This window comes from Streptomyces kronopolitis (assembly GCF_050953795.1).
In the GTDB taxonomy this organism is placed as follows: domain Bacteria; phylum Actinomycetota; class Actinomycetes; order Streptomycetales; family Streptomycetaceae; genus Streptomyces; species Streptomyces kronopolitis_A.
Map to the genome: position 1 here is coordinate 2,569,793 of NZ_CP191850.1, position 56,783 is coordinate 2,626,575.

The window sequence follows — 56,783 nt, forward strand, 5'->3', positions numbered from 1 at the left end:
CCGGACCGAGCGGCTGGTAGCGATCATCCGGGGCAGGGACGCGGAAGCGTCCTTCCGCACGGTCATGGCGCTTGCGGAGGCAGGTCTTCCGTTGATCGAGATCTCGCTCAGCGGGCACGACGCCCTCACCGTCATCCGACGGGCCCGCGCCGAGCTCGGCGACGCGGCCTGGCTCGGCGCCGGCACCGTCCAGACCGCCGCCGACGCCCGGCGCGCCGCCGAAGCCGGGGCGAACCTCATCGTCACCCCCGGCCTCGGGGCCGGCCTGGAGGAGTCCGTCCGCCAGGGGCTGCCGACGCTCGCCGGGGTGCTGACGCCGTCCGAGGTGATCGCGGCCGATGCGATGGGCGTCTCCGCGCTGAAGCTGTTTCCCGCGTCGATGGGCGGGCCGGCCTATCTGGAGGCGCTCCGCGGCCCCTTCCCCGACCCGGCGTTCGTGCCGGTCGGCGGGGTGGACGTGGCCACCGCGCAGCGGTATTTCGACGCGGGGGCGGTGGCGGTGGGCGTCGGCTCCCCGCTGATCGGGGACGCGGCGGACGGCGGCGACCTGGACGAGCTGCGCAAGCGCGCGGCGGAGTTCCAGGCGGTGTGCGCGGGCTGACGGGGCGCCCGGCGCCGTGCGGGGAGCCGGGCACAGGTGCCGGGCCCGCGCGGGGCCGGGCCGGACGCGCCGCCCGGCACCGTCGTGCGCCGAGCGGCGCCGCGGCTAATCTGTGCGCATGCCTCGTTATGAATACCGGTGCCGCCCCTGTGACAGCACCTTCGAGCTGAACCGGCCGATGGCCGAGTCCTCCGCCCCGGCGGTCTGCCCCCACGGCCACGAGGACACCGTGAAGCTGCTCTCCACGGTCTCCGTCGGCGGCTCCGCCGCCGCTCCCGCGGCCGCCCCCGCCCCGCGCGGTGGCGGCGGCTGCTGCGGAGGCGGCGGCTGCGGCTGACGCGCCCTCACGGGAGCCGGACGGCCCGCCGCCTCACGCGGCCGTCGGCCGTCCGCCCCTAGCGCCTGCGGGCCAGCGTCAGCCCGTCCGCCACCGTCAGCAGTACCGCTTCCATCCGCGTGTCCGCGGCGACATGGTCGTTGAAGGCCCTGATCGCCAGGGCCGAGCCGGTGGCCGCCCGGTCGACGACCTGGCCGCCGTAGAGGACGTTGTCCACGGCGATCAGGCCGCCCGGTCGCATGCGGGGGACCAGTTCTTCCCAGTAGGCGATGTAGCCGCCCTTGTCCGCGTCGAGGTAGGCGAGGTCGAACTGCGGGCCGTCGGGCAGTGCGCGCAGGGTCTCCAGTGCGGGTGCGATGCGCAGGTCGATGCGGTCCGCCACGCCGGCGCGCTCCCAGCACTCCCGGGCGTACGCGGTCCACTCCTCCGACACGTCGCAGGCGAGCAGCGTGCCGTCCGCGGGCAGGGCCTGGGCCATCGACAGGGCCGAGAAGCCGGTGAACGTGCCCACCTCGACGATCTGCCGGGCCCCGGTCAGCCGTACCAGGAACGCCAGCAGCGGCCCCTGTTCCTGGGCCGACTGCATCCCCGCCGCCTCCGGGAACACCCGATGCGTGAGGTCGACGATGTCGCGCTGCGCGTCGTTCAGCGGCGGGTTGTGCGCGAGGACGTAGTCGTATGTCTCCGCGGTGATCTGCGTGCTCTTGGACTCGGCCACGGACTCTCCTCCTGCTCGGGGGCTGCGGTCGCGGCCGGTCACCGGACGGGGCGGCCCACCGCCCCGGCGAGACTAGCCGAGGCCGCCGAGGAAGGCGCGGACGATCTCCTCGCCGGCGGCCACGCCGCGTGCTTCCAGCGCCGTGACATGGGGGGCGGACCAGCCGGCGTCCGCCAGTTCGCCGTGTCCGGGCCGCCATCCGCGGTCGGCGGACAGCAGCAGATCGGCGTCGAGCAGGGAGTCGCCGGCCGCGAGGATCTCGGCGGCGCCCGTGCGGCGGGCCACCTCCGCGACGGCGGCGCTCTTGGTCAGCGGCTGCGGCACGGCATAGATCTTGCGGCCCTGGAGGGACACCGTCCAGCCGCGCTCGGCGGCCCAGTCGGTGAGGTCCTTCACCCAGGTGTCCGGCAGCAGCGGCCGCTCGACGACGAGGTAGACGAAGAGGTCCTCGGCCACCCGCTCCTTGCGCAGCCAGGCCGGGTCGGCGGTGCCGGTGAGATGGGCGCGGACCTCGGCCAGCGGCGCGCAGTGCGCGGCGATCCGCCCGGCGACGGTGCGCTGCCAGTCCGGGTCCGACACCCCCCGCACGAGCAGATGGCCGCCGTTGGCGCAGACGGCGAACTCCGGCTCGGGGCCCGGGAGATGGATGCGGCCGTACTGCGCGCGGGTGCGGGTGGTGGCCGGCACGAAGGTGGCACGGGTGGCGAGTTCGGCGAGCAGCCCGGCGGCCGTCTCGGTCAGGTAGGACTGCGGTGCGCGCTCGTAGGTCTCGACGCACAGGAGCCGGGGGGCCTGTGCGTCGGGCACGGTCAGGCCCAGCGCGGCGGCCGAGTAGATCAGGGTGCGGTCGAGGTCGCTGGCGACGAGGGTGCGCATCAGCGGGCCACCGCCGTGCCGTCGGCTCCGGTGGCGCCGCGGGTGAAGCGGGGGTGGATCAACCCCACGCAGGTGTAGGGCAGCTGATCGACCTCTTCGACGGGGACGCCGCGCTGTTCCGCCAGGAGCCGCACATGGGCGAGGTCGGCCCCGGCGCCGCGCCGGGCCAGGATCTTCCAGGGGACCCGGCGCAGCAGGACGCGGGTGGTCTCCCCGACACCGGGTTTGACCAGGTTGACGTCGTGGATGCCGTACTCCTCGCTGATCCGCCGGACGGCCTCCCAGCCCTCCCAGGTGGGTGTCCGGTCCGCGGCGGCCAGCTCCTTCACCTCCGCGGCGACCTCCCCGGCGACCTCGTCGAAGCGCGCGGTGACCGCGTCCAGGAAGGTGCCCGACAGGTCGGCGCCGGCCAGCTCGCGGTAGAACTTCGCGCCGTGGAAGTCGTCCGGGCCCACCAGGTCCTCGCGCAGGACGGTGCGCGATATGAGGCCGGAGACGGTGGAGTTGAGGCAGGCGGACGGGATGAGGAAGTCATCGCGGGTGCCGTAGGTCTCGACGCAGCCACCGGGGTCGGCGAGCACCACGATCCGCGGGTCGAAGCCGGGGAAGTCCGCGAGCGCCTCCGCGAGTTCGCGGGTGATGGCGCCCTTGCCGGTCCAGCCGTCGACGAAGACGACATCGGCCGGGTCGTGCCGGTCGGCCAGCCAGCGCAGTGCCGTGGTGTCGATACCGCGGCCGCGGACGATCGAGACGGCGTAGTGCGGCAGCTCCAGCCCGTGGGCGTGCCGGGCCCAGCGGCGCATCAGCACCCCGACGGGGGTGCCGGCCCGGGCCAGCGAGACCAGGACGGGGCGCGGGCCGCGCTCGGCGAGCACGGTCTCGGTGACGGTCCCGACGGCCCGCGCGATCCGGCCCGCCGAGGCGTCGAGCGCGCTGTGGAACAGCGCCTGGTACTCCTCGCTCGGCTGGTATTCGACGGGCAGCGACTCGGCGTAGTGGGCGCCGCCGCGCTGGATCGCCTCCTCGCGCTCCTCGGTCGGGGCCTCCAGGGTGAGCCCGGAGAGGTCCTGGAGCAGCCAGCCGACCTCGTCGGCCCCGTAGGAGGAGAAGGCGGGGCCGCGCAGCGGCTCGGGGAGGGGCATGGGTCCGGCTTCCGGTTGCGGCGGGCGGGAGGGAACGACGGCGAGCAGCAGCCGGTCGGTGTGCGCGGCGAGACGGTGCAGCAGACCGCCTTCGGCGTGCAGTTCGGGGCGGTCACCGGGCGCGTCCACGACGGCGACGATCGCGTCGAAGCGGCGTTCCGGCGCCGAGCCGGGCGCCACGTTGTAGGCGTAGCGCTCCCCCGGCCCGTCGGCCGGCGCGTCGTGGGCGGGAAAGGACAGCCGGGTGCGGATCGCGTATCCGGGGTCGTCGACGGCGAGCACCGGTGAGCGGGTGGTGGTGGAGAAGAAGACGCCCGGTCCGCTGCCGTCGGCGGGGGCGGCGTCGCCGTCCCGCGCGGTGCGCAGCGTGTCCAGCGCCCCGGCGATCCGCAGCGGCGCGTACATCAACTCCTCGTTGCCGAGGACGAGGATGCGGCGCGCGCCGTCCAGATGCCGCGCGAGCCGGTCCGCCATGGCGGGCAGACGGGTCTCCAGGCGCGCCCGGTGCGCGGGGGTGAAGCCGTGCCGCCCGCCGTCCGGCAGCCCTGCGGGCCAGCCGAGGTCGATCCGCACGGCGGGGCCGGCACCGGGCGCCGGGTCGGGGCCGGCCGCCGGGGTACGGGCCGCGAGGGCCTCGTGCCGGGCGACGAGTTCCTGGCCTCGGGAGAGCACCTCGTCGGGGAGGCGGACGCCGCCCGCGGCCAGCGCCACGAGGTCGACGCGGGCGCCCAGCTCCGCCGCGCACGCCTCCAGCCGGCCGCGGTCCTCGCCGGAGCGCATGTCGACCAGGGCGACGACCACGTACCGCTCGCGCGGGAAGCGGGCGTGCAGGGCCCTGATGGTGTTCAGCACGGTCGTGCCGGTGGAGAACTCGTCGTCGACGAGGACCAGCGGTCCGTCCCCGGCCAGCAGCGCGGGATCCTCGGGGAGCAGCAGGTGCGAGGTGGCGTGGCTGTGCTCCTCCTCGAACCCGCCCACCGGTGCGATGCCCGCCACCGGCCGCCGGGTGGAGTGCAGATACGGCGCCGAGGCCAGGCCGTCGGCCACCGAATGCCCCAGGCCGGTGGCAGTCTCGGCGTAGCCCAGGACGACGGCGCGGGCGGCGGCCTCCTCGCCCAGCAGCTGCCGCACCCGCCGCCCCAGACCGACGCCGGCCCCGTGGACCACGTCCGGCCGCTGCGGCACATGCTTGCCGAGCACGTTCGACACGAGCAGATGAGCCCGCTTGGGGTTGCGCCGCAGCGCCAGCCCCAGCAGCTCGGGCAGCTCGTCCCCGCCGCTCAGCGAGACCCCGAGCCGGCCGGCGACCCATTCCCCTGTCCAGACCACGTGCGGTGTCTCCTTCGTCGTACCGTCGTGCCGTTCGCCCGTGCCGTTCACCGCGGTCATGTCTGCGGCACGCTCGCCGTCAGCAGTTCCACGAACCCGACGCCCTCCGCCGCGACGCCGAACACCTCGGCACGCAGCAGGGTCCGCTCCGCCCAGGCGCGGTGCGGTTTCACCTCGTTCATCTTGTTCGTGTAGGCCGAGCGCAGCACCCCGCCGTCGCCCCGTTCGGGCCGGAGGATGTCGACCGCGTCGCTGAACTCCTCGTGGCTGACGACCGACAGGGCGTGCACGGGCGCGACGTGCGAGGGGTGGATGCAGGTCTTGCCCTGCAGGCCGTTGGCGCGGTCGAGGTCGATCTCGCGCAGCAGCCCGTCCATGTCGTGCTCGATCAGTGCGGTCCGCAGCTCCTCGGCGTGTCCGAGGAAGGGGCTGCGCCGCAGCTGCGGCTTGAACATCCGCTCGTGCAGCCGGAAGTACTCCCACACCGGGCCGGTGACCGTGAAGCCGCTGCCGTCCGCCCGGCCCAGCACATTGACCACGTCGGAGATCACGGACGCGACGATCCGGACGTCGTAGGCGGTCATGTCGGGCGCCCTGCGCAGGCCGTAGGCGGAGCAGAAGTCGGTGACGCCGAGGCGCAGGGCGAGCACCCGGTCACGGTATTTGTCGACGGTCCTGGCGATGCCGCACAGGGTCTCGGTGCGGCTCTCCAGATGCAGCAGCTGCGGGGATTCCAGCACCGGCATCGCGAACAGCCGCCGGTCGCTCGCGGACTCGGCCGCGGTCAGCGCCTCCAGGAACGGGACGCCGCTCTCCTCGGTGAATTTCGGAAGTACAAATCCAGACAGCCTGTGCACGGCGGCTCCCATCCGCCGTACCAGGTCCGGTATCTGCTCGGGGGTGCGGACCCGTATGAACAGCAGCGGGAGGCACTCGCCCGCGGCGGCAGCGGCGTCGAGCAGCGCGAGCTGGCGGACGAGGTTCTCCTCACCGGCCTCGACGTCCGCGTCCCCTATGGAGTCCTCCAGGCACAGCACCATGGACAGCACGCCGCGCCCGGCCTGTTTGAGGACGTCGGCGGCGAGCTGCGGGCGGGTGGCGGGGCTGTAGAGCGTGGCGCCCAGGGCGACCGCGAGCGTGCGGGCCGGGGAGTCGGCGGTGAACTCCACCGGCTCCTGATGGAACAGCGCCTTTCGAATATCGGGCGCAAGGTACCCAAAATGCTGCATATGACTCCCCGTATACCTGCGGGATCCGGGCCCCCCGCGTGTCTCGCTGTCTGGATCCAGCCGGTAATCGTACGTGCGTGGGGGTGTGGTTGGTTCCCGCGTGCGTGAAAATCACGTAACCCCCGCGGGGCGCCCGGGTGTCCGCCGCCCGTGCCCGTGCGCGGCTCACGGGGCCCCCGCGTTGTCCCCGCGAGCTGAGGGAAGGCAGGATTGCGGCATGACGCACGCGATGCTGAAAGGGTCGAACGTACCCCTCGATGCCACGGCGGTCCGGGCCGTCCTGCGCTGGACGCCCGGCGCCGGTGTGCCCGATGTCGATGCCTCGGCCCTGCTGGTGGGCCCCGGGGGACGCGTGCGCTCCGACGAGGACTTCGTGTTCTACAACCAGCCCCGCCACCCCAGCGGCCTGGTGCGGCATCTGCCCAAGACACAGCTCGACGAGGTGCTGACCGACACCCTCGAAGCGGACCTGGCGGCGCTGGACCCCTCGGTGGACCGGGTCGTCCTGGCCGCGTCCTCGGACGGCGGACCGTTCGCGGGCGTGACGGATCTGCGGGTCCTGCTGTACGACGCGGCGGCCACCGACGGCGAGCCGCTCGCGGTCTTCGACGTGGTGCCCGAGACCGGCGACGAGACGGCCCTGATCTGCGGGGAGTTGTACCGCCGCGGCGAGGCCTGGAAGTTCCGCGCCCTGGGGCAGGGGTACGCCAGCGGGCTGGTCGGCCTGGCGACGGAGTTCGGGATCTCGGTGGAGGACGGCGAGGTGGACGGCGCGGAGGCCGGTGCGCCGGAGGCGTCGCAGCCGGCCGGCACGGAGCCGCCCGGCACAAAGCCCGCGGCCGAGGACCCGGCCCCCGCGGACGGCCCCGCCGCCTCCCCCGTGACCCCGCCGCCCAGCACCTGGCCCGAGCAGGCCTCCGGCGCGCCGTCCGCTGCGGATCCGCAGAGCGGCGCGGTGGCCGACCCCGACGCGGTCACCCAGCATGTGCCGGAGGGCATGCCGGAGCCGTTCTCGTCCGCACCGCTGCCGCCGGCCGGCGCGCCCCCGGCCGCTCCCGCACCCACCGGCGGCGGCTACGGCTACCCGCAGAACGTGCCGCCCCCGCCGGCCCAGCCCCCGGCGCGGCCCGCGTACGGCTACCCGGGCCCGCCGCCGCAGTACCAGCCCCAGGCACCGACCGGCTACGGCCTTCCGCCCGCGCCGCCGGCCGGGACGTACGGCTACCCGGCGCCACCGCAGCAGCCCTTCGTGCCGGACCCGTCCTTCGTCCTGCCGCCGCAGGGCCCGCAGTTCCAGCGCCGTTAGCCACGGCACGGCGGGCCGCCGCACCGCGGTGGGCCCGCCGCGCCTCGCTCCACGGGGACGGCTCACACCTTCGACTTGTAGCCCCGTCCCCACTGCAGGCCCCAGCCGTACAGCCGGTCGAGCTCCGCCTGGAAGCCGTAGACGTACTTCACCTCGCGGCGCACCGTCAGCTCGCCCTTGACGTTCTCCAGCATGAAGACGGCGCAGGAGCGGGCCTGCGGCGCACGCTCGTCCAGCTTCAGCTCCACCCGCGGCCCGCTGCTCGGGTAGAGCGTCACGACCGCGTGGGTGCGGTCGAACGCCGGTGTGCCGTCGTAGATGTAGACGAAGATCAGCATTCGCTTGATCTCGTCACGGTGGTCCAGGTTGATGTAGAGCGTCTCACCGGACCCCGAACCGAAGCGGTCGTCGCCGCTGAGCTTCACGAAGGGCGCGCCGTTGAGGTCGCCGAGGAAGTTGCCCAGCGGCTGCACCACGCCCTTGGTGCCGTCCTGGAGCTCGTAGAGACAGGCCAGGTCCAGGTCGACGTTGACCACGGCAGGCCCCTGTGCCTGCACGACCTCCGGCTTGAACAGCTTCCCCGGGTGCCGCAGCAGCCCGCCCCTGGCGTGCCCGCTGCGCTCGTGCAGATCGGAGGTGCGCATCTGCCAGTGCAGATTGACCCGCAGATGCCCGCTGGCCGCCCCCTGCTTGGTCAGTGAGACGACCGGATTCCGCTTCGTCAGCTCGACGACGTACGACGCGCCGCCGCTGTCGAAGTCGAACTTCGCAGCGCCGCCGCGCCGCAGATTCTCCAGGAACGACACGTTGCCCACCCCATTGCTCGACCCCGACAAACGGGGCGGCCCGAGGTCTGCACCCCAGAGCCGCCCCGCAGAGAGCGTTCCTCAATCAGCGCCGCGTCACACTCCGGAGGTGACTTCCGACGACTTTCCCGAGGAGTCCCCCGGCTTGCCCTCACGCCGGTTGCGGACCACCGAGGAAGCGAACGAGAGGCCGATCAGCACGATGCCCACCAGGCCGGTGATGACCTCGTTGATCTCGTACTTGATCGTGACGAGCAGGATGACGGCCAGCGCGCCGATGGCGTAGTGCGCACCGTGCTCCAGGTAGACGTAGTCGTCCAGGGTCCCCTTGCGGACCAGGAAGACCGTCAGCGAGCGGATGTACATCGCGCCGATGCCCAAACCCAGCGCCATCATGAAGATGTCGTTGGTGATGGCGAAGGCGCCGATGACGCCGTCGAAGGAGAAGGACGCGTCGATGACCTCGAGGTAGAGGAACATGAAGAACGCGGCCTTGCCGGCCAGCCCCACGGCCGCGCCGGTGCCGATTCGCGCGGGCGCCGCCGGCTGACCGGCCGCGCCTTCCGCGCCCTCCGCGCCTTCATCATCGTCTTCGTCCTCCTCCAGCTTGTCCTCGAAGTAGCCGGAGATTCCGGCGACGACGAGATACGTGAGGAGGCCCGCGACGCCGGCCAGCAGGACCGTGGCGCTCTTGTCACCGGCGCCGTGCGCCGCGGCGGTGGCCACCGTCATCGAGGTCACCAGCAGGACGACCAGGGCGATGATGACGGACAGCATGTCGAGCTTGCCCATCTTGGCCATGGGCTTTTCGATCCAGGACAGCCATTTGTAGTCGCGCTCCTCGAATATGAAGTCGAGGAAGATCATCAGCAGGAAGATCCCGCCGAAGGCCGCGATGGCCGGATGCGCGCTGGTGACCAGGTCCTCGTAGCGCGTCTTGTCATTGATGGCGAGATTGACCGCCTCGATCGGCCCCAGCTTCGCGGTGATCGCGACAATGACGACCGGGAACACCAGTCGCATGCCGAACACCGCGATGAGGATGCCGACGGTAAGGAAGATCTTCTGCCAGAACGCGTTCATCTTGCGCAGGATGCCCGCGTTGATGACGGCGTTGTCGAACGAGAGCGAGATCTCCAGGATGGACAGGATCCCGACGATCGCGAGCCCCTGCCACCCCCAGAGCACGCCGGCCAAGGCGAGGCCGGCCGCCGTGATGGCGAACGACCAGCCAAAGGTTTTCAGGAGCACTGCCTACCCAATCCTTCGCTGTGTGGGTCCCCCGCGCGCAGTGCGCGGCGCTTTACGAAACGTTGACCCCGAAGTCTAGAGCGATGCCCCGCAGACCCGACGCGTACCCCTGGCCCACTGCCCGGAACTTCCATTCGCCGTTGTAGCGATACACCTCGCCGAAGATCATCGCCGTTTCGCCGGAGGCGTCTTCGCTGAGGTCATAGCGGGCGAGTTCGCTGCCGTCGGCCTGATTGACGATGCGAATGAAAGCGTTGCTGACTTGGCCGAAACTCTGGCCGCGCGCCTCGGCGTCATGGATCGAGACCGGAAAAACGATCTTGTCGACCCCCTCGGGCACCTGCGTGAGGTCGACCAGGACCGACTCGTCGTCGCCTTCACCCTCGCCGGTGAGGTTGTCCCCCGTGTGTTCGACGGAGCCGTCCGGGCTCTTGAGGTTGTTGTAGAAGACGAAGTATTCGTCCCCCAGCACCCGGCCCGACCGGCACAGCAGTGCGCTGGCGTCGAGATCGAAGGGTGCTCCGGTCGTGGACCGCGCGTCCCAGCCGAGGCCGACCATGATCTGCGTGAGATCCGGCGCGGCCTTGGACAGAGAGACGTTGCCCCCCTTGGCAAGCGTGACGCTCATCGTTCGCTTCCTCCCCGATGTCGGTGCGGCCGGGCCCGGGCACGGCCGCATCCCTTCCTGCCCTTCAAGCGCGTCCGGCGCCGCACGCCCCGGACGGGGGCGTACGGCGCCGGACGCGGTCGTTCCTGTCCCGGGCGGCCACCGCGTCGGCGCCGCCCGGCCGGACGCCGGCGATCAGCTCGCAGCCGCTGCTGCAGCCGCTGACGCCGCCGCTCAGACGTTGACGCCGAAGTCCTGCGCGATGCCGCGCAGACCCGAGGCATAGCCCTGTCCGATGGCCCGGAACTTCCACTCCGCGCCGTTGCGGTACAGCTCGCCGAAGACCATGGCGGTCTCGGTCGAGGCGTCCTCGCTCAGGTCGTAGCGCGCCAGCTCGTTGTTGTCGGCCTGGTTGACCACCCGGATGAAGGCGTTGCGGACCTGGCCGAAGCTCTGCTGGCGGGTCTCGGCGTCGTAGATCGACACCGGGAAGACGATCTTGTCGACATCGGCGGGGACGGCGGCCAGATTGACCTTGATCTGCTCGTCGTCGCCCTCACCCTCACCGGTGATGTTGTCGCCGGTGTGCTCGACCGAACCGTCCGGGCTCTTCAGGTTGTTGAAGAACACGAAGTTCTGGTCGTTGCCGACCTTGCCCTGGCCGTTCGTCAGCAGGGCGCTGGCGTCCAGGTCGAAGTCCGTACCGGTGGTGGTACGCGCGTCCCAGCCCAGACCGACGACGACGGCGGTCAGATTGGGGGCTTCCTTCGTCAGCGAGACGTTGCCGCCCTTGCTGAGGCTGACTCCCACGAGTCCTCCCAAAGATTCGAGGGGTACGTAAAGATTTGCGCCCCCATCGTGCATGGCATCGGATCAACGAATTGATCCTAGTGACCGGTTCCCGCCGATTGCAGATATCGCACCCGGATCCGTGCGGATGTCCGCCCGGTGGGCGCACCGGCGCCGTGGGAGAGGCGGCTCAGAGGGTGCCGAGCGCCTTGACGTAGTCGTTGAGGTCACGGGCGTCGGGCAGGCCGTTGACGACCGTCCAGCGCACCACGCCCTCCTTGTCGATGATGAACGTGCCGCGCACCGCGCAGCCCTTCTCCTCGTCGAAGACGCCGTACGCCCGCGAGGCCTCGCCGTGCGGCCAGAAGTCCGACAGCAGCGGGTACTCCAGCCCCTCCTGCTCCGCGAAGACGCGCAGCGAGAACGGGGAGTCGTTGGAGACGGCGAGCAGCTGGACGTCGTCGTTGACGAACGCCGGCAGCTCGTCCCGGAGCGCGCACAGCTCGCCGGTGCACACACCGGTGAAGGCGAAGGGGTAGAAGAGGAGGACGACGGCCTTCTCACCGCGGAAGTCGGAGAGCCTGACCAGCTCGCCGTGCTGGTTCTTCAGCTCGAAATCCGGAGCCTTCGTGCCGACCTCGATCGCCATGGGGTGCTTCCCTTCCGCTCACTGTCAACAGGACGCGACCAACCCTACGCGCCGCGGTTCACGACCGGGGAACGTGCCGTGAACAGGGCCGAGCCCCCTCCGCAACAGGCGGAGGGGGCTCGGCTGGAACTCGGGGTGGTGCGGCTCAGCGCTTGCCGGGCTTGGGCGTGACCAGTCGGCTGCCGGCCCAGTCCTTGCCCGCGTTGATGCTCTTGGTCTGGGACAGACCCGCGGTCTGCGCGGCCTCATTGATGTCGCTCGGCTCGACGTACCCGTCACGGCCGGTCTTCGGGGTCAGCAGCCAGATCTGCCCGCCCTCGTCGATCAGCCCGATGGCGTCCACCAGCGCGTCCGTGAGGTCGCCGTCCTCGTCGCGGAACCACAGCAGCACGACGTCGCAGACGTCGTCGTAGTCCTCGTCGACGAGATCCTGGCCGATCACGGTCTCAATGCCTTCGCGGAGATCCTGATCGACGTCTTCGTCGTATCCGATCTCCTGGACCACCTGTCCGGGCTCGAACCCCAGCCTGGCGGCAGGGTTGGTCCGCTCCTCCGCGTGGTCCGCGGTCGCGCTCACGGATTGCCTCCTGTCATGTTTCGGAAATGCTCGGGTGACCCCGCGCGTGCGCGGAGCATTGGGCGTAGTCCACACGGGCCGGGCGGATCGCGCAAGTACCCGGCGATCCAGACCGCCGAAACGGTGACGTTTGGCGGCGTCTCGCCGCAACCACGACCCCGGCGGGACAAGCCGAAGTGATTCACACCACAGCATTCTGCCGGGTTTGTCGGGTACTCGCGCGAGACTGGTCCCTTCGGGGGGCACCGGCCGGTTGTGGATCTCATTTCGGGGTCCGGACGTCCGTACGCGAAGCACTTTCGACATGAGCGTATGGTTGCGATTTGGCCGACCCGAGAAATCGGCCTTTTCAGCGCCATCTCTCTACGGATGGGTTACCCATCAGTAGAGGTGACGTATCCCTGTGGCTCGGTACACGATGGAGACGGCGCGACACCAAGGCAGAGACAGCATTCGTCCCGTGCACAGCATCCACACCCTGCACAGCGCGGCACGAACCGAACACGAAGGAACAGCGTGGCTTCCGGATCCGATCGAAACCCGATCATCATTGGCGGCCTTCCCAGCCAGGTCCCGGACTTCGATCCCGAAGAGACCCAGGAATGGCTCGACTCGCTCGACGCAGCCGTCGACGAGCGCGGCCGGGAACGTGCCCGCTACCTCATGCTCCGCCTGATCGAGCGCGCCCGCGAGAAGCGTGTGGCCGTGCCCGAGATGCGCAGCACGGACTACGTGAACACCATCGCGACCAAGGACGAGCCGTTCTTCCCCGGCAACGAGGAGATCGAGCGCAAGGTCCTGAACGCGACCCGGTGGAACGCCGCCGTCATGGTCTCGCGCGCCCAGCGTCCGGGCATCGGCGTCGGCGGCCACATCGCCACCTTCGCTTCTTCCGCCTCCCTCTACGACGTGGGCTTCAACCACTTCTTCCGGGGCAAGGACGAGGGCGACGGCGGCGACCAGATCTTCTTCCAGGGCCACGCCTCGCCCGGTGTCTACGCCCGTGCGTTCCTCCTGGACCGACTGTCCGAGGCCCAGCTCGACGCCTTCCGGCAGGAGAAGTCCAAGGCCCCCCACGGTCTGTCCAGCTATCCGCACCCGCGGCTGATGCCGGACTTCTGGGAGTTCCCGACCGTCTCGATGGGCCTGGGCCCCCTCGGCGCGATCTACCAGGCGCGGATGAACCGCTACATGGAGGCGCGCGGCATCGCCGACACCTCCAAGTCGCACGTCTGGGCCTACCTCGGCGACGGCGAGATGGACGAGCCCGAGTCGCTCGGCCAGCTGTCCATCGCCGCCCGTGAGGGCCTGGACAACCTGACCTTCGTCGTCAACTGCAACCTCCAGCGCCTCGACGGCCCGGTCCGCGGCAACGGCAAGATCATGCAGGAGCTGGAGTCGCAGTTCCGCGGCGCCGGCTGGAACGTCATCAAGCTGGTGTGGGACCGCAGCTGGGACCCGCTGCTCGCGCAGGACCGCGACGGCATCCTGGTCAACCGGCTCAACAGCACGCCCGACGGTCAGTTCCAGACGTACGCCACCGAGACCGGTGCCTACATCCGTGAGCACTTCTTCGGCGACGACCAGCGGCTGCGCGCCATGGTCGAGAACATGACCGACGACCAGATCCTGCACCTGGGCCGCGGCGGTCACGACCACAAGAAGATCTACGCGGCGTACGCGGCGGCCAAGGCCCACAAGGGCCAGCCGACGGTGATCCTCGCGCAGACCGTCAAGGGCTGGACGCTCGGCCCGAACTTCGAGGGCCGCAACGCGACCCACCAGATGAAGAAGCTGACGGTCGAGGACCTCAAGGGCTTCCGTGACCGGCTGCACCTGCCGATCCCGGACAAGGATCTGGAGAACGGCGCGCCGCCGTACTACCACCCGGGCCGGGACTCCGAAGAGATCCAGTACATGCACGACCGCCGCAAGGGCCTGGGCGGGTACGTCCCGACCCGTCTCGTGCGGGCCGAGCCGCTGGCGCTGCCGGACGACAAGGCCTACGCGGGTGCCAAGAAGGGCTCGGGCCAGCAGAAGATCGCCACGACGATGGCGTTCGTGCGGGTCCTGAAGGACCTGATGCGGGACAAGGAGATCGGCAAGCGCTTCGTGCCGATCGCGCCCGACGAGTACCGCACCTTCGGTATGGACGCGTTCTTCCCGTCGGCCAAGATCTACAACCCGCTGGGCCAGCAGTACGAGTCGGTCGACCGTGAGCTTCTCCTCGCCTACAAGGAGTCGCCGACCGGCCAGATGCTGCACGACGGCATCACCGAGGCGGGCTGCACGGCCTCGCTGATCGCGGCGGGCTCCGCCTATGCCACGCACGGCGAGCCGCTGATCCCGGTGTACGTCTTCTACTCGATGTTCGGGTTCCAGCGCACCGGTGACCAGTTCTGGCAGATGGCCGACCAGCTCGCGCGCGGCTTCGTGCTGGGCGCCACCGCCGGCCGTACGACGCTGACCGGTGAGGGTCTGCAGCACGCCGACGGCCACTCCCAGCTGCTGGCCTCGACGAACCCGGCCTGTGTCGCCTACGACCCGGCCTACGGCTACGAGATCGCGCACATCGTCAAGGACGGTCTGCGCAGGATGTACGGCGAGAACTCCGAGGACATCTTCTACTACCTCACCGTCTACAACGAGCCGATCCAGCACCCGGCGGAGCCGGCCGACGTCGATGTCGAGGGCATCCTCAAGGGCCTGCACCGCATCAAGGCCGCCGAGAAGGGTGAGCACGCCGCCCGGATCCTCGCCTCGGGTGTCGCGGTGCCGTGGGCGATCGAGGCACAGCAGATCCTCGCGGACGAGTGGGACGTCAGGGCCGATGTCTGGTCGGCGACGTCCTGGAACGAGCTGCGCCGCGACGCGGTGGAGATCGAGGAGCACAACCTTCTGCACCCGGAGGAGGAGCAGCGCGTCCCGTACGTGACGCAGAAGCTCCAGGGCGCGGACGGCCCCACGCTCGCGGTCTCGGACTGGATGCGTGCGGTGCCCGACCAGATCGCGCGCTGGGTTCCCGGCACGTACCAGTCGCTGGGCGCCGACGGCTTCGGCTTCGCGGACACCCGCGGCGCGGCCCGTCGCTTCTTCCACATCGACGCGCAGTCCATCGTCCTGGGTGTGCTCACCGAGCTCGCCAAGGAGGGCAAGGTCGACCGGTCGCTGCTGAAGCAGGCGATCGACCGCTACCAGCTCCTGGACGTCACGGCCGCCGACGCGGGTGAGGCCGGCGGCGACGCCTGACCGCACCGCGGCCGACCGCCGCAGCCTGCTCCCCGTGCCCCCCGACCGGCGTCCTTCGCCGGTCGGGGGGGCACGGTGTCGTGCAGCGGGCGGCAAGGGGGCGCGGAGGCTTCGCGCGCGCCCGGTTCAGCGCTCCCATACCTTGAACGCCCTTACCTGATAAGGGGATCGGGGCACCCAGGTGCCGCCGCCCGGATAGGTGTTGTATTCGGCGGTCTCGGCGCACTCCGCGCTCTGATAGGTGGTGACCGGCCGCCCGGTGCGGTTGGCGAGCGCCGCCGCGGTGCTCCCCTTGGGCAGCGGGACGCAGCTCTCGATGTCGATGTCGGACAGCTCGTAGGCCTGCCGCTTGCCGCGGAAGTCGGCCGTCGGCCAGACGCAGAACTGGCCGGCGGCGCAGTCCCCCGAGGCGGCGCCCCGGCCGGCGGTGGCCGCCCGCGCGGCCGGGGTGCCGGCGGCGAGCGGTACGGCGAGCACGGCGGCCAGCGCGGTGAGGCCGGTCAGCAGGGCGGTGGTGCGGGACGTGCGCGGATGCATTCGCATTGGGAATCTCCCCCGTGGAGTGGGCGATGTGCGGGGTCGCGGCGGGCCGGCTGCCCGCGGCGGGTCGTTCGGCTTCGAGCTTCGCGAGGCCGCGGTGCGGCTGCCAAGGCCCGGACGGTCGTCCCACCCGGATCAGGTATGTGGACGAGCGGAACGGTGCGGAGCGGGGCGCCGGTGCGCGGTGTTGACGCGGGACGGGGCGTCGGACGCGGATCGCGGAAACCGTTCTTCCCGGTGTGCACCGGGCACCGGAGCGGGCGTGCGCGCCCAGGAGGACCGCAGGCGGGGCGCAGGTTCCCGCGCCGGCTCATCCGGATGAGGGATTCCCCGCCACGGCCGGGGCCAACTCCCGCGGGGCGTACGGCGGAAGAGGCGTGGATCGACCCCGTACGGCGGGTTGACGCGGCTTGCTGACGTCCGGCGGGCGCGCGGGCACCTGGCCCGTCGACTTCCGCGTCCGGGGACCGCGCGGCTGCCGCGTTCCGGGCTCGTCGGCCACCGCGCCCGGCGGCCGTCCCGGCCGTCGGCTCCTGGCCCGTCGGCCGTCCGCTTCCCGGGCGACCGCCCCCGGAGGCCCCAGAGCCCCCAGAGCCCCCAGGCCATCGCGCCCACCCACAGCACCAACAGGCACCCCTCAGCAAGCCGGACCCCGCCGCACCCCACACCCCGCTCCCCTCCCCCGCATCCCCCGCAACGCAAAAGCGCGCGTCCGGTCCCGGGAGGTCCCGGGCCGGACGCGCGCCGGATGGGGCGGGCGGGTGCCGCCGGGCCGTGCGAGCGGGTGTCGCAGGGCCGGGGCGGGCGTCAGATGTGGCCGACGCCGGCGCCCGCTTCGGCGTTGGCGCCGCGCTTGGTGAAGAAGGCGACGAAGGCCGCGACGACGGCCACCCCGCAGGCGACCGTGAAGGCCAGGCCCATGCCGGAGACGAAGGTGTCGTGGGCGACGGAGGTGATCTTCTCGGCCAGCTGGGGCGGGGTGCCCTTGGGGACCGGCGCGAAGCCGGCCGAGACCGCGTCGGACAGCTGGGACGCCTGGGCGGGCGGGGCCGGCGGAAGGCCCGCCGCATGCCACGCCCCGGGCAGCTCGTTGTCCACGCGGGAGGCCATGACCGCGCCGAGCACGGCCGTGCCGAGGCTGCCGCCGACCTGCATCGCGGCCTGCTGGAGACCGCCGGCGACACCGGAGAGCTCCAGCGGGGCGTTGCCGACGATGACCTCGGTGGCGCCGACCATGACGGGCGCGAGGCCCAGGCCGAGCAGCGCGAACCAGAGGGACATCGGGCCGGTGCCGCTGTCGGTGTCCAGGCCGGACATGCCGTACATCGCGACGGCGGTGAGGACCATGCCGCCGACCAGCGGCAGGCGCGGGCCGAGCTTGGTGATCAGGGCGCCGGCGAGCGGCGAGCCGACGATCATCATGCCGGTGAGCGGCAGGAGGTGCAGACCGCTGTCCACCGGGGTCATGCCGTGCACGTTCTGGAGGTAGAACGTCACGAAGAACAGGCCGCCCATGAAGGCGAAGGCCATGAGCACCATCAGGACCGTGCCGGCGGTCAGCGGCAGCGAGCGGAACATCCGCAGCGGGATGAGCGGTTCGCGGACCTTGGTCTCCAATACGGCGAACAGGCCGAAGAGGACCACGGAGCCGATCAGGAAGCCCAAGGTCTTCATGTCGCCCCAGCCCCATTCCGACGCCTTGATCAGCGGCCAGATGAGGCAGAACATCGCGCCGGAGAGCAGCACGATGCCCGGCACGTCGAACGAGCGCGGGGCGTTCTCGGCGCGGTGGTCCTTGAGGATCACCAGGCCCAGGACCAGGGCCAGCACGCCGACCGGGACGTTGATGAAGAAGACGGACTGCCAGTTGACGTGCTCGACCAGCAGCCCGCCGACTATCGGGCCGCCGGCGGTGGAGGCGCCGATGACCATGCCCCAGATGCCGATGGCCATGTTGAGCTTCTCGGCCGGGAAGGTGGCGCGCAGCAGTCCCAGCGCGGCGGGCATGAGCAGGGCGCCGAACAGGCCCTGCAGCACACGGAAGGTGATGACCAGCGAAACCTCGTGGGAGAACCCGATGGCACCGGAGGCGGCGGCGAAGCCGAGGATGCCGATGAGGAAGGTCTGGCGGTGGCCGAAGCGGTCACCGAGCTTGCCCGCGGTGATCAGCGAGACGGCCAGGGCGAGCATGTAGCCGTTGGTGATCCACTGGACATCGGCCAGCGAGGCGCCGAGGTCCTGCTTGATGGCCGGGTTGGCGATGGCGACGATGGTGCCGTCGAGAGCGACCATCATGACGCCGATGGCCACGGAGAAGAGGGTCAGCCACGGATGGCCTCGCAGCCCCCTGGGGGGCTCCGGTACGGGAAGTTCCGGCGCGGCGTGGGCAACCGGGGTCTGAGAGCTCATACCGAGGAGGCTAATGTCAGCCACTGACAGTTGACAAAGAAATTCATCAGTCGGTGACTGTCACCTCGCTCACAGGTACTCTGAGCAGCGAGAACACCAGGGAAAGGCGGCGCTTGGATGGCCACCTCGACGCCGCATTCGGCACCCGCGGGCGGCCTGCGGGAACGCAAGAAGCAGCGCACCCACGCCGCCCTGATCCGGGCGGCGCTGGAGCTGTTCACGGAGCAGGGGTACGAGGCGACGACCGTCGACGAGATCGCGGAGGCGGTGGACGTCTCCCAGCGGACCTTCTTCCGCTACTTCGCGAACAAGGAGGACGTCACCTTCGCGGTCCAGGGGATGGTCGAGGCCCGCTTCCTCGACGAGCTGCTGGCCCGGCCCGCGACGGAGGCCCCGCTCACCGCCCTGCGCCACACGGTGGCGGCCGCCTGGGACGACATCGGCAGCGCCATCGCGTCGGTGATCCCGGTGGAGCTGTACATGCGCACCTACCGGATGATCGAGTCGACGCCGGCGCTGGTCGCGGTCCTGCTGCGGCGCTCCGCGGAGCTGGAGGAGCAGATGGCCCGCCTGGTCGCCCGGCGCGAGGGACTGGACGTGGACGCCGATCCGCGGCCGCGGGTGCTGGTCGCCACGTTCAGCGGGGTGATGCGGGCCGCGGGCAAGGTCTGGAGCGTGGGCGAGGACTGCAGTGTGTCCGCGATCCGCGAGCTGACCATGTCCTATCTGGATCACATCGGGCCGGCGATCGAGGGGAACTGGCGGACGGGGTGAAAGCGGCCGGCGGCGGTCGGGGCGAACACCGCGTTCCCGCCCACTGCGCGTAACTGCCGTCCGGCGCTGCGCGATCGGTGGTGGAGGCCTCTGAGACCACCCCTGCACGACTGAGCACCGAAAACGGACGACAGGTGTCCGGTTTGGTCGAAATACCCACCGTGAAACGTGAGATCACTCACGGCCACCACAGGCATGCTTCCGCTTCTCCTAGGGTGGCTCGCGGTGACTTCCTTCCCGGGCCTCGGCCCCTCCTCCGGTTTCCTCCAGTCCACCGCCTTGCGCACCGCACTCGCCCTGGTGGTGGTGTTCGTGATGCTTGCGATGACCGGCTGGACCGCCGTGAGAGGTACCAAGGACGACGCCAACCCGCTGGCCACCGCCAAGGCCGCCTGGAAGCACGCCACCTTCCTGGGGCGCCCGCTGCCCGACCCCAACGGATCGCCGTCCGCGGTCCGGGCCTTCTTCGCCCCCCTCGGCCGGGCCGAGAAGCAGCAGCTCGCCACCCGTTATCCGCTGGTCGTCGGCAATATGGGCGGCGCCCCCGCGCAGCTGCGCTACCGCGCCAACCGGATGGCCATCGACGACGCCCGCGCGGTCGAGAAACGCCGGATGGGCGACCACCGGCTCACCCCCGTCGGCCGCCAGGAGGCGGGCCGGCTGATGCACCGCCTCGAATCGCTGATGACGCCCGGCCGGCAGATCCTGGCCTTCGACCCGGCCGACGGCGGGCGGGCCGCCGAGGTCTTCGGGAACCTCACGAAGGCGGACCGGGTCTCGGTCGTGGTGCCCGGCGTGGACACCAACCTGTCGACCTTCGAGCGCACCGCGCGGGCCACCGCCGCCCCCGTCGGCATGGCACGCGCCCTCTACGGCGCCGAGCGGAAGGCCCGGCCCGGCGCCCGTACCGCCGTGATCGCCTGGGCCGACTACACCTCGCCGTCCGGTCTCGGGGTCGAGGCCGCCACCGGGCAGCTGGCCGAGGCCGGCGCGGTGCGGCTGCGCGGCCTGGTGAACGCCCTGCCGTCGAAGGACTCGGTCTCGCTGTTCTGCCACAGCTACGGCTCCGTGGTGTGCGGTGTCGCGGCCCGCACGCTGCCCTCGAACGTCAAGGACATCGCGGTGGCCGGCAGCCCGGGCATGCGGGCCGGCAGCCTCGCCGGGCTGGGCACCCACGCCCGGGTCTGGGCGATGCGGGACTCCGACGACTGGATCCAGGACGTGCCGAACCTGGAGGTCGGCGGGCTCGGCCACGGCGCGGACCCGGTCGATCCGGCCTTCGGCGCGCGGCTGCTGTCGGCCGACGGCGCCGTCGGGCACGCCGGCTACTTCGCGCCCGGCACCCGCAGCCTGAAGAACTTCGCACTGGTCGGCGTCGGCGACACCGGCACCGTCGACTGCGCCTCCGCCGATCCGCAGTGCGCCACGGCCACGGCCTGAGCGGGCCACGGCAGCACGGACCGGCGGCCGCGGGTACGGCCCGGCGCCCGGGGACGGGCCGTACCCGCGGGAACCACGCCCGGCACGGGCCGCGTCCATAGGCAGGCAGGGAGCAGGGGGCCCGGAGTGACGCGCGTAGCTCGGCGGGCCCCTTGAGGTGTCGGGAAGGGGGACGGGCGGGCAACCGCCCGCATACGATGAGCCACATGGGTGATGTGCTGGCCGGTTTTCACGCCGTCTGGGAGTTCGATGCGGACTCCGTACTCATCCGCTTCGAACGGGGGATCCGCAGGCCGAAGCTGTTCCAGGCGCTCGGCGAGCGACGCATTCCGTACGAGGCGCTGAGCGCTGTCGAGGTGAGCAAGGGCAGACGGGGCACGGTGGTGCTGCACGCCGTACCGCGGCACGGCGCCGATCCGCTGATGGAGGCGGCGGACGGGCAGCTCAAGGAGGACTCCGATCCCTACCGGCTGGTGCTGCCGGCCGGGCGCGAGACCCTGGCCGAGTTCTACGCCGACGAGCTGCGCACGGTGCTCGGCCGCGACGCCAAGGAGCCCGCCGACCGCCATCTGGTGGCCGCGCCGGAGCCGCCGCTGCACTTCAAGGCCTATGACGGCAAGGCCTCCTTCGACGGCCGCTCGGTCGCCTTCCGCTGGTTTTGGACCGGCGCGTCCTCGGCGAAGTGGAAGAGCGGCGACCAGACCTTCCCCGTCGGCGAGTTGGCCGGGATCGAGTGGCGGTCGCCGGAGATCCTCCACGGCTATCTGCGGCTGCTGGCACGCGGCGCCCACGACGCCGCGGCCGACGAGGCGGACCAGGATCCGGCCGCCGTGGTCTTCGGGCTCGGCTACGGCCCGGTGCACGAGTCGCTGCCGTTCGCGGCCTCGGTCCTGCAGGCCGTGCGCGCCGCCGATCCGGCGCAGGAGACGCCGGACGGCGAGCCGGTGCGCCGCCGGACCGGGGACGCCCGGCGGGATCCGGCGGACATCGCGGACCGCATCCGGCACCTCGGCGCGCTGCACGGCGCCGGTCTGCTGACCGACGACGAGTTCAGCACGAAGAAGGCCGAGCTGCTGGCGGAGCTGTAGGACGTGCCCCGGCGCCCGGACGGCGCCCCTGCCCGGCGCGGACTCCTCCCTGGGTACTGCCGCAAGTCCGGCCCCAGGGAGGACGCCGCGGCCGCCGCGGTCCGTTTACCGTGAGGTCGCCATGGTCGAAACCCCTCCCCCGCCGCCCTCCCCGCTCCCCCACCGTCCCACCGCCACCCGGGCCCGGTACCGCGCGCTGCGCGCCGTGCGCCAGGCGCTGCGACTGCTCGCCGTCGAGCTCGGCACCCCGACCGAACCGGGCACCCCGCTGTTCGGCACGGTCCGCAACCGCTGGCTGCGCCGGCTGCCGTATGTCGTCGCGTTCGCGTTCGCGGTGTCCCTGCTGCCCACGACCGTCACCGTCCTCACCCACGACTACGGCCTGGCCGGCGGGCTGGCCGGCGCGGTGGCCACCGCGCAGTCCGCGCCGCTGCTGCTCGCGGTGACCCGGCCGCTGCAGGCCTGGTGGGTGATCTTCGCGGCGGATCTGGTCTGCGCGCAGATGCTCACCCTGCTCGACGGGGTGACGGGCCGCCCCTGGCCCTGGCCGCCCCCGCTGATCGTCGGCTATCTCGCGCTGATGCTGGCGCTGTCCCTGCGCGAGCGCCGCCGCACCCTGATCGCGGTGTGGCTGGCGACCGGTGCCGCGGGCGTCGTCGCCGACTTCGCCGCGCCCGACGGGATCCAGAGCACCTGGGTGCTGCTGTTCGTGCTGTCCGGTGTGGTGCTGATGATGGGCGCCATACTGCGGGAACGGGGCGACGCCCAGCGGAAGTTGATCGAGCAGGAGACCATCAGCGAGGCCGAGCGGGCCCGTCGCACCCTGCTGGAGGAACGCGCCCGGATCGCCCGTGAGCTGCACGATGTCGTCGCCCACCACATGTCGGTGATCACGGTCCAGGCCGACAGCGCCCCGTACCGCATAGGCGGCCTCCCCCCGGCGGCCGCCGACGAGTTCGGGGCGATCGCGGCGAGCGCCCGTGAGTCGCTGGCGGAGATGCGCCGGCTGCTCGGGGTGCTGCGCAGTGAGGAGTCGGAGCGCCACGGCGGCCCGGAGAAGGCCCCGCAGCCCGGGATCGGGATGCTGGAGAAGCTGGTCGAGGCGACCGTACGGGCCGGTGTGCCGGTCGAGTTGGCGCTGCCCGACGAGGCGGCGGTGCTCGAACCGGCGGTGGATCTGTCGGCGTACCGCATCGTCCAGGAGGCGCTGGCCAACGTCGTGCGGCACGCACCGGGCGCGCCGACCCGGGTGTCGCTGCGGACGACGGCGGACGGCACCCGGCTGACCGTGCTGATCGTCAACTCCCCGCCGCCCGCGCCGTCCACCCCGTCCGCCCCGCTGGAGACCGGCGGCACCGGTCACGGCCTGGTCGGGATGCGGGAGCGGGTGCGGCTGGTGGACGGCTCGCTGGACACCGGGCCGCTGCCCGACGGCGGCTTCCGGGTCGCCGCACGGCTTCCGCTCGCGCCGCCGGCCGCCCCGGCGTCATCCCCGCCCACGAAGGATTCCGGTGCCCTGTGACCACCCGCGTGATCATCGTCGACGACCAGGCCATGGTGCGGGCGGGCTTCGCCGCGCTGCTCGCCGCGCAGAGCGACATCGAGGTGGTGGGTGACGCGCCGGACGGCGTGCAGGGCGTGGCGCTGAGCCGCCGGACGCACCCCGATGTGGTGCTGATGGACGTCCGGATGCCGGAGATGGACGGGCTGGAGGCGGCCCGCCGGCTGCTCGATCCGCCGGCCGGGGTCACCCACCGGCCGAAGGTCCTGATGCTGACCACCTTCGATGTCGACGACTACGTCTACGAGGCGCTGCGCGCGGGCGCGTCCGGGTTCCTGCTCAAGGACGCGCCGCCGGCCGATCTGATCTCCGCGGTCCGGGTGGTGGCGGCCGGTGAGGCGCTGCTCGCGCCGTCCGTGACCCGGCGGCTGATCGCCGACTTCGCGCGGCAGCGGCCGGCGCCCCGGGCGGGCCGCACCGCGCTGCGGCTGAACGGGCTGACGCCGCGGGAGACCGAGGTCCTGGAGCTGATCGCCCGCGGGCTGTCCAACCAGGAGATCGCCGAGGCGCTGATCCTCGCGGAGCAGACCGTGAAGACCCATATCGGCCGGGTGCTCGCGAAGTTGGCGCTGCGCGACCGGGCGCAGGCCGTGATCTTCGCGTACGAGTCGGGGCTGGTCGCGCCCGGCGAACGCTAGGGGGCACCCCTACTCGCGTCCCGTGCCTCCTCCTTCCGGACGAGGGGCGGGGCCGACCCCCTACCCCGGTATCACCCGGGAGTTGGCTCCGCGGTGTGACGCCGCGTCACCCACCCCCTTCCTACGTTTCCCCCCGTCGCACCAACGGGAGGGAGACCCACCATGTCCAGGCTGCGCAGCGCCCTGGGACGCAGCAGGCGCACGCTCCTCGGGGCCGCGCTCGCGCTGGCCGTGGCCGCCGGCACCGGCGGCTGGGCGGCCGGTACCGCGCAGACCGCGGTCACCGGTCCGCCGCCGGGCGCCGCCGCCTGGCGGGCCGACCACTCGCTCGGTGTCCGGCTGCCGGACCCGGCGACCGCGGCCCCCGCCGACGTCGCCCGCTTCTTCGCCTCGCTGAGCGTGCGTCAGCGACAGGCGCTGGCCGCCCGGCACCCGCTGACCGTCGGCAATCTCGACGGCGCCCCCGTGGCGCTGCGCTACCGCGCCAACTCCCTGGCCCTGCACGCGGAACGGGACGCCCGGCTGGCCCGTGCCACCGACCCGGCCGGCACGCTCCAGGACCACCGGCAGGCGCGGGCCGCGGCGCGCCGCTACACCGCGCTGCTCGCGCCCGGCCGCCACATCCTGGCCTTCGACCCGCGCGGCCGGGGCCAGGTCGCTGAGGTGTACGGCGATCTGGCCGCCGCCGCGCACACCGCGGTGATCGTGCCGGGCTCGGACATCGATCTGGCCTCGTTCGACCGGGCGAAGGACCCCTACGGCACCCCCACCGGGATGGCCCGGTCGCTGCGCGCCGAGCTGGCCGCCGGGGCGCCCGGGACCCCCACCGCGGTCATCGCCTGGGCGGGGTACACCACACCGGTCGGACTCGGTCCGGACGCCGCGACCGGGCGGCTCGCCGAGGCCGGGGCGCCGCGGCTGGCCCGTCTGCTGTCGGGTCTGACCGCGGTCGGCGCCCGGCCCCCGGCGGTGCTGTGCCACAGCTACGGCTCGGTGGTCTGCGGGCTGGCCGTCCCCCGGCTGGGCGGTGGCGGCCTCGCCGATCTGATCGTTCTCGGCTCCCCCGGTATGCGCCGGGACAGCGTGGCGGAGCTGCACACCCCGGCACGGGTGTGGGCGGGGCGGGACGCCACCGACTGGATCGGTGACCTCCCGCACGTCGAACTGCTGGGGCTGGGCCATGGCACCGACCCCACCGACCCCGCCTTCGGGGCCCGCCGGCTCCCCGCCGTCCGGGCACAGGGCCACACCGGCTACCTCGCCCCCGGCACGGACTCGCTCCGCAACGTCGCGGCCGTCGTCCTGGGCCGCTACGGCGCGGTGCGCTGACGCCGCTCCCCCGCCCGCTTCAACGCGCCCTCACCGCACCACCGTTCACCGCACGGCACCCGCAGCCGCCCCGGCGCAGCCACGACGCCGCGACCTCACGACGCCACCACGGAAGACCCCAAGGACGCCTCATGGACACCGCCTTCCTCGTCCCTCTCCGCACCACCGCCCGGCGCACGGTCCGCAGGATCGAGGACCGCACACCCGCGGACCGCGACCGGGCGATCGACGGTCTGCGCGCGCTGGCGCTGCTCGCCGTGCCGACCGGCCACTGGCTGCTGGGCGGCTTCACCCTGGACGCCGGGGGCGCCCTGCACAACGCCAGCCCGCTGAGCACCCTCGGCGCACTCGCGCCGGCCAGTTGGGTGCTCCAGATGCTCGGCATCTTCTTCCTGGTCGGCGGCCGGGCTTCGGTGCTCTCCTACCGGCGTGCCCTGGGGCGGGGCACCACCACCGGCGCCTGGCTGAGCGGCCGGCTCCTGCGGCTGGGCCGTCCGGTCGTCGGGGTGACCGCCGTATGGGCGGCGCTGGTGGTGCTCCTGTCCGGCCTGGGGGTGCCGGAGGCGACGCTGCGGACCGGGGCGACGCTGGTGATCCAGCCGCTGTGGTTCGTCGCGGTGTACGCGGGGACGACCGCGCTGACGCCGTACTGCGTGCGGGCGGCGCGGCGGATGGGCGGCTGGGCGGCGACACCGCTGGTGGGGGCGGTGGCCGTGGTCGACTTCTTGCGCTACGGGCCGCTCGCCGACGCCGTGCCGTCCTGGACGGGTCTGCTCAACCTCCTGCCCGGCTGGCTGTTCGCCTATCAGCTCGGGGTCTGCTGGGGTGAGCGGCGCCTCGGCCGGCGCGCCGCCCGGTGGCTGCTGCTCGGCGGCGCCGCGCTGTTCGCCGCGCTGCTGCTGTTCTTCGGCTACCCGGCGAGCATGGTGGGCGTCCCCGGGGTGGCCCGTACGAACTCCCACCCGCCGTCGCTGCTGGTCCTGGCGCTGGCCGCCGCCCAGTCGGGCGCCGCGGTGCTGCTGCGGGACCGGCTCGCCCGGCTGCTTCGCCGGCCCGCCCTGTGGGCGCCGGTGGTGATCGTGAACCTCTCCGCGATGACGATCCTGTGCTGGCACCAGACGGCGATGCTGGCGGCGGCGGTGCCCGCGTCGTTCCTGGGGCCGGTGCCCGGGCTGACCACGGCGCCCGACTCCGTCGGCTGGCTGCTCGTCCGGCTCGCCTGGCTGCCGGTCTTCGCCGCCGTACTGCTCCTGATCGCCCGCACCACCCGCCGCTTCGAGGCCCCCTGGACCGGTGTCACACGGGCCCGCCGGGCCGCGGCGGCCCTCCTGGCGGCCGGGTTCGCGGCCTTCGCGCTGGGGCTCGCCTGAGCCACCCGGCCGGGGCCGGAGTCCCGCTCCGGCCCCGGGGTCCGGCTACTCCCTGCCCGCCGAGGTGTGCGACATGTCCGCGTAGCGCGCCCCCGCGACCTTCCCGGCGATCGGCTCCAGCAGCGCCAGGTCCTCCCCGGTCAGCCGGATCGCGGTCGCCGCGGTGTTCTCCTCGACGCGGCTGCGCTTGCGGGTGCCGGGGATCGGCACGACGGCCAGGCCGCGCGCCGTGGCCTGATGCTGCACCCAGGCCAGGGCGATCTGGCCGGGCGTGGCACCGTGCGCCCGGGCGATGTCGCGGACCGGCTCCAGCAGCGCGGCGTTGGCGGCCGCGTTGTCGCCGGTGAAACGGGGCTGGGTGCGGCGGAAGTCGTCCGCGGTCAGCTCCTTGTCGGCGCTGACGAACGCGCCGGTGAGGAAGCCCCGGCCGAGCGGGGAGTAGGGGACGAGGGCGACGCCGAGTTCGGCGGCGGCCGGCACCACGCCCTGCTCGAGGTCCCGGCTGAACAGCGACCACTCGGACTGCAGCGCCGTGATCGGGTGCACGGCGTGTGCCGCGCGCAGCTCGGCGCCGGTCACCTCGCTGAGCCCCAGGTGCTTGACCTTGCCCGCGGTCACCAGCTCGGCCATCGCGCCGACCGACTCCTCGATCGGCACGTCGGGGTTTCGGCGGTGCATGTAGTACAGGTCGATCGTGTCCACGCCCAGGCGCCGCAGGCTGCCCTCGACGGCCTCGCGGATGTACGCCGGGTCGTTGCGGATGACCCGCTTCGCCGGGTCCTGCGGGTCGTGGGAGATCGCGAACTTGGTGGCGAGCACGACCTCGTCGCGGTGCGCCCGCAGGAACGGCGCGAGGAACTTCTCGTTCTCCCCCATCCCGTACATGTCGGCGGTGTCGTAGAGCGTGACGCCCAGCTCCAGCGCCCGCTCCAGGGTGGCGCGCGCCTCGTCGGAGTCCGTCGGGCCGTAGGCGAAGCTCATGCCCATGCAGCCCAGGCCCTGCGCCCCGACCCGGGGACCGCCGGTGCCCAGCTCGACCGTTTCGATCTTCTTGCCGCTCATAGGGACCTCAGCACCTCTCGGACGCCCGCCGGGCGTCGCCGTAAATGTCGATCTTGTAGTCGAGGACGTCCAGCGTTCCCTGCAGCTCGGCGATCCGCTGCCGTACGTCGTCGCGGTGCGCGGTCAGCAGCTGCTCCCGCTCGGCGAAGGTGCCCTCGCCCGCCCGCACCAGCTCGGCGTAGCGGACCATGTCCGCCACCGGCATCCCGGTCAGCCGCAGCTTGGCGACCAGGTCCAGCCAGTCCAGATCGCGGTTGCTGAAGCGGCGCTGCCCGGTGTGGGTGCGGTCCACGTGCGGCATCAGGCCGATCCGCTCGTACCAGCGCAGGGTGTGTGCGCTGAGGCCGGTGTGCTCCGCGACCTCGCTGATCGTGTAGCGGTCCCGGCCGGTGGGCCGTGGGTGCGGTGGCCGGGTGTGGCAGCCGCGCACCGTCGCCGGCCGCGGGCCGGCCGTGGTCGCACCGCTCGTGACCGGTTCGCTCTGCGTGACCGTCATGCCCCGTCTCCCCTGCTCGCCGGATGTCCCCCGGCGTTCTCGCCGGGTGCCTCTCGACGTCGTCAACGCTAGAGACTTCGAGTGCACTCCAGGCAAGCGCGATCTTGACCGGGATTTGGGACGGCACGGCCGGCCGGCGGGCGGACGGCGGCGCCTTGCGTGCACCACCTAGGCTCGTGGGCATGCAGAGCCTGCGGATGATCGAGAACTGGCCGGTGCCCACCGCTGCGGCCGCCGTCGTACGAGCCGACGGCTCGGTGGCCGGCGCCTACGGCCCCCTGGAGCAGCGCTTCCCGCTGGCGTCCGTGACCAAGCCACTGGCCGCGTACGCCGCGCTGGTGGCCGTCGAGGAGGGCGCGGTCGAGCTGGACGACGCGGCCGGGCCGCCGGGCTCGACGGTGCGTCATCTGCTCGCCCACACCTCGGGCCTGGCCTTCGACGAGCCGCGCAGCCAGTCCGAACCGGGCACCCGCAGGCTCTACTCCAACGCCGGTTTCGAGGCGCTGGGGGATCACATAGCCAAGGCGACCGACATCCCCTTCGCGCAGTATCTGCACGAGGCGGTGCTCGCGCCGCTCGGCATGTCCGCGACCGATCTGAGCGGCTCGCCCGCCAAGGACGCCGTCTCCACGGTCGCCGACCTGATCCATTTCGCCGCCGAGCTCCAGTCGCCGCGGCTGCTCGCGCCGGAGACGCTCGCGGCGGCGACCCAGGTGGCCTTCCCCGGGCTGACGGGTGTGCTGCCGGGCTTCGGACACCAAAAGCCCAACGACTGGGGGCTGGGCTTCGAGATCCGCGACGGCAAGTCGCCGCACTGGACGGGCGCCACGTCCTCCTCGCGCACGTTCGGGCACTTCGGGCAGTCCGGGACGTTCCTGTGGGTGGACCCCGAGGCCCGCGCGGCCTGTATCGCGCTGACCGACCGGGCCTTCGGGCCGTGGGCGGCGGAGGTCTGGCCGCAGCTGACCGACGCGGTGCTGGCCGAGCTGGCGCGGCCGGCCTGACCCGCCGGCGGGCGCGGGCCGACGGGCCCGCCGCGCCCTCACCCGCGCCCCGGCTCCGCCCCCATCTCCCACACCAGGCACTCCGCGCCCGCCAGCCCCTTCAGTTCCAGCCCCGCGCCGTCGGTGATCCGTGCCGCGTCCCCGGCTTCGAGGTCATGTGCGCCGAGCCGGACGGCGCCGCGCACCACATGCACATAGGCCCGTGCGGCGTCCGGGACGGCGGTGCGCTCCCCGTCGGCGAGGCGGCGCAGGTGCAGCAGCGCACCGGCCCGCGGCACCGCGTACGGGGTGCCGTCGGCGATGCCGCGCACCACCTCGTACGCGGGCTCGCCGCCGAATTCGAGCGGCGCCAGCCACATCTGGACGAAGCGCAGCGGCCCGGCGCCGTCGTTGCGCTCCACGTGCCGGACGCCGCCGGCCGCGCTGAGCCGCTGAAGATCCCCCGGGCGTACGGTGGTCTCGTGGCCGGCCGAGTCACGGTGGGTCAGCTCGCCCTCCACCACCCAGGTCACGATCTCCGTCTCGCGGTGCGGATGTTCGTCGAAGCCGGCGCCCGCCGCCAGCCGCTCCTCGTTACAGGCGATCAGCGCCCCGAAGCGCAGATTGTCCGGGTCGAAATGGGGGCCGAAGGAGAACGCGTGCCGTGACTCGATCCCTGCCTCCGGCTCGCCGCCGCGATAGCGCTCCCCGGCCCTGCGCACCTGAATCATGGGCCCACCGTAGCCCCGCCCCCGCACCTCCCCGCCCCGATAGTGCAGGCTTGTCCCGTGTCTGAACCCGCATCGCGCGACGCGCACCCGCACTCGGCGACCCTCCGGCGTCTGGAGAATTCGTCCGGCACGCTGGCGGCCGCCGCCATCGCCCGCATGGACGCCACCCTGCCGTGGTACCGCGCGATGCCCCCGGAGAACCGTTCCTGGATCGGGCTGGTGGCGCAGGCCGGCATCGCCGCGTTCACCGAATGGTTCCGGCATCCGGAGACCCCGCAGGCGATCAGTACCGACGTCTTCGGCACGGCGCCGCGCGAGCTGACCCGGGCGATCACCCTGCGGCAGACCGTGGAGATGGTCCGCACCACCATCGAGGTCATGGAGTCCGCGATCGACGAGGTCGCGGCGCCGGGCGACGAGTCCGTGCTGCGGGAGGCGCTGCTGGTCTACGCCCGGGAGATCGCCTTCGCCACCGCCCAGGTCTACGCCCAGGCCGCCGAGGCCCGCGGCGCCTGGGACGCCCGGCTGGAGTCGCTGGTGGTCAACGCGGTGCTGTCGGGCGAGGCCGACGAGGGCGCCGTCTCCCGTGCGGCGGCGCTGGGCTGGAACTCTCCCGAGCACGTGTGCGTGGTGCTGGGCACCGCCCCCGACGGGGACAGCGAACTGACCGTGGAGGCCATCCGGCGGGCCGCCCGGCACGCCAAGCTCCAGGTGCTGACCGGGGTGCTGGGCTCGCGTCTGGTGGTGATCGCGGGCGGCTCGGACAATCCGCTGAAGGCCGCGAAGGCGCTGATCGGCCCGTACGCGGCCGGTCCCGTGGTGGCCGGTCCGGTGGTCTCCGACCTGCTGGCCGCGACCCGCTCGGCCCAGGCCGCGGCGGCCGGGCTGCGGGCGTGTGCGGCCTGGCCGGACGCGCCGCGGCCGGCGCTCGCGGACGATCTGCTGCCGGAGCGCGCGATGGCCTCGGACCCGGTCGCGCGCGACCAGCTGGTGGAGGAGATCTACAGACCGCTGGAGGAAGCGGGCTCGGCGCTGCTGGAGACGCTGAGCGTCTACCTGGAGCAGGCGAGCAGTCTGGAAGGGGCGGCCCGGATGCTCTTCGTGCACCCCAACACCGTGCGGTATCGGCTTCGACGTGTGACCGACGTCACCGGCTGGTCACCCTCCGATGTCCGCTCGGCGTTCACCCTCCGTATCGCGCTGATCCTGGGGCGCCTGGCTGACGGTGAGGCGCAACCCTAGACTTTTGTCGGACACCAACAATTACCCCGATGGTTCTTCGTCCCTGTCCCCACGGGCGGGCGGAACCACCCACAAGAGAGAGTGTGAGGGTGCTCGTACTCGTCGCTCCCGGCCAAGGCGCTCAGACGCCCGGCTTCCTGACTCCCTGGCTCGACCTCCCCGGTGTCGAGGACCGGCTCCGCGCCTGGTCGGACGCCATCGACCTGGACCTGGTCCACTACGGCACGAAGGCCGACGAGGAGGAGATCCGCGACACCGCGGTGGCACAGCCGCTGCTGGTGGCGTCCGCCCTCCTCTCCGCCCGGCAGCTCTTCGCGACGACCGACGCGGTCGCCGCGCAGGTCGGCGCGGTCGCCGGCCACAGCGTCGGTGAACTCGCCGCCGCGGCGCTGGCCGGCACCCTGGCCGACGAGACCGCGATGGCGCTGGTGCGCCGGCGCGGCCAGGCGATGGCCGAGGCCGCCGCCGTCACCGAGACCGGCATGGCCGCGCTCCTCGGCGGCGACGAGGCCGTCGTCCTCCCGCATCTGGAGCAGCTGGGCCTGACCGCGGCCAACGTGAACGGCGCGGGCCAGATCGTGGCCGCGGGCACCGCCGAGCAGATCGCCGCCCTGGTCGAGAACAAGCCGGAGGGCACTCGCCGGGTCGTACCGCTGAAGGTGGCCGGCGCGTTCCATACTCACCACATGGCACCTGCCGTCTCGGCCCTGGAATCCGCGACCGCCCAGCTGGCGGTCGCCGATCCGCACACCCGTTACGTCTCCAACAAGGACGGGCAGCCGGTCTCCTCCGGCCAGGAGCTGGTGCGGCGGCTGGTGGGCCAGGTGGCCAACCCCGTGCGCTGGGACCTGTGCATGGAGACCTTCAAGGAGCTCGGCGTGACCGCGATCGTCGAAGCGGCTCCCGGTGGCACCCTCACCGGCCTGGCCAAGCGCGCACTGCCCGGCGTGCGGACGCTCGCCCTCAAGACGCCCGACGACCTCGACGCGGCACGCACGCTGATCGCCGACACGACGTCAGCCGCAGCCGCGGCGGGCTCCGCACCGGCCGAATAGGAGTCCGAAGCGCATGACCTCGAAGATCAAGCCTTCTCAGGGCTCCCCGTACGCACGGATCATGGGCGTGGGCGGCTACCGCCCGACCCGCGTCGTGCCCAACGAGGAGATCCTCAAGCACATCGAGTCGTCCGACGAGTGGATCCGCTCGCGGTCCGGGATCGCGACCCGCCACTGGGCGGGTCCCGAGGAGACCGTCGCGACCATGTCGGTCGAGGCGTCCGGCAAGGCGATCGCCGACGCCGGCATCACGCCCGGGCAGATCGGCGCCGTGATCGTCTCCACGGTCTCGCACTTCAAGCAGACCCCGGCGATCGCGACCGAGATCGCGCACCGCATCGGCGCCGGCAAGCCGGCCGCGTTCGACATCTCGGCGGGCTGTGCCGGCTTCGGCTACGGACTGACCCTGGCCAAGGGCCTGGTGACCGAGGGCTCGGCGGAGTACGTCCTGGTCATCGGCGTGGAGCGGCTCTCGGACCTGACCGACCTGGAGGACCGCGCGACGGCCTTCCTGTTCGGTGACGGCGCCGGCGCGGTGATCGTCGGCCCCGCCAAGGAGCCGGCCATCGGCCCGACGGTCTGGGGTTCGGAGGGCGACAAGGCCGAGACCATCAAGCAGACCCTCGGCTGGGACGTCTACCGCTCCACCCCGGTGCCCGGCGGCGACGCCCCCGAGGGCCGCCCGGCCCCGGAGGAGATCCGCTACCCCGCCATCACCCAGGAGGGCCAGTCGGTCTTCCGGTGGGCGGTGTTCGAGATGGCGAAGGTCGCCCAGCAGGCGCTGGACGTGGCCGGCGTCAGCCCGGACGACCTGGACGTCTTCATTCCGCACCAGGCAAACATGCGGATCATCGACTCGATGGTGAAGACTCTGAAGCTGCCGGAGAGCGTGACGGTCGCCCGCGACGTGGAGACCACCGGCAACACCTCGGCCGCCTCCATCCCGCTCGCCATGGAGCGGCTGTTGGCGACCGGACAGGCCAAGAGCGGCGACACCGCGCTGGTCATCGGCTTCGGGGCGGGTCTCGTCTACGCCGCGACGGTCGTTACCCTCCCCTAGGCAAGATCTGCGCAACGCCGGATGTCCTCGGATGTACCGGCCGTCGCAAGGATCTTCACCGCAAGTAACCCAGTTTCCTCACAAAATGACCGAAGGAGCGCCATCATGGCCGCCACTCAGGAAGAGATCGTCGCCGGTCTCGCCGAGATCGTGAACGAGATCGCCGGGATCCCCACCGAGGACGTCCAGGTGGACAAGTCCTTCACCGACGACCTGGACGTCGACTCGCTGTCCATGGTCGAGGTCGTCGTCGCCGCTGAAGAGCGCTTCGACGTGAAGATCCCGGACGACGACGTCAAGAACCTCAAGACGGTCGGCGACGCGACCGACTACATCCTCAAGCACCAGAGCTGATCCAGCTCCCGCGCATGTCGCCACCCCGCGGTGGCGCCGTCGATTCAGACCCCTCTACCCGTGGAGTAAGAATTCCCGTGAACGCGACCAATCGCACCGTGGTCGTCACCGGTATCGGCGCAACCACACCGCTGGGTGGCGACAGCGCTTCGACCTGGGAGGCCATGCTCGCCGGACAGTCCGGCGTCAGCAGCCTCGACCAGGACTGGGCGGCCGACCTTCCCGTGCAGATCGCCGCACAGGCGGCCGTGGACCCGTCGGAGGTCCTCCCCCGGGCGCAGGCCCGCAAGCTGGACCGCTCGGCGCAGTTCGCGCTGATCGCGGCCCGCGAGGCCTGGGCGGACGCCGGTTTCACCGCCAAGGCCGGCGAGGACACCTCGGTGGATCCCGACCGGCTCGGCACCGTCATCGCCTCCGGCATCGGTGGCGTGACCACCCTGCTCGGCCAGTACGACGTGCTCAAGGAGAAGGGCGTCCGCCGCGTCTCCCCGCACACCGTGCCGATGCTGATGCCCAACGGCCCCTCCGCCAACGTCGGCCTGGACGTGAACGCCCGCGCCGGTGTGCACACCCCGGTCAGCGCCTGTGCGTCCGGCTCCGAGGCCATCGGCTACGCCATCGAGATGATCCGTACGGGCCGTGCCGACATCGTCGTCGCGGGCGGTACGGAGGCGGCCATCCACCCGCTGCCGATCGTGGCCTTCGGCAACATGATGGCGATGTCGAAGTCCAACGACGACCCGCAGGGCGCCTCCCGGCCCTTCGACACCGCACGCAACGGCTTCGTCATGGGCGAGGGCGCCGGCGTCATCGTCCTGGAGTCGGCCGAGCACGCCGCCAAGCGCGGCGCCCGGGTCTACGCCGAGGCGGTCGGCCAGGGCATCTCCGCCGACAGCCACGACATCGTGCAGCCCGAGCCGTCCGGCAACGGCATCGCGCACGCGCTGCAAAACCTCCTCCAGGCCACCGACCTCGACCCGGCGGAGGTCGTGCACGTCAACGCGCACGCCACCTCCACACCGCAGGGCGACCTGGCCGAACTGAAGGCGCTGCGCAAGGTCTTCGGTGACGACGTCGACCACATGGCGGTCTCCGCCACGAAGTCGATGACCGGCCACCTCCTGGGCGGCGCGGGCGGCATCGAGACGGTTGCCTCGATCCTGGCGCTGTACCACCGGGTGGCGCCGCCGACGATCAACCTCGACGAGCTCGACCCGGAGGTCGACGGGGACATCGTCCGCGGCGAGCCCCGCAAGCTGCCGGCCGAGGGCCGGATCGCGGCCCTGAACGACTCGTTCGGCTTCGGCGGCCACAACGTGGTCCTGGCGTTCCGCTCCGTCTGAGGAACCCTCAGCACCCGCAGGGGGCCCGCCCGGTGAGATCTCACCGGGCGGGCCCCCTGCCGTTTCAGGCGTCGAAGCCGGCGTAGTACGCGGCCGACGCGTCCTTCTCGCCGTGGCCCTGTCCCTCGGCGCGGCGGAAGCGCTCGGCGGCCGCGGCCAGCAGATCGACATGGACGCCGGCGTCCCGGGCGGCTTCGGTGATGAGCCGGGCGTCCTTGCGGGCGGCGGAGACGGTGAAGCTCGCGGGGTAGTTCTCGGACAGGATCAACTCGGATTTCAGCCGGAGGTAGGGCAGATCGAGCGCCCCGCCGGCGACCGCGGCGAGGAAGTCCCGCGGGTCCACCCCGAGCCCTTTGGCGAGCGCCAGAGACTCACCCGTACCGCTGATGACCGTGAGCACCCAGGTGTTGACGACGAGCTTGAGACGGCTCGCCGCGCCGTCGGCGGCGTCCTCGCCGACCCACCGGGTCTGGCTCCCGACGATGCCGAAGACCCGCTCGGCGCGCTCGCGCACCTCGCGCGGTCCGGCCGCCAGGACCGTCAACTCCCCCTTCTCCGCAGGATCCTTGGTGCCCAGCACGGGTGCGTCCACGAACCGCAGTCCGTGTTCCGCGGCGAATGCGGCGAGCGGGGCGAGCCCGTCGGCTCCCACCGTGCCCATCTGGAGCCACAGCGCACCGGACGACAGGGCGGGCGCGGCCTGCCGCAGCGCGTCGAGGGCCGCGGGCCCGTCGAGCAGCATCGTGAGGACCACGTCGGCGCCGTCCACGGCCTCGGCGGGGGTGTCGGTGACGCGGATCCCGTCGGCGGCCAGCGGCTCGGCCCGGGCGCGGGTGCGGTTCCAGGCGCGGACGTCCAGACCGGCCCGGGTGAGGTTGCGGGCCATCGCGGCGCCCATGATTCCGGTGCCGAGCACCGCCACGGAACGGATGTCGGAAGCGTTGTTGTCAGCCATACCGGCACGCTAGGAGGTGAAGTGCACTCGAAGGCAAAGGCCGGCGCGTGTCGGGCGACACCGGCGGCGTGCCGGGCGGAGCGGGCCCGCGCGACGGGCCCGGCGACACGCCCTAGACGACCTGGTGCAGCCAGCGGACCGGGGCGCCCTCGCCCGCGTACCGGAACGGCTCCAGTTCGTCGTCCCAGGGCTTGCCGAGGAGCTTGTCGACCTCGGCGGCCAGCTCGGTCTCGCCGCGCGCGGAGCGGGCGACCGCGGCGCGCAGCCGGTCCTCGGGGATCAGGATGTCACCGTGGATGCCCGTGACGGCGTGGAAGATGCCCAGGTCGGGGGTGGAGCTGTAGCGCTCGCCCTCGGCGCCGGCGCAGGGCTCGGCGGTCACCTCGAAGCGCAGCAGATGCCAGCCGCGCAGCGCGGAGGCCAGCTTGGAGGCCGTACCGGCCTCGCCCTGCCACGAGAACTCGGCTCTCCAGGTGCCCGGGGACGCCGGCTGGCGGATCCAGTCGAGATTGACGCGCACGCCGAGGACGCCCGCCACGGCCCATTCAACGTGCGGGCACAGCGCGCGCGGAGCGGAGTGGACGTACAGAACTCCACGTGTCGTCACCGGGACCTCCAGTGCGGTTCGAGGTTCGCCTTCCCCAGCGGCCTCGTGCCCGTTCCGGTTGCGGCCGGGACAGTTGTCATTCTGCCCCAGTGGTCACTTCGGCACCAGCGTGCTGGTGACCTACAGTAAACACCATTAGGCGGAATTTGCCGCAAATGGGACAGGAAATGACGTGATGTAATTTGTCTGTGCCGACTGCACTTGCCACGTTGGGTCACCGCCCGGCAGGCACGGGGCAAAGCTACCGCGCGGCGCCGGTCGGGTGGTGACGTACCGTCGGTACCCGAAGAGATATCACTCGCACGCCGGAGGGGACAGGGGATGACGCAGATCAATCGACCCTTGCGCCCCCGCCGTCACTCCCGTTGCCTGTTCCCCTCACGTACCGTCGCCGCGGTCTCCGCGCTCCTGCTCGCCCTCACCGGCTGTAGCTCCGGCGCGTCGGGCAAGCGGCACGGCGAGGCCGCACCCGTCTGGCGCACCGACCCCGGCTCGATCGCGGCCCTCGGCGACTCCATCACCGCCGGCTTCGACGCCTGTACGGTGCTCGCCGACTGCCCCCGCGTCTCCTGGGCCACCGGCACCGACCCCGCGGTCGACAGCCTCGCCCGCCGGCTGGTCGACAAGCCCGCCACCCACAGCTGGAACTTCGCCCGGACCGGCGCGCTGATGAGCGATCTGCCCGCGCAGGTCGCCTCGGCCGTCCGCCGCAAGCCCGAGCTGGTCACGGTCCTGATCGGCGCCAATGACGCCTGCCGCAACGACGTGTCGGCGATGACGCCCGAGACCCGCTTCCGGGACGACTTCGCACGCTCGATGCGGCAGCTGCGGCGGACCCTGCCGCACACCCAGGTGTATGTCGCGGCGGTGCCTGACCTGCTGCGGCTGTGGTCCGAGGGGCGCAAGAACCCGCTCGGCAAGCAGGTGTGGAAGCTGGGCCTGTGCGGGTCGATGCTGCGCGATCCGGACGATCTGACGAAGGCGGCGCAGGAGCGGCGGGCCGGCGTGCAGAAGCGCGTGAAGGCGTACAACTCCGCGATGGCGCAGGTCTGCGGCAAGGATCCGCTGTGCCGGTTCGACCCGTCGGTCTTCGACTACCGCTTCACGGGGCGGCAGTTGAGCACCTGGGACTGGTTCCACCCCGGCGCCCGCGGCCAGAAGGAGCTGGCGGCACTGGCGTACCGGGTGATCACCCGTCCGGGGCGGTAGCGCCCGCGCACCGGCTCCGGGCGCTCCCGGGCGGTCGGCGGCGGACAGCCGGCGGGCATAGGCTCACGGGCATGACGACGCAGGTCAGCAGGGAACCGTTCGGCGCGCTGGAGGACGGCACACCCGTCGAGCGCTGGACCCTGGAGTCGGACCCGGGCGGACTGCGGGTACGCGTCCTGACGTACGGCGGGATCATCCAGAGCGTCCAGGCCCCGGACAGGGACGGGACGCGGGCACAACTGGCCCTGGGATTCGGGGACCTGGCCGGGTACCTCGCGCACGGCGGATCGCACTTCGGTGCGCTGGTCGGGCGGTATGCGAACCGGATCGCCGGGGCGTCCTTCCCGCTCGACGGCAGGACGCACCGGCTGACGGCGAACGACGGGCGGCACAGCCTGCACGGCGGGCCGGGCAACTTCTCCCGGGTGGTGTGGGGCGCCCGGCCGGTCGACGGCGGCGTGGAGCTGCACCGGGTCAGTCCGGACGGCGAGGAGGGCTTTCCCGGCGCCCTGGACGTGCGGGTGACCTACACCCTGACCCCGGACGGTGCGCTGCACCTCGTCGCGCGGGCCCGGACCGACGCGCCGACCGTCGTCAACCTGACCAATCACACCTACCTCCATCTGGGCGGTGACGGCAGCGGCCCGGCGACCGGCCATGAGCTGCGGCTGGCGGCGTCCCGGTACACGCCCGTCGACGGCACCGGCATCCCGCTGCCCGGCGGGCCCGCCGACGTGGCCGGCACCCGTTTCGACTTCCGGGCGGCGCGGGCGGTGAGCGGCGGCTACGACCACAACTTCGTGCTCGACGGCGGGGCCGTGGCGGCGCCGCGCACGGTCGCCGAGCTGTCCGACCCGCGGTCGGGCCGGGTGCTGGAGCTGGCCACCACCGAGCCCGGCCTGCAGCTCTACACCGCCGACCACCTCGACGGATCCCTGACCGGCAGCTCGGGCGTCCCCTACGGGCCCCGGGCCGGAATCGCCCTGGAAACCCAGCACTTCCCGGACTCCCCCAACCGTCCGGACTTCCCCGGTACCGTGCTGCGGCCGGGCGCGTCCTACCGGACGCACACCGTGTACCGCTTCTCGGCGCGTACGCCGGCCGGGGGAGCACCCTAGGGCGAAGGTCATCCTGTGCGGCGACGCGCGGTGACGGCGGGGACGGCACGATGAGCGGTGTGACCGGCTCTCCGGTCCGCTCCGCATCCGCCGACTGCCCCGGGAGATCCGACACCATGGCCCGCCTCCGTGCTCCTCATCTGCTTCTGTCCGGCGCGGCGTTGGGCGTGCTGGTGGTGGCGGGCTGCTCGCTGCCGGACTACGGTCCGATGAAGACGGCGCAGCGCACGTACTCCGTGGCGGGCACGGTCGGCGCACTGTCGGCGATCACCCACGGCGGGGACATCGAGATCGTGCCGGTCGACGGCCGCGGCCCGGTCCGGGTGACGGAGAAGTACCGCTACAACGACCGCAAGCCGAGCCCCGCCCACACGGTCAAGGACGGCCGGCTGACGCTGAAGGCCGCGGAGTGCGGCATGGGGCGCCGCTGCGAGGTCGACTACCGGGTGCTGCTGCCGCGCGCCGCCTCGGTCGATCTGCGCACCAGCGGCGGGGACATCACCCTGCGGGGCACCCGGGGCGCGATCGCCGCGGAGACCAGCGGCGGCGATGTCGAGGTCACGGACTGCGCGGCGCGCTCCGTGCGGGCGAAGACCAGCGGCGGCAACGTGGACCTCACGCTGGCCGCCGCGCCCGACGAGGTGGCGGGCCGCACCAGCGGCGGCAATGTCACCATCCGCCTCCCGAAGGGTTCGTACGCGGTCGACGCCTCGACCAGCGGCGGACACCGCAAGGTCGCCGTGCCGGTGGACGGGCGCTCCGCGCACAAGGTGACGGCGCGCACGAGCGGCGGTGATGTGTCGGTGGTGACCTCATGAGGGACCGGCGGGGGCGCGCCCGGTGGGCGGCGCCCCCGCTCCCGGGCCGGTCAGCCGACGGTGACCTCCGCCGTCAGCCGGCGGTCCTCGACGCTCCGCGCGGCCTCGACGTGGTAGACGCCCTTGACCCGGCGCCAGCCGTCGGCCGCCCCGCTCCGCCGCGCTGCGTCCGCGCCCGCCGCCGGGCCATCGGAAGCGGAGTCCCAGACCGCGAAGGCCCGGTCCGGCAGCGGGATCTCGGCCTCCGCGCTCTCCCCCGGGCCGGCCTCGACGACGGCGAAGCCGGCCAGCCAGCGCTCCGGGCGCTCGGGCGCGTCCGGGTCGGCGTCCGCGGTCGGCGCCAGATAGATCTGGACGACCTCACGGCCGGGCCGGTCGCCGGCGTTGCGGACGCGTACCCGCACCGAGTCGGGGGTGGTGTCCAGCGACTCGTACTCCCAGTCGGTGTAGCCCAGACCGTGGCCGAAGGGGTAGGCGGGGGCTACGGCGGACCGCTGCCAGGCGCGGTAGCCGATGAACACTCCCTCGGAGTAGTGAAGTTGACCGTCGTCCGGGGTGACGGTGGTGACCGGGGCGTCGGCCAGGCGGGCCGGCCAGGTGGTGGGGAGCCGTCCGCCCGGCTCGTGGTCGCCGAGCAGGACATCGGCCAGCGCCGCGCCGGCCTCCTGGCCGGGGAACCAGCTCAGCAGCACGGCCGGGACCTGTTCGCGCCACGGCAGCTCCACGGGCGCGCCGGCGTTGACGACCACGACGGTGTGCGGGTTGGCGGCGGCGACCCGGGTGACCAGCTCGTCCTGGCGGCCGGGCAGGCGCAGGTCAGCGCGGTCGAAGCCCTCGGACTCGACCTCTTCGGTGGTGGCGACGACCACGATCGCGACATCGGCCTCCCCGGCGGCGCGGACCGCCGCCGCGATCCGGGCCTCCGCGTCGGGTCGCGGCGGGTGGTGGCCGAGGGCGAAGCGCAGCCCGTCCAGGCCGTCGCCCAGGTCCGCGCCCTCCGGCACGAACCGCAGGGTGATCCCGACGGGTGCGTCCGCCGTCAGCTCCGCGGTCACCCGCCGTTCGGCGGGGCGCATGAACGCCTCGAAGGGGTCGCCGCTCTCCGGCGCGCACCGGTCGTCGAAGAGCACCGAACCGCCGACGGTCAGCCGCAGTTGACCGGTGCCGGAGACGGCGAAGGTGTGGCTGCCACCGCTCTGCGGGAGGTAGCTGCCGGTCAGCTCGACGGCGTGCAGCTCGTGCCCGGTGACGCCGCGCGGGAAGCGGCCCAGCACCTGCACCTCGCCGTCGGACTGCGCGGTCTCGGCGAGGAGTTGGCCGTTCGCGTCGAGGTAGCGGGCGGACAGGGTGAAGCCGTCGCGGGCGCAGGGCACCCGGGTGCGCGCCTCGGCGCCGGCGGTGTAGCTGACCTCGACGCCTTCGGGCAGCGCGGCGCGCAGCCCCTCCAGCGGGGAGATCACCGCCTCGGGGAAGACGGTCGCGGAGCCGCCGCCGAGCACCCGGGCGTCCTGCGCGGCCGCCCCGATGACCGCGACCCTGCGAAGCGCCGCGCCGTCCAGCGGCAGCGCCCGCCGCGCCCCGGCCACGGGCTCGTTGCGCAGCAGCACACAGCCGCGCCGGGCGAGTTCGCGGGCCACCGCCCGCCCGTCGATGCCCCCGGGGACCGCGGACGGGTCCACCGCGGGCGGCACCCCGTCGAGACACCCGGTGCGGGCCGCGAGCAGCAGCACCCGGCGCACCGCGTCGTCCACCTCGGACTCCGTCACCTCACCCGTACGGACGACCTCCGCCAGAGGCGCGCCGTAGACGGTCCGGGGTCCGGGCATCGCCACATCCAGGCCGCCACGCAGCGCGCGCACGGTGTCGCGGGCGGCCGTCCAGTCGGAGACGTTGCAGCCGTCGAAACCCCATTCGCCGCGCAGCACGCCCTGGACCAGCGCGCGGTGCTCGGTCATGGTCGTGCCGTTGACCTGGTTGTAGGCGGTCATGACGGCCCAGGGGCGGGCGTTTTCGACGAGGTGCTCGAAGGGCGCGAGATACAGCTCGCGCAGCGGGCGCGCCGCGATGCGGTTGTCGACGGTGAACCGGTCGGTCTCGGCGTCGTTGCCGACGAAGTGCTTGACCGTCGCGCCGACGCCGCCCTCCTGCACCCCGCGGACATATCCGGCGCCGATCGCGCCGGTGAGCAGCGGGTCTTCCGCATAGCACTCGAAGTGGCGGCCGCCCAGCGGGGAGCGGTGCAGATTGACGGTGGGTGCCAGGAGGACGTGCACGCACTTGCGGCGGGCCTCCTGCGCGAGGAGGTGGCCGGCCCGGCGGGCGAGTGCGGGGTCCCAGGTGGCGGCCAGTGCCGTGGGGCCGGGCAGCGCCACGGAGGGGTCGGCGGTGCTCCACTCGCGGCCCCGGACCCCGACCGGGCCGTCCGACATCACCAGCGACCGCAGCCCGATCGCCGGCACGGCCGGCAGGGTCCACATGTCCTGGCCGGACAGCAGCCGGACCTTGGTGTCGAGATCGAGCGCGGCGAGCGCCCGCTCCACCGCCGCGGCGTGCTCCTGGGCGCGGCCGTCGGCAGGCGGGCCGGCGTCGGCGGTGGCACCGGCGGGCCCGTGGGTCTGGTCATCGGTCATGCGGTTCTCCGGTGTTCCCTGAGTGGTCGTACGGCCCCCTTTCCGGATTCTGACCCGCTCACCAGGCACGCGGTAGGGACCGTTACTTTTCCGATACATCAGCCGTACGGGATCTCCACGCGAGGGATACCCTCGGCCGGTGACTGCACGAGATCAGGACGGACCCCGCGAGGGCGGAGGGGGCGCACCCCGGGCCGGTGGCGGCGGCCGGGAGGCCCGGCGCCTGGAGCGGCGCGAGGCCATCCTGGAGTCCGCGATGGAGCTGATCGCGGAACGCGGCTACCGCCGCACCACCCTCGCCGCCGTCGCCGAGCGGGCCGGACTGACCCAGCAGGGGCTGCTGCACCACTTCCCCACGAAGGAACTGCTGCTGGTCGGTGTGCTGGAGGCGCGCGACCGCTGGGACCTGGCCTCGGCCGCAGCGGCGTCCGGCAGCCGCACCGGCACCCTCGCCGCGCTCGTCGACTACAACGCCACCCGCCCCGGCATCGTGCGGACCTACACGGTGCTGTCCGCCGACAGCGTCACCGAGGACCACCCCGCCCGCGCCTTCTTCGAGTCCCGCTTCCGCTCCGTCCGCGCCTCGCTGGCCGAGGTGCTGCGGGCGGAGTGCGGCGACACCCTGCCCGGCGGCCTGACACCCGAGCGGGCGGCGCCGCTGATGGTCGCCGTACTGGACGGACTCCAGCTCCAATGGCTGCTGGATCCCCAGGAGGTGGACATGCCGGCGGCCTTCCGGGACTTCCTCGCGCTGCTGGGGCGGGGGGAGGAGGAGTCCGGCGGGCCGGGCGACGGGCCCGGGGGCGAACCGGCGGACGGCGGGCCCGGGGGCGAGCGGGCCGACGGGGCGGGCGGCGGGTTCTCGTCGGGCTGAGGGCGGAGCCGGGCCGACGGGCCGGAAGGCGGAGGGCTCACCGCCTCCCTCTCCGTAGTGGTGTCGCGTCCCGGGCCTCTACCGCCCCGCCCCGCGCACCGCTTTACTCACCCCCATGAGACGCATACGCACCAGGATGGGCGCGCTCGGTGTCGCGCTGCTGGCCGCCGTCCCGCTGTCACTGGCCGCACCGGCCCATGCGGCCACCGCGCCGGACAGCACCGTCGAGGAGGGCAGGCTTACGCAGGCCGCCCCGCAGGAGATCCTCCGGCGCAGCGGATTCGACACCTGGGCTGGGGAGTTCGCGGCCGGGCTGGCACGGGTGACGACGTACCCCGAGGCCCTGCGCTACACCGGGGACGAGGGGCGGGCGCTGTGGCGGCGGGCCGTGGACCGGGCCCAGGGGCGCGGCCCGGACGGCGGCGATCTGAGCCGGGACGACGACCGGCCGCTGTACTGGGCACGGCTGAGCATGACCCGTCAACTGCGGACGTGGCAGGCGGACTTCCCTCTGAACGGGGCGCGGCGCGCCGCGCTCCTCGACGCGCTGGAGCGGGGCTCGCGCGGACAGGACTCGATCGATCTGCCGGCCGGAACGCACGTGCGGCGGATCGTGGTGACCGGATTCGACCCCTTCCAGCTGGACGACGACGCACGCCGGAGCAACCCGTCGGGTGCGGCGGCGCTCGCCCTGGACGGGGCCACCGTACGGACCGCGTCGGGTGAACCGGCCCGGATCGAGACCGCCGTCTTCCCGGTGCGCTGGGCGGACTTCGCGCAGGGCACGGTGGAGCGCACCCTGCTGCCGCACTTCCGCGGCGGGCCGCGGCAGACCGACCTGTTCACCACCATCAGCCAGGGGCGCCCCGGGCGGTTCGACGTCGAGCGGACCAACGGGGCCTGGCGGGGCGGATATCCGGACAACGCGCGGGCCTCGCGCACCGAAACCGTGCCGATTCCGGCGGGGGTCCCCACGGTGCGGCCGCAGCCGCAGTGGACGGTCACCAGCCTGCCGTACGCACGGATCGTGGCCGCCGGGACCGGCCCGTATCCGGTGGTGGACCACACCGCCGTCACGGAGATACCGGCGGGCGCCACCACGCCGGTGGACCGGCCGGACGGGCCGACCGCGGGCTCCACGGCGCGTGCGGGCGGGGGCGGGTACTATCTGTCCAACGAGATCGCCTACCGGGCGACGCTGCTGCGGGACGCGGTGCGGCCGGCGCTGCCGGGCGGGCATCTGCACACCCCGGTCCTGGAGTTCGGCCCCGGCAACACCGATCCGTCCGGCCCGGTCACCGACCCGGTCTTCGTCCGCAACCGGGTCGCGATCACCGCGCAGGTGCGGGAGATCCTGACGGTGGCGGCGTCGGAGGGTGCACGCGGGTAGGGCCGGCGGGGCGGGCGAGTGGACCGGTCGGCCGCGGGGAGGCCCGCTGTGCGGCGGAGGCCGGCCGCCTGCCGGGGCCGGTTCTCCACAGGGGGCCAACTGCCCACCCGGGCGCGGCTGTCCACAGCGGGCCGGTTGTCCACAGCGGGCCGGTTGTCCACAGGCTCGCCCGCCCCGCGTCGACTCCGGGCATCATGGGCGAATGATCATTGCTGCCGCGCAATTCGCCCCCGTGCCGGGCGACATCGACGCCAATGCCGCACGGATGGCCGCGCTCGTCGGCGAGGCCGCCGACCGGGGCGCCGGCCTGGTGACGTTCTCCGAACTCGCCCTGACGCACTACGACCTGCGTCTGATAGCCGCCGACCCGGTGGGGATGACGGTGACCGAGGACGATGCGCGGCTGGCGCCCGTGCGCGAGGCCTGCCGGGCGGCCGGGGTCGCGGCGGTGGTGAACGCGGCGGGGCGGGCCCGCGAGGGCGCGGCCGGGCCGGCCATCTCCTCGTTCGTCCTGGGTCCGGACGGTGGACTGCTCACACGCTACGACAAGCGCCATCTGTCCGCGGAGGAGCGGAAAGTCTTCACACCGGGCGCCGCGGACGGCCGCTTCTTCCTCGGCGGGATCCGCTTCGCGCTCGCCACCTGCCTGGACAGCAGCTTCCCCGAGGTGCCGGCGCGGGCCGCGGCGGACGGCTGCGGGGTCTATCTCGCCAGCTCCTTCCACGACGCCCCCGAGCGCCTGGAGCGGTACGCGGAGCTGGCGCGGGACAGCGGGCTTCAGGTCCTGTTGGCCAACGGCACCGGCCTCGGCAGCTGCGGCCCGGGGTGCGGCCTCAGCAGTGGCTGGCTGCCGAGCGGCGAGCGGGTGGCGGCGGCCTCCGAGTGGCGCGGGCCGGTGGCGGGGACCGCGGGCGACGGTGCGGAGCTGGTGCTGAGCGACGCCCGCGACCACGTCACGCTGATGGCGGACCCGGCGGTCGCCGCGATACCCGTCAAGGAGTGCGGTGAGCCGCTGGTGGACCTCCGGACGGCGGCGCCCGCGCTGTGGTTGGCCGACGACCGACACGACGCGCAGGGGCACTTCGCGCATCTGCGCCAGGAGGTGGTGCAACGGCTGCTGGCGGCCGAGAAGTTGCTGCCGGACGGGCTGCGGCTGCGGATCGTCGAGGGCTACCGTCCCCCGGCACTGCAGCGCCGCTACTTCGAGGAGTACGCCGACGAGCTGCGGGCCACCTTCCCCGACCGGGATCCGCAGCGCCGCCACCAGGACGCCAGCCGCTATGTCTCCCCGCCCGGGATAGCCCCGCACAGCGCGGGCGGGGCGGTGGATCTGACCCTGGTCACCGCGGACGGCGCGGAGGTCGACATGGGGACACCGATCAACGCCTCCCCCGAGGAGAGCGACGGCGCCTGCTACACGGGCGCGCCGGATCTGACGCCCGCCGCCCGCGCCCACCGCCGGGTGCTGCGCGCCGCGCTGACCGCGGCGGGCCTGGTCAACTACCCGACGGAGTGGTGGCACTGGTCCTACGGCGACCGCTACTGGGCACTGGCGACCGGCGCGGACCACGCGCGGTACGGCCCGAAGGAGCCGGCCGCGCGGTGAGGCCGGTCCTGGCCGGCCGGCGCCCCGCGGGCAGCGGCCCCGCTCCGCGCCTGCGCCGGCCATGCGTCGCTCCGGCGCCGGCCCGCGCCGTCCCGGTGTCCGTGCTCGCCGCCCCGCTGTCAGCCCTGTGCCGGCTCCTCGGGCGCCGTGGCCGTCAGCTCCGCCAGGGTCGGGTAGGAGGGCTGGGCGCCCGGCTTGGTGACCGCGGCGGCACCGACCCGTACGGCGAAGCGCGCCGCCTCGGGCAGGGCGTCGCCGCGCGCCAGGCGGGTGGCGAGGGCGCCGGTGAAGGCGTCACCGGCGCCGGTGGTGTCCACCGCCTTGACCCGCACGCCCGGGATGTCCTCGCTGCCCGAGGCGTCCAGGACCAGCGCGCCGTCGCCGCCGAGGGTGACCACGACGGAGCGGGCGCCCTGTTCGCGCAGCGCCCGCGCCCACTCGGCGGGGCTGCCGTCGGCGCGCCCGGACAGCTGCCGCGCCTCGTGCTCGTTGACCACCAACGGGTCGGCCACCGCCAGGAGTTCGGGGGCCAGGGCCGCTTCGGGGGCCGGGGAGGGGTTGAGGACGACGCGGGTGCCGGCCCGCTCGGCGGCCGCGGCGGCGGCCCGTACCGACTCCATGGGGATCTCCAGCTGGAGGGAGACCACCGAGGCGGCGGCGATGGTGTCCTGCGCGGCGGCCACGTCCTGCGGGGAGAGGGCGGCGTTGGCGCCTGGCGAGACCACGATGCTGTTGTCGCCGTCCGGGTCGACGATGATCATCGCGGTGCCGCTGCGGGCCGCGTCGTCCACGATGACCGGGCCGACATCGGTGCCCGCCGCGCGCTGCGCGGACAGCAGCATCTCGCCGAAGGCATCGCCGCCGACCCGCGCCAGCAGTGCGGTGCGCCCGCCGATCCGGGCCGCGGCGGCCGCCTGGTTGGCGCCCTTCCCGCCGGCCGACTCGACCAGGTCCGTGCCGCTCACGGTCTCGCCCGCACCGGGCCGCCGGTCGACCCGCACCGTCAGATCCGCGTTGGCCGAACCGACCACCAGGACGTCATACATGCACCGCTCTCCCACTTCTCTCCGCTCTCCCACGTCTCCGCGCTCTCCCACTTCCTGTGCACTTCCCCGGTTCTGCTCCGCCGCCGTGACCCGCCGCCGGGCCGGGGGCTCAGCCGCCGAACCGCGCGGCGTTCTTGCCCGTCACCAGCACCACCGGCACCCGGACCGACTGCGGCAGCTTCTCACCGCGGGCCGCCTTGAGCGCCCAGTCCACGGCCTGTTTGCCGAGGAGTTCGGGCTGCTGGGCGACGGTCGCGGTCAGCGTGCCCTTGCCGACCGCCTTGACGCCGTCCGGGGTGCCGTCGAACGCCACCACCTTCACGTCCTTGCCGGAGCGGCCGCCCAGCGCCTTGGACGCGCCGAGCGCCATCTCGTCGTTGGCGGCGAACACCCCGTCGATGTCGTGGTGCGCCTGCAGCATGTTGGACATCACGTCCATGCCCTTGGTGCGGTCGAAGTCCGCCGGCTGACGGGCCACGACCTGGATGCCGCGGTACTTCTTGATGCCTTCCTCGAAGCCCTGGCTGCGCTCCCGGGCGGCGGACGTACCGGCCTGGCCCTCCAGGAAGGCCACCTTGCCCTTGCCGCCGAGCGAGTCGGCCAGCGTCTTCGCGGCCAGCCGGCCGCCCGCGACGTTGTCGGAGGCGATGGTCGAGCCGACCGTGCCGCCGTTGACGCCGCGGTCGATCGAGATCACCGGCACCTTCGCGCGGTTGGCGACGCCGACGGCCGGGACGGCGGCGTCGGAGTCGACCGGGTTGATGATGGCCGCCTTGACGTTCTGGCTGGTGAACGTCTCCATCTGGTTGATCTGCTGGGTGGGGTCGTTCTGGGCGTCGGTGATGTTGATGTGCAGACCACGGGCGTCCGCCTCGGCCTGTGCGCCCTTCTTGATGCCGACGAAGAACGGGTTGTTCATCGTGGACAGCGCGAGCCCCAGGTCGGTGTTGCCGCCACGGTCGCAGCCGGTCAGCGCCAGGGCCGTGGTCGCGGCCAGCGCCGCCACCAGCGCCACCGTCCTCCGCGCCGGCTTCCGCGATCCCCTCCGGGCCCCGGCCGGCGAGGTTCCGGACACCGTGCGGGATGTCGTCCGCGCCGTCATCGCGCGCTCCGGCGGCGCAGCGTGTCCAGGAGCACCGCGAGCGCGATGACCAGTCCGGTCGCCACCTGCTGCCAGAACGCCGAGACGCTCAGCAGATTGAGGCCGTTGCGCAGGACGGCGAGGATCAGGGCGCCGATGAGGGTGCCGGAGGCCTTGCCGGAGCCGCCGGAGAGGCTGGCCCCGCCGATGACGACCGCGGCGATGGCGTCCAGCTCGTAGCCGGTGGCGGCCTGCGGCTGGGCGGAGGTGAGCCGGGCCGCGAGCACGATGCCGGCGACCGCGGCGAACAGGCCGGACAGCGCGTAGATCACGAGCTTGCGGCGCTTGACGTGGATGCCGGAGAGCCGGGCCGCCTCCTCGTTGCCGCCGATCGCGAACATCGCGCGGCCGGAATACGTACGGGCCAGGATCAGCGCGGCGATCAGCCCCATCGCGATCATGACGAGGACCGGTACCGGCAGCCAGCCGCCGAGGGTGTCACCGAGCGCGCCGACCGAGCCGGGGAAGGCGATCGGCGAACCGCCGGAGATGACCAGGGCCAGGCCCCGCCCGACCGAGAGCATCGCCAACGTGGCGATGAAGGCGGGCAGTTTGCCGTAGGCGACCAGCGCACCGGAGATCAGACCGGAGCCCGCGCCGACCGCCAGACCCAGCAGCACCGCCAGCCACACCGGCAGGCCCTCACCGGTCGCCGCCCAGGCCACCACCGTGGCGGAGAGCGCGGCGACCGAGCCGACCGACAGATCGATGCCCGCCGAGACGATCACGAAGGTGACGCCGAAGGCGAGGATCGCGGTGACGGACGCCTGGACGCCGACATTGAGCAGGTTCTGGCCGTTGAGGAAGTCCCTGGACAGCACGGCCATCACCACGACCAGGGCGATCAGACCGCCCAGCGGGCCGTTTTTGAGGACCGCCCGGCTCAGCCACGGCGCCGGCCCGTCGTGGCCCGGTGCCCGTCCCACCGCCTCGGCGGCGGCTCCTGTCTTCACCTCAGTGGACATCGGAGCCCTCCATCGCGCTCTCGTCGTGCTGCTTCGTGCTCTTGGGGTCGGGGGCGGGCACCTGGAGCGCCAGCTCCATCACCGCGTCCTGGGTGGCCGCTTCGGCCGGCAGCTCACCGGCGAGCCGGCCCTGCGACATCACCAGCACCCGGTCGCTCATTCCGAGCACCTCGGGCAGATCGCTGGAGATCATCAGCACCGCCCGGCCGGACGCCGTCAGTTCGTTGATGAGCTGGTAGATCTCGACCTTGGCGCCGACGTCGATGCCGCGGGTCGGCTCGTCGAGGATCAGCAGCCGGGTGTCCGTCAGCAGCCATTTGCCGATGACGATCTTCTGCTGGTTGCCGCCGGACAGGGTGCGGGCGCTCTGCCCCAGACCGCTCATCCGGACCTTCAACTGCGCGGCCACGGAGGCCGCTTCGCGCCGCTGGGTGCCCCGGTCGACCAGCCCGCCGCGGGTGTCGCGGTCGAGCCGGGCGAGGGTGAGGTTGTCCTGCAGGGACGCGTCGAGGACCAGGCCCTGGCCCTTGCGGTCCTCCGGTACGAGGCCCAGCCCGGCGCGCATCGCGGCGCGTACATCGCCGCGGGCCAGCTCCTTGCCGTCGATCTCGACCGTGCCGGCGTCATAGCGGTCCACCCCGAAGATGGCCCGCACGACCTCGGTACGGCCCGCGCCGACCAGCCCGGCCAGGCCCACGACCTCACCGGCCCGCACCTCGAAGTCGATGCCCTCGAAGACCGGTCCGGCCGCGGAGCCGCGCCGGGTCAGCCCGCGGACCCGCAGCACCGGCGCGCCGGGCGCGTCCGGGCGCTGCCGCGGGTACTGCTCGGCGATGTCGCGGCCCACCATGAGCCGGATCAGCTCGTCCTCGTCGGTGGCGGCCGGCACCTCCCGCACCGAGCGGCCGTCGCGCAGGACGGTGACCCGGTCGCCGAGGACGCCGATCTCGTCGAGGTGGTGGGTGATGAAGATGATGCCGACACCGCCGTCACGCAGCTCACGGACGATCTCGAAGAGGGTCTCGACCTCCTCGGAGGTCAGCACCGCGGTCGGCTCGTCCATGATCAGGACGCGGGCGTCCAGGCTGAGCGCCTTGGCTATCTCCACCATCTGGAGGCGGGCGATGCCCAGTTCGCCGACCGGGGTGTCCGGGGACACCTCCAGCCGCACGCGGCGCAGCAGTGCGGCGGCGCGCGTCCGCATCGCCTTCTTGTCGACCAGCCCGAGCCGGTTGCGCGGCTGCCGGCCCAGGAAGATGTTCTCGGCGACCGTCAGCCCCGGGACGAGGTTGAACTCCTGGTAGATGGTGGCGATGCCGAGCCGTTCGGCGTCCTGCGCGGAGCGGATGTGCACCTCGTGCAGGCCCTCGTGCGTGCCGTCCTGGCCGCCGTCCGCGAGGAGTCGGCCCCCGTCGGGGCGGTGGGCGCCGGAGAGCATCTTGATCAGGGTGCTCTTGCCCGCACCGTTCTCGCCGAGCAGGACGTGCACCTCACCGGCGTGCAGGGTCAGATCCACGCCGTCCAGCGCGCGCACGCCCGGGAACGACTTCGTCACCCCCTCCACACGCAGCAGTGGGCGGCCGCCCGGTACGTCGTCCTTGACGCCGGTCATGCGCTGCACCTCTCTTCTTCGGGTGGTTGTTCGGGGGGTGGTTACTGGGGGGGGTGGCTTCGGGTGTGGGGGATCGCGGGGCCGACGGTGCACCGTCCCCGGCGGGCTCAGGGGGTCGGGGGTTCGCCGCAGGAGCGACGGGGGACCAGGTGGGCGGGCAGCAGTACCGAGTCGGCGGGCCGGCCCTCGATCCGGGCGAGCAGGGTGTGCACGGCGGCCCGGCCCAGTTCGCGGGTGGGCTGGGCGATGGCGGTCAGCGGCGGATCGGTGTGGGTGAACCACGGCACGTCGTCGTAGACCACCAGCGCCACATCGTCCGGGACCCGCAGCCCGCGCGCGCGCAGTTCGTCCATCGCGCCCAGCGCCATCAGGTTGTCGGTGGCCAGCACCGCGTCCGGCGGCTCGGCGAGGTCGAGGAACGCGCTCATCACCCGCCGGCCGCCGGTGTGCTGGAGGTCCGGGGTGCTGCCCACCCGCTCGTCGGGCAGCGCGAGGCCGTGTGCGGCCAGCGCCGCACGGAAAAGTGCGAGCCGCTCCTCACCGGTCGGGGTGCCGGCCGGGGCGACGATGATCGCGGGCCGGCGACGGCCGAGGGCGGCGAGACGGCCGGCGAGTTCGGTGAGCGCGGCGCGGCCGTCGGCGCGTACGCAGGGGGCGTCGATGCCGGGCACGGTGCGGTCCAGCAGGACCAGCGGGGTGCCGGAGGCGACGACCTCGCGGAGCATCGTCGAGCCGGTGCCGGCCGAGCTGACCAGCAGGCCGTCGATCCGGCGGTCGAGCAGGGTACGGATGTAGTCGTCCTGCTGCGCGGGGCGCTCGCCGGCGTTGCCGATGACCAGGCTGTAGCCGAGGCTACGGGCCTCGTCCTCGACGGCGTCGGCGAGTTCGGTGAAGAACGGGTTGGTCAGATCGCTGATGATCAGGCCGAGCGCGCCGGTCCGTGCGGTGCGCAGCGCGCGGGCGACGTTGTTGGGCCGGTAGCCCAGCTCCTGCACCGCGGCGAGCACCCGCTCACGGGTCTCGGCAACCGGGCTGCGCCCGTTGAGGACCCGGGAGACCGTGGCGACGGACACTCCTGCCCGCTCCGCCACATCCTTGATGTTCGCCATGGCGCCGTTGCCGTTCTGTCCGTCCGATCACCCAGCGGCCCCACCGGACCGGCTGCGCAAGATCGAGGTGTAATCGATTTCTCAGGGAGGTGCGAGGGCCTACGAAATCGATTACACGGTGGGCACGTCAAGACGGGGTCGTTGTTGCCTGCGTCACATGGGGGGGGTGTGTGGGGGTGACTGTGTGCTGGGGGCTGCGGGTCGGGGGCTGCGGGCGCGTACCGAGGGTGGCCGCCCGCCGAGGGTGGCCGTTGCCCGTACGTCGAAGGGGCTCGTACGTCGAAGGGGCTCGTACGTCGAGGGGGCACACACATCGAGGGTGCCCATACGTCAAGGTTGCCCGTGTCGGGCACCTCGCGGTGGGCTGACGGATCAGACGGAATCAGTTCGATCATTGACCGGGCGCAACGAGCAATCGCCGAGCTCATCACTTCGCCGATTGGGCACACCATGGCGCTGGTTGGACACATTCGGCGGCGATCGGGGACATCAGCGGTGGCTTGGGCACGTCACGCGGCGATCGGGTAGATCAGGTGGCCGTCGGGCTCACCACGCACCGACTGGGCACGCCACTCGGCAGCCGAGTACGTCCGACGGCGGTTGAACACATCACTCGGAGATCAGCCGCATCACTCCCACCGCCGAGCCGGAACAATCCGGGGCTGCCGCCGAAGACCTGTCGAGCCCGGGCACTCCCCCGTTGACCTCCCCACCTCGACGGCGGGCACCGGCCGTGTCCGGACCCTCTGGGGCAACCCGGCTCAGCGGATGAACTGCCCCACACACGCGACGATCGCCACACCCAGGCCCAGCGCCCCGATGATCACTTGCCATCTGTCAGACGGCGCCCACCGGTCGCTCTCCTGCTCCGTGTCCTGATCGTCCATCACTCCTCCTCGCTCCTCCGGACAGGCCCCGGAGACCAGGGCCCCCACCGGCCGAGCGCCGGTGGAGCTGTGGGGAGGAACGTGGTGAAGCGCCGCCAGAATAGCGCGAGTTGACGCCACGCTGACGGGAATCGGGCGCGCGTGCCCGGGCACACCTCGGTGGGACCGTGGGACGGGCTCGGCGTGTGGGCCGCCCCCCGAAGCACCAGCCCGAGGCACCGACCGCCTGAGCCAAGGTGCTTTGGAACGGGGCCACATAACAACACCGGGCACCGCCCCCCACGCACGAGAGCCCCGCCCCCAGGTCGCACCCCGAACCAGGACGCATCACAGCCGGCCACACCCCCAACGCACAGGGCCGCACCCCGTAGTGGGATGCGGCCCTGGTGCGACAGCGCCGACGACTCCAGGCGTCTGGCGCCAGGTGTCAGGCCTCTGGCGCCACGTATCAGGCGACGGTCAGCTTGACCTCGATGTTGCCCCGGGTGGCACGGGAGTACGGGCACACCTGGTGCGCCTTCTCCACGAGGTCCTGGGCGGTGGCCGCGTCGACGTTCGGGATCTTGGCGGAGATCTCGACCGCGAGGCCGAAGCCGCCGTCGGGCGTCTTGCCGATACCGACCTCGGCGGTGACCCGGGAGCCGGAGATATCGACGTTCTCCCGGCGGGCGACGACGCTGAGCGCGCCCTGGAAGCAGGCGCTGTAGCCGGCCGCGAAGAGCTGCTCCGGGTTGGTGCCGGCGCCGCTTCCGCCCTGCTCCTTGGGCGGGTTGACGATCACGTCGAGCTTGCCGTCGTCGCTGGCGACGCGGCCGTCACGGCCGTTCTCAGCGGTGGCGACGGCGGTGTAGACGACATCGACGGACTGGATGGACATACCGAATCCTCCTGTGGTTCGCCGCGACTCGCGCCCACGGATCACGACGGCGTGCCGCCGAGCCTAACGGGCCGGGGTACGGGGGTAGTGGGAGAGCCACACACTTTCTCGTCCGAAGCCCCCGCCGGCCCCGGCCGGAACCGCCGCCGTCAGCCACCGCCGGAAGCAGCCCCGGCCGGGATCTCGCCGTGCGACGTGCCCGTCAGTCCTCGAGGCTCACGATCATCTTTCCGGTGTTCTCGCCGCGCAGGAGGCCGAGGAAGGCCTCGGCGCCGTTCTCGATGCCGGAGACCTTGGTCTCGCCGTACTTCAGCTCGCCGGAGCGGATCCAGGCGGAGACCTCCTCGACGAACTGCGACTGCAGTGCGGCGTGATCGCTGACCAGGAGGCCCTGGAGGCGCAGCCGCTTGCCGATCACCATGGCGAGGTTGCGCGGCGCCGGGGTCGGCTCGGTGGAGTTGTACATCGAGATCATGCCGCAGATGGCGGCACGGCCATGGACGTTGAGGGAGCTGATGGCCGCCTCGAGGTGGTCGCCGCCGACATTGTCGAAGTAGACGTCGATGCCGTCGGGCGCGGCCGCCTTGAGCTGCTCGCTGACATCGCCGTTCTTGTAGTTGAAGGCGGCGTCGAAGCCGTACTCCTCGACCAGGAGCTTGACCTTCTCGTCGGAGCCGGCCGAGCCGATGACCCGGGAGGCGCCCTTGAGCTTGGCGATCTGGCCGACCTCGCTGCCCACCGCGCCGGCCGCGCCGGACACGAAGACGGCGTCGCCCTCCTTGAAGGAGGCGACCTCCAGCAGCCCCGCGTAAGCGGTCAGGCCCGGCATGCCGAGCACGCCGAGGTAGGCGGTGAGCGGGGCCAGCGACGGGTCCACCTTGGCGGCGCGCTTGGCGTCCACGACCGCGTACTCGCGCCAGCCGAAGCTGTGCAGCACATGGTCGCCGACGGCGACGGAGTCAGCGCGCGAGGCGATGACCTCGCCGACCGCGCCGCCTTCCATCGGCTGGTCGAGCTGGAAGGGCGGGACGTAGGACTTCACGTCGTTCATCCGGCCGCGCATGTACGGGTCGACGGAGAAGTGCTTCGTACGGACCAGGATCTGGCCCTCGCCGACCTCGGGCACCGCGGCCTCCCGCAGCGCGAAGTCCTCAGGGGTGGGCCAGCCGTGCGGGCGGGCGACGAGGTGCCATTCGCGACCGGTCGTGGGCAGTGCGGACATAGCTCGATCCTCCAAATGCTTCAGGTGATGAAACAATCATGCTCCTCGATATTTCATGTTGTCAAGCAATTGGGTATCCTGGTGTGCATGACACCGTGTGCAGACTCCTTGACCGTCGAGGTCGTCGATCTCATCGGCACCGTCGTCGCCCGTTACTACGAGGAGTACGAGCACGCCGCGGCCGAGCACTCCCTCACCGGCGCGCAGGCCCGGGTGCTCCGGCTGCTCTCCCTCGAGCCGCTGCCCATGCGCAAGATCGCCCAGTCCCTGAAGTGCGAGCCGTCGAACATCACCGGCATCGTGGACCGCCTGGAGTCCCGTGGCCTGGTCGAGCGGCGTCCCGATCCGGCCGACCGCCGTGTCAAGCTCGCCGCCCCGACCGACGAGGGCATGCGCACGGCCGAGGCGCTGCGTACGTCACTGAGCTTCGCGCGTGAGCCCCTCGGCCGGCTGACGGTCACCGAGCGGACGCTGCTCAGGGAGCTGCTCCAGCGGATGCTCGGCTTCGTGCCGGAGTGAGTGAGCGGGGGCGTGGGCCTGCGGGCGGCGCCCGTCAGGCCTCGGCGCCGCTCCCTCCGAGTCCCCCTCCGCCGCACCCTCAACTCCGGCCGCCCCGAGCCCCCGCAGCAGGGTCAGCGCCGGCACCACGGCGCAGACCATCACGCCGGCGGCGACCAGCACCGCAGCCCGCAGCCCGCAGCCCGTCGGTGAACGCCGTCCGGGCGGCGTTCAGCAGCGCATCGCCCGCCCGGGCCCGGGAGTTCGGCGGCCACCGGAGGGCACCGGCGGCCACCGCGAGGGCACCGGCCGGCGTCTCCCGTGCCGCGCCGGATGCCGCCGGGGAAAGACCGGCGGGCAGTGCGTCGCCGATGCCGCCCCGGTAGACGGCGTTGCCGATGCTGCCCAGGAGGGCCATGCCGAGCGCGCCGCCCAGTTCGGTTCCGGACTCCAATACGGCCGAGGCGGAGCCGGCCCGCTCGGGCGGTGCGAGGCCGATGGCCATTTCGTTGCCGAGCGACATCACCATCACCAGGCCCGAGGCGTAGACCGACGCGCCGAGCAGCACGAACCACAGCGCCGAGCCCGGCTCCAGCCAGGACAGCCAGACGAAGCCGACGGCCGCGACGGCGAACCCCAGGGCGATGACGTGGGCCCGGTCGATCCGCCGGGCGAGCGTCACGGCCGCCGGGGCCATCCCGCCCACCGCGAGGGTCGGCAGCAGGTTCCACAGCGCCGCCTCCATGGGGCTCTTCGAGTTCGGGCCGGCGCGCCTCCTGGACGGCACGGCGACGCTGATCGAACGGCAGGGACGGGATACCGGCGGGGCGCGTTGAGGGCGACCGGCGGGGCACTTCCGAAGGCCGCCGGCGCCCGCCGTCCCCCACCATGTCCCTCATGAGTCCCTCCCGTACCCCCGACAACGACCCGGCTCCCGGTCGGGGCGCCGCCGGTCCGCCGGGCCCGGTCGCCTTCCAGCTGGTTCTGCTGCGCCGGATGGCCGACCACCACCCGGACCTGGTCGAGGACGCGCTGCGCACCCTGGAGGTCTCCCGCGCCGACCTGCGCGAGGCCAACCGCCGCTGGCAGGCGCGAATGCACGCCCCACGGGCGGCCGGCGGCATCCGGCCTTATCGTGCGCTGCTCGGCACCCCCGAGACCGTCGCGCCCCGCCGGATCGGCGATCTGAGCTGCGAGGCCCTGACCTGGCCCGTCCCGCTCTGGCCCGATCTGCGGTTCGAGGTCCTCACCGGCGGCCAGGGCGCCGTCTGGAACGCC

Annotated in this window: 50 protein-coding genes and 1 pseudogene (2 of these 51 running past the window's edge); 25 read left to right on the forward strand and 26 right to left on the reverse strand. The window is 72.7% G+C overall.

Annotation, left to right across the window (positions count from 1 at the left end):
• Together ACQP17_RS11210 and ACQP17_RS11215 are read left to right on the forward strand one after the other, a co-directional pair.
• Window positions 1-601 carry the 3' portion of a bifunctional 4-hydroxy-2-oxoglutarate aldolase/2-dehydro-3-deoxy-phosphogluconate aldolase gene (locus ACQP17_RS11210; protein WP_433856138.1) on the forward strand. The gene continues 20 nt to the left of window position 1, outside the view, so the window shows 601 of its 621 coding nt (coding positions 21-621); the start codon falls outside the window, past its left edge; it ends in the stop codon at window positions 599-601.
• Window positions 602-719: 118 nt separating this feature from the next.
• Window positions 720-938, forward strand: coding sequence for an FmdB family zinc ribbon protein (locus ACQP17_RS11215; protein WP_433856139.1), 219 nt, complete (start codon window positions 720-722; stop codon window positions 936-938).
• A gap of 58 nt (window positions 939-996) precedes the next feature.
• On the opposite strand, the gene ACQP17_RS11220 is transcribed toward ACQP17_RS11215, so the two are convergent.
• From ACQP17_RS11220 to ACQP17_RS11235, 4 genes are all read right to left on the reverse strand, one after another.
• On the reverse strand, window positions 997-1,656 hold the full coding sequence (locus ACQP17_RS11220; RefSeq protein WP_433856140.1) for an O-methyltransferase: 660 nt from the start codon (window positions 1,654-1,656) through the stop codon (window positions 997-999).
• A gap of 72 nt (window positions 1,657-1,728) precedes the next feature.
• Window positions 1,729-2,532, reverse strand: a complete 804-nt coding sequence (locus tag ACQP17_RS11225; protein WP_433856141.1) for an HAD family hydrolase — start codon at window positions 2,530-2,532, stop codon at window positions 1,729-1,731.
• Window positions 2,532-5,063 carry a phosphoribosyltransferase gene (locus ACQP17_RS11230; RefSeq protein WP_433856142.1) on the reverse strand — a complete coding sequence of 844 codons (2,532 nt, stop codon included), beginning with the start codon at window positions 5,061-5,063 and terminating at the stop codon, window positions 2,532-2,534. The genes ACQP17_RS11225 and ACQP17_RS11230 overlap by 1 nt, the downstream gene beginning before the upstream one ends.
• On the reverse strand, window positions 5,060-6,232 hold the full coding sequence (locus ACQP17_RS11235) for an HpcH/HpaI aldolase/citrate lyase family protein (RefSeq protein WP_433856143.1): 1,173 nt from the start codon (window positions 6,230-6,232) through the stop codon (window positions 5,060-5,062). The genes ACQP17_RS11230 and ACQP17_RS11235 overlap by 4 nt, the downstream gene beginning before the upstream one ends.
• 217 nt (window positions 6,233-6,449) lie before the next feature.
• Between ACQP17_RS11235 and ACQP17_RS11240 the strand changes: the two genes are divergently transcribed.
• A complete protein-coding gene (locus ACQP17_RS11240; protein WP_433856144.1) occupies window positions 6,450-7,538 on the forward strand; it encodes a TerD family protein in 1,089 nt (362 codons plus the stop codon).
• Between the two features lie 62 nt (window positions 7,539-7,600).
• On the opposite strand, the gene ACQP17_RS11245 is transcribed toward ACQP17_RS11240, so the two are convergent.
• The 6 genes from ACQP17_RS11245 to ACQP17_RS11270 form a co-directional block, all read right to left on the reverse strand.
• Window positions 7,601-8,344 carry a TerD family protein gene (locus ACQP17_RS11245; protein ID WP_364880922.1) on the reverse strand — a complete coding sequence of 248 codons (744 nt, stop codon included), beginning with the start codon at window positions 8,342-8,344 and terminating at the stop codon, window positions 7,601-7,603.
• Window positions 8,345-8,440: 96 nt separating this feature from the next.
• Entirely contained in the window at window positions 8,441-9,595 is a 1,155-nt protein-coding gene (locus ACQP17_RS11250; RefSeq protein WP_433856145.1) for a DUF475 domain-containing protein, read from the reverse strand.
• Window positions 9,596-9,647: 52 nt separating this feature from the next.
• Window positions 9,648-10,223, reverse strand: coding sequence for a TerD family protein (locus tag ACQP17_RS11255; RefSeq protein WP_364880926.1), 576 nt, complete (start codon window positions 10,221-10,223; stop codon window positions 9,648-9,650).
• Between the two features lie 213 nt (window positions 10,224-10,436).
• Window positions 10,437-11,012 carry a TerD family protein gene (locus ACQP17_RS11260; protein WP_433856146.1) on the reverse strand — a complete coding sequence of 192 codons (576 nt, stop codon included), beginning with the start codon at window positions 11,010-11,012 and terminating at the stop codon, window positions 10,437-10,439.
• 169 nt (window positions 11,013-11,181) lie between these two features.
• Entirely contained in the window at window positions 11,182-11,640 is a 459-nt protein-coding gene (locus ACQP17_RS11265; RefSeq protein ID WP_249637559.1) for a peroxiredoxin, read from the reverse strand.
• Between the two features lie 145 nt (window positions 11,641-11,785).
• A complete protein-coding gene (locus tag ACQP17_RS11270; protein ID WP_433856147.1) occupies window positions 11,786-12,217 on the reverse strand; it encodes a DUF3052 domain-containing protein in 432 nt (143 codons plus the stop codon).
• 516 nt (window positions 12,218-12,733) lie between these two features.
• Here ACQP17_RS11270 and aceE point away from each other — a divergent pair.
• Window positions 12,734-15,466: a pyruvate dehydrogenase (acetyl-transferring), homodimeric type gene (aceE, locus tag ACQP17_RS11275; protein WP_433856148.1), complete on the forward strand. Its 2,733-nt coding sequence runs from the start codon at window positions 12,734-12,736 to the stop codon at window positions 15,464-15,466.
• Between the two features lie 126 nt (window positions 15,467-15,592).
• On the opposite strand, the gene ACQP17_RS11280 is transcribed toward aceE, so the two are convergent.
• Window positions 15,593-16,009, reverse strand: coding sequence for a peptidase inhibitor family I36 protein (locus ACQP17_RS11280; RefSeq protein ID WP_433856149.1), 417 nt, complete (start codon window positions 16,007-16,009; stop codon window positions 15,593-15,595).
• An 804-nt stretch (window positions 16,010-16,813) separates the two neighbouring features.
• Window positions 16,814-18,415, reverse strand: coding sequence for an MFS transporter (locus ACQP17_RS11285; protein WP_433856150.1), 1,602 nt, complete (start codon window positions 18,413-18,415; stop codon window positions 16,814-16,816).
• 117 nt (window positions 18,416-18,532) lie between these two features.
• On the opposite strand from ACQP17_RS11285, the gene ACQP17_RS11290 reads away from it, so the two are divergent.
• The 7 genes from ACQP17_RS11290 to ACQP17_RS11320 all read left to right on the forward strand — a co-directional run bounded on the left by ACQP17_RS11290 (window position 18,533) and on the right by ACQP17_RS11320 (window position 26,615).
• Entirely contained in the window at window positions 18,533-19,189 is a 657-nt protein-coding gene (locus tag ACQP17_RS11290; protein ID WP_433856151.1) for a TetR family transcriptional regulator, read from the forward strand.
• A 225-nt stretch (window positions 19,190-19,414) separates the two neighbouring features.
• Window positions 19,415-20,629, forward strand: coding sequence for an alpha/beta hydrolase (locus ACQP17_RS11295; RefSeq protein WP_433856152.1), 1,215 nt, complete (start codon window positions 19,415-19,417; stop codon window positions 20,627-20,629).
• A 206-nt stretch (window positions 20,630-20,835) separates the two neighbouring features.
• The gene (locus tag ACQP17_RS11300; RefSeq protein ID WP_433856153.1) at window positions 20,836-21,717 is read left to right on the forward strand and encodes a DUF4429 domain-containing protein; all 882 of its coding nucleotides are present in this window, start codon (window positions 20,836-20,838) and stop codon (window positions 21,715-21,717) included.
• A 121-nt stretch (window positions 21,718-21,838) separates the two neighbouring features.
• Window positions 21,839-23,239: a sensor histidine kinase gene (locus ACQP17_RS11305; protein WP_433856154.1), complete on the forward strand. Its 1,401-nt coding sequence runs from the start codon at window positions 21,839-21,841 to the stop codon at window positions 23,237-23,239.
• Entirely contained in the window at window positions 23,236-23,916 is a 681-nt protein-coding gene (locus ACQP17_RS11310; RefSeq protein WP_433856155.1) for a response regulator, read from the forward strand. Before ACQP17_RS11305 ends, ACQP17_RS11310 begins: the two co-directional genes overlap by 4 nt.
• 162 nt (window positions 23,917-24,078) lie before the next feature.
• Window positions 24,079-25,245: an alpha/beta hydrolase gene (locus ACQP17_RS11315; protein WP_433856156.1), complete on the forward strand. Its 1,167-nt coding sequence runs from the start codon at window positions 24,079-24,081 to the stop codon at window positions 25,243-25,245.
• Window positions 25,246-25,376: 131 nt separating this feature from the next.
• Entirely contained in the window at window positions 25,377-26,615 is a 1,239-nt protein-coding gene (locus ACQP17_RS11320; RefSeq protein WP_433856157.1) for an acyltransferase family protein, read from the forward strand.
• Between the two features lie 45 nt (window positions 26,616-26,660).
• Here the strand turns inward: ACQP17_RS11320 and ACQP17_RS11325 are convergent, their stop codons facing one another.
• A complete protein-coding gene (locus ACQP17_RS11325; protein WP_433856158.1) occupies window positions 26,661-27,677 on the reverse strand; it encodes an aldo/keto reductase in 1,017 nt (338 codons plus the stop codon).
• Window positions 27,678-27,684: 7 nt separating this feature from the next.
• Entirely contained in the window at window positions 27,685-28,173 is a 489-nt protein-coding gene (locus ACQP17_RS11330; protein WP_433856159.1) for a MerR family transcriptional regulator, read from the reverse strand.
• A gap of 182 nt (window positions 28,174-28,355) precedes the next feature.
• Between ACQP17_RS11330 and ACQP17_RS11335 the strand changes: the two genes are divergently transcribed.
• Window positions 28,356-29,177 (forward strand): serine hydrolase domain-containing protein, encoded by an 822-nt coding sequence (locus ACQP17_RS11335; protein WP_433856160.1) that lies wholly within the window; start codon window positions 28,356-28,358, stop codon window positions 29,175-29,177.
• A gap of 38 nt (window positions 29,178-29,215) precedes the next feature.
• On the opposite strand, the gene ACQP17_RS11340 is transcribed toward ACQP17_RS11335, so the two are convergent.
• Complete coding sequence (locus ACQP17_RS11340) at window positions 29,216-29,887, reverse strand: pirin family protein (protein ID WP_433856161.1); 672 nt, start codon at window positions 29,885-29,887, stop codon at window positions 29,216-29,218.
• 57 nt (window positions 29,888-29,944) lie between these two features.
• Here ACQP17_RS11340 and ACQP17_RS11345 point away from each other — a divergent pair, with 57 nt between their 5' ends.
• The 5 genes from ACQP17_RS11345 (at window position 29,945) to ACQP17_RS11365 (ending at window position 34,941) form a co-directional block, all read left to right on the forward strand.
• On the forward strand, window positions 29,945-31,129 hold the full coding sequence (locus ACQP17_RS11345) for a PucR family transcriptional regulator (protein WP_433856162.1): 1,185 nt from the start codon (window positions 29,945-29,947) through the stop codon (window positions 31,127-31,129).
• Window positions 31,130-31,218: 89 nt separating this feature from the next.
• A complete protein-coding gene (locus ACQP17_RS11350) occupies window positions 31,219-32,184 on the forward strand; it encodes an ACP S-malonyltransferase (RefSeq protein ID WP_433856163.1) in 966 nt (321 codons plus the stop codon).
• A gap of 13 nt (window positions 32,185-32,197) precedes the next feature.
• Window positions 32,198-33,244, forward strand: coding sequence for a ketoacyl-ACP synthase III (locus ACQP17_RS11355; protein WP_433856164.1), 1,047 nt, complete (start codon window positions 32,198-32,200; stop codon window positions 33,242-33,244).
• Window positions 33,245-33,349: 105 nt separating this feature from the next.
• Entirely contained in the window at window positions 33,350-33,598 is a 249-nt protein-coding gene (locus tag ACQP17_RS11360; RefSeq protein WP_006605825.1) for an acyl carrier protein, read from the forward strand.
• Window positions 33,599-33,675: 77 nt separating this feature from the next.
• Window positions 33,676-34,941, forward strand: coding sequence for a beta-ketoacyl-[acyl-carrier-protein] synthase family protein (locus ACQP17_RS11365; protein WP_364880962.1), 1,266 nt, complete (start codon window positions 33,676-33,678; stop codon window positions 34,939-34,941).
• Window positions 34,942-35,005: 64 nt separating this feature from the next.
• Here ACQP17_RS11365 and ACQP17_RS11370 read toward each other — a convergent pair whose 3' ends face one another.
• The gene (locus tag ACQP17_RS11370) at window positions 35,006-35,896 is read right to left on the reverse strand and encodes an NAD(P)-dependent oxidoreductase (RefSeq protein ID WP_433856165.1); all 891 of its coding nucleotides are present in this window, start codon (window positions 35,894-35,896) and stop codon (window positions 35,006-35,008) included.
• A 112-nt stretch (window positions 35,897-36,008) separates the two neighbouring features.
• Entirely contained in the window at window positions 36,009-36,503 is a 495-nt protein-coding gene (locus ACQP17_RS11375; RefSeq protein ID WP_364880965.1) for a DUF3145 domain-containing protein, read from the reverse strand.
• Window positions 36,504-36,824: 321 nt separating this feature from the next.
• Between ACQP17_RS11375 and ACQP17_RS11380 the strand changes: the two genes are divergently transcribed.
• The 3 genes from ACQP17_RS11380 to ACQP17_RS11390 all read left to right on the forward strand — a co-directional run bounded on the left by ACQP17_RS11380 (window position 36,825) and on the right by ACQP17_RS11390 (window position 39,648).
• Window positions 36,825-37,712 (forward strand): GDSL-type esterase/lipase family protein, encoded by an 888-nt coding sequence (locus tag ACQP17_RS11380; RefSeq protein ID WP_433856166.1) that lies wholly within the window; start codon window positions 36,825-36,827, stop codon window positions 37,710-37,712.
• A gap of 71 nt (window positions 37,713-37,783) precedes the next feature.
• Window positions 37,784-38,830, forward strand: a complete 1,047-nt coding sequence (locus ACQP17_RS11385) for an aldose epimerase family protein (protein WP_433856167.1) — start codon at window positions 37,784-37,786, stop codon at window positions 38,828-38,830.
• A 116-nt stretch (window positions 38,831-38,946) separates the two neighbouring features.
• On the forward strand, window positions 38,947-39,648 hold the full coding sequence (locus ACQP17_RS11390) for a DUF4097 family beta strand repeat-containing protein (RefSeq protein WP_433856168.1): 702 nt from the start codon (window positions 38,947-38,949) through the stop codon (window positions 39,646-39,648).
• A gap of 50 nt (window positions 39,649-39,698) precedes the next feature.
• Here ACQP17_RS11390 and ACQP17_RS11395 read toward each other — a convergent pair whose 3' ends face one another.
• Complete coding sequence (locus tag ACQP17_RS11395; protein WP_433856169.1) at window positions 39,699-42,278, reverse strand: beta-glucosidase family protein; 2,580 nt, start codon at window positions 42,276-42,278, stop codon at window positions 39,699-39,701.
• Between the two features lie 139 nt (window positions 42,279-42,417).
• Here ACQP17_RS11395 and ACQP17_RS11400 point away from each other — a divergent pair, with 139 nt between their 5' ends.
• From ACQP17_RS11400 to ACQP17_RS11410, 3 genes are all read left to right on the forward strand, one after another.
• Entirely contained in the window at window positions 42,418-43,152 is a 735-nt protein-coding gene (locus ACQP17_RS11400; protein ID WP_433856170.1) for a TetR/AcrR family transcriptional regulator, read from the forward strand.
• A 115-nt stretch (window positions 43,153-43,267) separates the two neighbouring features.
• Window positions 43,268-44,542 (forward strand): pyroglutamyl peptidase, encoded by a 1,275-nt coding sequence (locus ACQP17_RS11405; RefSeq protein WP_433856171.1) that lies wholly within the window; start codon window positions 43,268-43,270, stop codon window positions 44,540-44,542.
• 202 nt (window positions 44,543-44,744) lie between these two features.
• Complete coding sequence (locus ACQP17_RS11410) at window positions 44,745-46,148, forward strand: nitrilase-related carbon-nitrogen hydrolase (protein ID WP_433856172.1); 1,404 nt, start codon at window positions 44,745-44,747, stop codon at window positions 46,146-46,148.
• 119 nt (window positions 46,149-46,267) lie between these two features.
• Here the strand turns inward: ACQP17_RS11410 and ACQP17_RS11415 are convergent, their stop codons facing one another.
• The 7 genes and pseudogenes from ACQP17_RS11415 to ACQP17_RS11445 form a co-directional block, all read right to left on the reverse strand.
• On the reverse strand, window positions 46,268-47,194 hold the full coding sequence (locus ACQP17_RS11415; protein ID WP_433856173.1) for a ribokinase: 927 nt from the start codon (window positions 47,192-47,194) through the stop codon (window positions 46,268-46,270).
• Window positions 47,195-47,303: 109 nt separating this feature from the next.
• A pseudogene (locus ACQP17_RS11420) lies at window positions 47,304-49,300 on the reverse strand (ABC transporter permease/substrate-binding protein).
• Window positions 49,290-50,912 (reverse strand): sugar ABC transporter ATP-binding protein, encoded by a 1,623-nt coding sequence (locus ACQP17_RS11425; RefSeq protein ID WP_433856174.1) that lies wholly within the window; start codon window positions 50,910-50,912, stop codon window positions 49,290-49,292. The pseudogene ACQP17_RS11420 and the gene ACQP17_RS11425 overlap by 11 nt, the downstream one beginning before the upstream one ends.
• Window positions 50,913-51,019: 107 nt before the next feature.
• Window positions 51,020-52,021, reverse strand: coding sequence for a LacI family DNA-binding transcriptional regulator (locus ACQP17_RS11430; RefSeq protein ID WP_433856175.1), 1,002 nt, complete (start codon window positions 52,019-52,021; stop codon window positions 51,020-51,022).
• A 761-nt stretch (window positions 52,022-52,782) separates the two neighbouring features.
• Window positions 52,783-52,908 (reverse strand): hypothetical protein, encoded by a 126-nt coding sequence (locus tag ACQP17_RS11435; RefSeq protein ID WP_268240263.1) that lies wholly within the window; start codon window positions 52,906-52,908, stop codon window positions 52,783-52,785.
• Window positions 52,909-53,356: 448 nt separating this feature from the next.
• A complete protein-coding gene (locus ACQP17_RS11440) occupies window positions 53,357-53,785 on the reverse strand; it encodes an organic hydroperoxide resistance protein (protein WP_433856176.1) in 429 nt (142 codons plus the stop codon).
• A 202-nt stretch (window positions 53,786-53,987) separates the two neighbouring features.
• Window positions 53,988-55,007, reverse strand: coding sequence for an NADP-dependent oxidoreductase (locus ACQP17_RS11445; protein WP_433856177.1), 1,020 nt, complete (start codon window positions 55,005-55,007; stop codon window positions 53,988-53,990).
• Between the two features lie 87 nt (window positions 55,008-55,094).
• Here ACQP17_RS11445 and ACQP17_RS11450 point away from each other — a divergent pair, with 87 nt between their 5' ends.
• Window positions 55,095-55,526, forward strand: a complete 432-nt coding sequence (locus tag ACQP17_RS11450; protein ID WP_433856178.1) for a MarR family winged helix-turn-helix transcriptional regulator — start codon at window positions 55,095-55,097, stop codon at window positions 55,524-55,526.
• Window positions 55,527-55,605: 79 nt separating this feature from the next.
• On the opposite strand, the gene ACQP17_RS11455 is transcribed toward ACQP17_RS11450, so the two are convergent.
• Window positions 55,606-56,292: a hypothetical protein gene (locus tag ACQP17_RS11455; RefSeq protein ID WP_433856179.1), complete on the reverse strand. Its 687-nt coding sequence runs from the start codon at window positions 56,290-56,292 to the stop codon at window positions 55,606-55,608.
• Window positions 56,293-56,393: 101 nt separating this feature from the next.
• Between ACQP17_RS11455 and ACQP17_RS11460 the strand changes: the two genes are divergently transcribed.
• Window positions 56,394-56,783, forward strand: partial view of a hypothetical protein gene (locus ACQP17_RS11460; RefSeq protein WP_433856180.1) — the 5' portion only. It continues 234 nt past the right edge of the window; 390 of the gene's 624 nt are visible here — the first part of the coding sequence; its start codon is at window positions 56,394-56,396; its stop codon lies off the right edge, out of view.

Bases quoted from the DNA above. Each gene is read 5' to 3' on its own strand.
- ACQP17_RS11445 (WP_433856177.1), bottom strand. From the start codon at position 55,007: ATGTCCGCACTGCCCACGACCGGTCGCGAATGGCACCTCGTCGCCCGC.
- ACQP17_RS11330 (WP_433856159.1), bottom strand. From the start codon at position 28,173: ATGACGGTCACGCAGAGCGAACCGGTCACGAGCGGTGCGACCACGGCC.
- ACQP17_RS11410 (WP_433856172.1), top strand. From the start codon at position 44,745: ATGATCATTGCTGCCGCGCAATTCGCCCCCGTGCCGGGCGACATCGAC.
- ACQP17_RS11435 (WP_268240263.1), bottom strand. From the start codon at position 52,908: ATGGACGATCAGGACACGGAGCAGGAGAGCGACCGGTGGGCGCCGTCT.
- ACQP17_RS11370 (WP_433856165.1), bottom strand. From the start codon at position 35,896: ATGGCTGACAACAACGCTTCCGACATCCGTTCCGTGGCGGTGCTCGGC.
- ACQP17_RS11325 (WP_433856158.1), bottom strand. From the start codon at position 27,677: ATGAGCGGCAAGAAGATCGAAACGGTCGAGCTGGGCACCGGCGGTCCC.
- ACQP17_RS11235 (WP_433856143.1), bottom strand. From the start codon at position 6,232: ATGCAGCATTTTGGGTACCTTGCGCCCGATATTCGAAAGGCGCTGTTC.
- ACQP17_RS11335 (WP_433856160.1), top strand. From the start codon at position 28,356: ATGCAGAGCCTGCGGATGATCGAGAACTGGCCGGTGCCCACCGCTGCG.
- ACQP17_RS11405 (WP_433856171.1), top strand. From the start codon at position 43,268: ATGAGACGCATACGCACCAGGATGGGCGCGCTCGGTGTCGCGCTGCTG.
- ACQP17_RS11300 (WP_433856153.1), top strand. From the start codon at position 20,836: ATGGGTGATGTGCTGGCCGGTTTTCACGCCGTCTGGGAGTTCGATGCG.
- ACQP17_RS11440 (WP_433856176.1), bottom strand. From the start codon at position 53,785: ATGTCCATCCAGTCCGTCGATGTCGTCTACACCGCCGTCGCCACCGCT.
- ACQP17_RS11355 (WP_433856164.1), top strand. From the start codon at position 32,198: ATGACCTCGAAGATCAAGCCTTCTCAGGGCTCCCCGTACGCACGGATC.
- ACQP17_RS11225 (WP_433856141.1), bottom strand. From the start codon at position 2,532: ATGCGCACCCTCGTCGCCAGCGACCTCGACCGCACCCTGATCTACTCG.
- ACQP17_RS11285 (WP_433856150.1), bottom strand. From the start codon at position 18,415: ATGAGCTCTCAGACCCCGGTTGCCCACGCCGCGCCGGAACTTCCCGTA.
- ACQP17_RS11215 (WP_433856139.1), top strand. From the start codon at position 720: ATGCCTCGTTATGAATACCGGTGCCGCCCCTGTGACAGCACCTTCGAG.
- ACQP17_RS11255 (WP_364880926.1), bottom strand. From the start codon at position 10,223: ATGAGCGTCACGCTTGCCAAGGGGGGCAACGTCTCTCTGTCCAAGGCC.
- ACQP17_RS11240 (WP_433856144.1), top strand. From the start codon at position 6,450: ATGACGCACGCGATGCTGAAAGGGTCGAACGTACCCCTCGATGCCACG.
- ACQP17_RS11430 (WP_433856175.1), bottom strand. From the start codon at position 52,021: ATGGCGAACATCAAGGATGTGGCGGAGCGGGCAGGAGTGTCCGTCGCC.
- ACQP17_RS11290 (WP_433856151.1), top strand. From the start codon at position 18,533: ATGGCCACCTCGACGCCGCATTCGGCACCCGCGGGCGGCCTGCGGGAA.
- ACQP17_RS11265 (WP_249637559.1), bottom strand. From the start codon at position 11,640: ATGGCGATCGAGGTCGGCACGAAGGCTCCGGATTTCGAGCTGAAGAAC.
- ACQP17_RS11390 (WP_433856168.1), top strand. From the start codon at position 38,947: ATGGCCCGCCTCCGTGCTCCTCATCTGCTTCTGTCCGGCGCGGCGTTG.
- ACQP17_RS11340 (WP_433856161.1), bottom strand. From the start codon at position 29,887: ATGATTCAGGTGCGCAGGGCCGGGGAGCGCTATCGCGGCGGCGAGCCG.
- ACQP17_RS11320 (WP_433856157.1), top strand. From the start codon at position 25,377: ATGGACACCGCCTTCCTCGTCCCTCTCCGCACCACCGCCCGGCGCACG.
- ACQP17_RS11280 (WP_433856149.1), bottom strand. From the start codon at position 16,009: ATGCGAATGCATCCGCGCACGTCCCGCACCACCGCCCTGCTGACCGGC.
- ACQP17_RS11315 (WP_433856156.1), top strand. From the start codon at position 24,079: ATGTCCAGGCTGCGCAGCGCCCTGGGACGCAGCAGGCGCACGCTCCTC.
- ACQP17_RS11395 (WP_433856169.1), bottom strand. From the start codon at position 42,278: ATGACCGATGACCAGACCCACGGGCCCGCCGGTGCCACCGCCGACGCC.
- ACQP17_RS11380 (WP_433856166.1), top strand. From the start codon at position 36,825: ATGACGCAGATCAATCGACCCTTGCGCCCCCGCCGTCACTCCCGTTGC.
- ACQP17_RS11385 (WP_433856167.1), top strand. From the start codon at position 37,784: ATGACGACGCAGGTCAGCAGGGAACCGTTCGGCGCGCTGGAGGACGGC.
- ACQP17_RS11425 (WP_433856174.1), bottom strand. From the start codon at position 50,912: ATGACCGGCGTCAAGGACGACGTACCGGGCGGCCGCCCACTGCTGCGT.
- ACQP17_RS11450 (WP_433856178.1), top strand. From the start codon at position 55,095: ATGACACCGTGTGCAGACTCCTTGACCGTCGAGGTCGTCGATCTCATC.
- ACQP17_RS11230 (WP_433856142.1), bottom strand. From the start codon at position 5,063: ATGACCGCGGTGAACGGCACGGGCGAACGGCACGACGGTACGACGAAG.
- ACQP17_RS11415 (WP_433856173.1), bottom strand. From the start codon at position 47,194: ATGTATGACGTCCTGGTGGTCGGTTCGGCCAACGCGGATCTGACGGTG.
- ACQP17_RS11305 (WP_433856154.1), top strand. From the start codon at position 21,839: ATGGTCGAAACCCCTCCCCCGCCGCCCTCCCCGCTCCCCCACCGTCCC.
- ACQP17_RS11360 (WP_006605825.1), top strand. From the start codon at position 33,350: ATGGCCGCCACTCAGGAAGAGATCGTCGCCGGTCTCGCCGAGATCGTG.